The following is a 57671-nucleotide window of genomic DNA, read 5'->3' as shown; positions in this document are numbered from 1 at the left end:
GACAATCAGCCCCTCATGGTACTTTTCCAGTTCACTGCGGTCTGTACGCGGACGCATATAGTATCCCCTTGTCCAGGCATGCGATACAAGTTTTATCAGATTGTGATACCCCTTCTCATTCTTTGCCAGCACAATCAGGTGATAGCCACTCTGGTCCGGCTTCCCCTCCTTCTTATCCATGGTTCGGCGGGCCACATACATTTCACAGCCTACAATCGGCTTGAACAGCTTGCTTTCCGCTTCTGCCATCTTGGCACGACAATCGGCAATCTCCGCTTCCTTGTCTTCACACTCTATCTCACCGCTTTCAATACCGGCAATCCTTTTCTTGAGGTCCTTTATCTCCCCCTTTGGCCCGCTGTTCTTCTTGTTGACATAGTTGGTGAACTCCTTGATACCGAACATATTTCCATGGTCGGTCACGGCAATGCCTTTCATACCATCCTTCATGGCCTTGTCAACCAGCCTGCTGACACTTGCCTGACCATCCAGAAGAGAGTATTGGGTATGGACATGTAAATGAACAAAATCTTGCATATATATCCTTTCTATTGAGAGCCTAAAATTACAACCTCTATCACAGCTAACAAAAATATTTCCCAAAAAGTTATCAACATGCACATTTCTCTCTCCAAATCCTTGTTAGATTTTCAAAATAAGCCTATTTTTGCAGATAATTTCTATCTAAATTAGCAAATACGATATACATGGGTCGATTAAAAAGATTAAAAAAGATACGCATACACCGTGAAGGAACACATACATTGGCAGGCAGCCTGGTTCTGATTCTGGCTGTCAACACTGCCCTTTACTTCGGATTGGAATGCAAAGTTCCTTTTTACGTAGTAGCGGTCATCAGCCTCATAGTATATGGCATACTCGTGAACTTCTTCCGCTGCCCCATCCGTTTGTTCGGACAAGAAACGGAGAAAGTCGTGGTAGCTCCTGCCGACGGTAAAATCGTAGTGGTGGAAGAAGTGGAGGAAAACGAATACTTCCACGACCGCCGTATCATGGTATCTATATTCATGAGTCTGGTCAATGTACACGCCAACTGGTATCCGGTAGACGGCACGGTAAAGAAGGTATGGCACCAAAACGGAAAGTTCATGAAAGCGTGGCTGCCCAAAGCCAGCACCGACAACGAGCGTTCCACCGTAGTAATAGAAACTCCGGAAGGCGTGGAGATTATGGCACGACAGATAGCCGGAGCCATGGCGCGCCGCATCGTGACCTATGCCGAACCGGGCGAGGAATGCTATATTGACGAACATATGGGTTTCATCAAATTCGGCTCCCGCGTGGATGTCTTTCTACCGTTGGGCACCGAAGTATTCGTTAAACTAGGACAACTGACTACCGGCAATCAGACTGTGATAGCCAAACTTAAATAATAAAAGAACAACAATGGCAAACTGCATTACCCGCCATATTCCAAATACTCTGACCTGCCTGAACCTATTCTCCGGGTGTATTGCTTGTGTCATGGCATTCGAAGCCAGATATGAATGGGCACTCGCTTTCATTATCTTCAGTGCCGTATTCGATTTCTTCGATGGCATGATGGCACGTGCACTGGACGCACACTCCATTATCGGCAAGGATTTGGATTCTCTGGCAGATGATGTCAGTTTCGGAGTGGCCCCTTCCCTGATTGTATTTTCCTTGTTCAAGGAAATGGACTATTCGGGCGCAATGGAAAGCTTGGCCGGCGTTTTCCCCTATCTCGCATTTCTTTTGTCCGTATTCTCTGCACTGCGGCTTGCCAAGTTCAACAACGATACCCGCCAGACGAGCTCTTTCGTAGGACTTCCCGTCCCGGCAAACGCCTTGTTCTGGGCTTCATTGGTGACGGGCGCTCACGACTGGCTGGTGAGCAGCAATTTCCATCCGGTTTATCTGTTGCTGCTGGTCTGCCTTTTCTCATGGCTGCTTGTATCGGAGATTCCAATGTTCTCACTCAAATTCAAGAATCTGTCATGGAAAGACAATAAAACAAGCTTCATTTTCCTGCTTGTCTGCATTCCGTTCCTCATCTTCTTGGGAATCTGCAGCTTTTCTGCAATCATCGTCTGGTATATACTGCTTTCGCTTATTACAAGGAAAAGTAAATAAACAAATCTTTGGCACGGTTGTTGTATTGAAGTTCGCAGAAAACGAACACATAAAAAGACATTAGCCCATGTTTCATATTTTAGGATTTTTATTCATCATCATAATTGCCATTCTGCTCATTGGCCTCAGCATTATCGGTACTGTCATCCGGAACATATTCGGATTGGGCGGACGCCGTACTTCCTCCAACTCCGGTCCCTACCAAAAAGGAAATGGTAATTACCAGCCGGGAGGGTATTCCTACAATGATAATAGACAATCGTCTGAGGAGGCACAAACTGAAGAAGGTGAAATACGCCCCCGCCACAAGAAACTGTTCTCCAAAGACGAGGGAGAGTATGTGGATTTTGAAGAAATCAAAGAGTAGAGATTAGGGATAAAGGATTAGAGATTATTTGCGCTTGGCGGCAAAGAACTCTTTCATCAGGGCGGCACATTCATCTGCCAGAATTCCTTTTACTACTTGTGTTTTGGGATGCAATGCCTGCGAGGCATAGCGCTGATACCCTCTTTTCTCATCTTCAGCACCAAACACCAGACGTCCCATCTGCGCCCAGGCAATGGCACCAGCACACATCACGCAGGGTTCCACTGTGACATAGAGAGTACATTCATTCAGATATTTGCCGCCAAGAGTTGCAGCGGCAGCGGTAATGGCTTGCATCTCGGCATGGGCGGTGACATCCGTCAAAGTCTCCGTCAAATTATGGGCACGAGCTATGATACGGTCCTTGCACACCACAACTGCACCTACGGGAACTTCTCCCCGTTCACCGGCCTTATGGGCTTCCAAAAGCGCCTGCTTCATATAATAGCTATCGTCCAACGCCACCCCCTTTAATTTTTAATTTTCACCTCCTCATGTCGTGCTCACCGAACAAAGTAGGATAATCCTCTTCCATATTCTTATGGATAAACATGAGAATAGTCTCCCGCAGCCAACGCGACTTGTTCGTTATCTTGTATTTCTCCAGATAACGGTCCACAATCCGCTGCTCTTCCTCGCTCATCAGGCATACCATGCGCTGCTCGCGTTTCGGTTCTTCGGGCGTTGCTTTCGCACACGTTTTATCTCTCTTTCTCATATTTCCTGCAAAATTACTTTTACTTCTGTAAAAACAAAACGAACCTACGTAATTTTTATATCGGAAACACTTAAATAGCACTGAAATATTTTTTTGACCGGTAAACTTAAAGTATTTCTTAAAAACATTTTAATTTAGTAATTAAAAACGTATTTTTGGAGAGTTCTAAATTTAAAAGGTATGAAACATGTAAATTATCTTAGTTTCTTTCTACTCACATTGTTCAGTATAAGTTTTATCTCATGTAGTGACGATGACGATAATAAACTTAATACCGGCATAACCAATCAGAGTTGGACAGAGGGAAAATCCCTGGAGATCAGCCAGGATAATGAGTTGTCTGTAAGCTTCAATGCTGCAGCCAAATGGGTAGCTTCCGTCACCTCAGGAGCGGATTGGTGCAAACTGAATACGACCTCGGGTACAAAAGGACAAAGCACCTTGAAATTATCTGTAAGTACAAGTTCCACCACCGACCGGACAGCCAGAATTTCCATTAATATAGACGGCTATTCTCCTGCAAGTTTTGAAGTTACACAAAAGGGGACCAGTGTTCCCCAAACCACTGAAGATATGGAGATTAACGCAAAAGTTGATGAATATCTGAGGGAAATGTATCTCTGGAACGATGAATACAAAACGTTGAATCTTGACCATAACAAAGGCTATGAAGACTTCTTCTATGATGCATTGGGAAGTATGACTACCAATACATTGGATAAAAAAACATATGTCGGTAGCGACGGCAAGACATATTATAATCTTTTCTCTTATATCCAGCTATTGCCCAATATTAGTTCAACCCGTACCACCAAAATTGTAAACAAGGAACTGGCATATAGTTTCGGTATCACCGGTATAACCCCCATAAGCATTGGCACACAAGCAGAAAATACCATTTATTTCTGCCTCCAAGGTGTATATCCCGATTCACCGGCCTCCGAAGCTGGACTCAAACGAGGAGCAATGATAAGCCTGATAAATGGAAAGAAGATAAATAATAACAATATTAATAACTTCTATTACGACATATTGTCACCAGATGCAACTATCAACTATACTTTGACAGAAGATGTCGTAGAAGGAGGCACCATTACCGGGCAAAAGGAATACACCATAACTTCCAAAGCCACATACAACAACCCCGTCATCTTCAGTAATGTCAAGGAAGATATAGAAGGACATAGAATCGGTTACCTCGTTTATTCTGGGTTCGAGGCAGGCTTTGACCAAGAATTATTCAATGTTTTCAAAGATTTTAAAAACAAGAACGTCACAGATTTGATTCTGGACTTGCGGTACAATGGTGGTGGGCATACCATGTCGGCTAATCTGATAGCAACTTGTATTGCCGGTACTGCCTCTCAAGGTAAAGTATTCAGCAGTTTACGATACAATGATGAAAGAATGGCAAAACTCAATAACAAACGGGAAGATGAATTATTTGCATACTCCAGTTATCCCAACTTGGGTACTTCCTTATCAGCCGGAAGCCTCAACCTTCCCCGCGTCTACTGCCTTGTCGGAAATGGAACGGCCTCTGCCAGTGAACTCGTCATTAATTCCTTAGAAGGAATAGATTTGGACGTAATACTTATAGGTGAAAAGACCACTGGTAAGAACGTAGGTATGGAATATGAGGAGTACACTGTCCGGAATAACACATATCGTGTTGTTCCTATCACCTTCCAAAGCTATAACGCCAAAGGATTCGGGGAGTATGAAAAAGGATTTGAACCCGATATATTGATGGATGAAACCAATCCTTATAACGAACAAGGTGTATTCTATATTCATAAAGATTATGGAAACAATGAAGAACCTCTGTATGCCAAGGCCATTGAACTGATTACCGGTACAAATCCAGCCCCCCAAACGCGCAGTGCAGTGGTCAATACATTGGATGGTAAAACTTATAAGTTGCCCGCTATCTTCCGTCCTGGACACGACGGTATGCTGATGCCTGCCAGACACGCAGAATAATGAGTGCACACAATACTCTTGGAAAAGCCGGTGAAGACGCCGCTGCCAAATACTTGGAACAGAACGGTTACACCATACGTGACCGTAACTGGCGGAAGAATCACCTTGAGCTGGATATTGTAGCCGACAAAGATAAGGAACTGATTATTGTGGAAGTGAAAACCCGTAGCAATACGGATTACATTGAGCCGCAGGATGCCGTGAACTGGCAGAAAATACGACGTATTGTCGTAGCGGCCGATGCCTATATCAAGCACTTCTGCTTGGATGCACCCGTCCGCTTCGACATCATAACGGCTGTAGGCGAACCGGGTGCATTCAGGATAGAGCATCTCAAAGAAGCCTTCTATCCGCCGATGTTCTGAGAGTTGAAAATTGACAAGCAAGAGTTATTTCAATCGTAAATTGTAAACCGTAAAACCGTAAATACCATCATGGACATCGAAACCGCCCGCGAATATTGCCTCAGCAAAAAAGCCGTCACGGAATGCTTTCCGTTTGACGAATACTCGCTCGTGATGAAAGTCATGGATAAAATGTTTGCACTTATCGACCTGGAAAGCGCCAACAAGATTTGTCTGAAATGCGACCCCGAATATGCACTCGAACTGCGGGAGCACTATGTTGCCATCGAAGGTGCCTATCACTTCAACAAAAAGTACTGGAACCAGGTGTTCCTTGACGGTGACGTCGACGACAAACTGTTGAAGCAACTGATAGACCACTCCGTGGAAGAAGTATTGAAGAAGTTCACCAAAAAAATGCGTACCGAATATGAAGCCCTGCCCTGACACATTCCCGTTCCCGCTGGTGGCATTGGACGAGACGGCATCGACCAACCAATACCTCAGCCAGCTTTGCAACCAGTTGCAAGAATCCGTTGCCGAACTAACAACCGTGACTGCCGAGTTCCAAACTGCCGGTAAAGGCCAGCGCGGCAACACCTGGGAAGCTGAAGAAGGCAAGAACCTGCTTTTCAGCTTTGTACTCTACCCTTCTTTTCTGGAAGCCCGCCGGCAGTTCATCCTTTCACAAATCGTTTCCCTCGCCATTAAGGAAGAGCTGAGCAGATGGTCTGATGAAATCACCATCAAATGGCCGAACGACATTTATTGGAAAGACAAGAAAATCTGCGGCATACTGATAGAGAACGACCTTTCCGGACATCATATCAGGCGCAGCATTGCCGGAATCGGTATCAACATCAACCAGGAAGTCTTCAACAGTGATGCTCCCAACCCCGTCTCACTGAAACAAATCACCGGAAAGGAGCACGACCGTTATGAAATCCTTGCCCATATCCTAAGACGTGTACAAATCTACTACAACAGCCTCCAAATGGAGGACTTCGCCGTCTACTCCGACGAGATATCCACACGGTATGCCCGCTCCCTTTTCCGTCGCCGGGGATTGCACCCTTATGAAGATGCCAACGGCAAGTTCCTTGCCCGGTTGCTGCGTGTAGAGCAAGACGGACGGTTCGTGCTGGAGGATGAAGGAGGAAGTGAACGGGAATATCTGTTCAAGGAAGTGCAATACATTCTGTAAGAAATGCACAACCCGTGCCATCGCATTGGCAAAGTTGTGCCACCATACTGGCACAGCCTTGCCATCGTACTGGCACGACTGTGCCAATACGATGGCACAAACATAAGTCCATAGTAGTGTACTACTGCCCTACTTCAAACTTTACTTCAGTTCCTTTCAGAAGGGGGGAAGCAAACTTTACTTTAACCGGTCCCTCTCCTCCGGTAGTCTGTATATAGGCCAGCAAACGCCCGTGGTATACGCGGTGACGGTTATCGGTATAATCACTCATGTCACTGTTGTCAGAGCCTTCGAGCCCAAGCAGACGCGCCGCTCCTTCAACTGTACACGTAATTTCATTGTCGCCAAGTTTCACAACAGTACCTTCTTCGTCAACCACCTCTACGGTTATGTGCGCAGTGGCGCGGTCGCCGGACAAAATAGTGCGATCCGCCGTGGCACGGATGGCATAAGGACGTCCGGATGTCCGGATGGAATAGCTCGACAAGGCATTTCCTTCCTTATCGCAGCCCTCAGCACGAAGCTCACCAGCCCGGAAAGGAATATCCCAGTAGATGATGCCGGTCTTTTCATCATAAGGTTTCATCTCGCCTACCACTCTGCCGTTGAGCAGCAAACGCGCCTGCGGAGCATTGGTATAACACACCACACGTATGTTCTGCCCCTCGTCATAGTTCCAGATGTCCCATGCATCAAGCGAAAGGAATACATGCTCGGGATGCTTGGGATGGACATATACCGGATATGTTCCTGCATACGTGACCGGATTCTCGCACCACAACGAAGCCCGGAAATGTCCGCGTGGCTTGGGGAAACTTCCGAAATCGAGCAAACCCGTGTACAAACCGCGGGACGGCCATCTGCCCGATTCACCCAGATAATCCGTACCGGTCCAGATGAACTGCCCGAAGATGAAATCCTTGTCGCGGACGGCATACCAGGCATCAAGCCCCGAACCCGTCTCGCTTCCATAGATAATGCGGTCCGGATAAGTGGCATGGTCTTGGTCGTAGCGGTTTTCCGTATAGTTATACCCCACCACATCCACAGCATCGGGATACTCCGTCTCGTTCGACATCACGACACCCGCCAAAGCTCCGGTCACGGGACGGGAAGTGTCCACGGCACGTACACAGGCAGCCAGACGCTTTGCTATGGTTCCGATGCGCATGGCATCGGGAGCATCCGGCTTATAGCCCCCGAACATAGGCTGGTTGATTTTAGCTCCATCAAGAACGGGATGCGAATAAGGGTCGTTCGGATAATCCACTTCATTGCCGATACTCCACAAGAAAATACAGGTATGATTGCGGTCACGACGTACCATATCGGTTACGTCCCGTTCTATCCACTCCTCGAAGAAGTCGAAAGTACCGTCATAACTCGGAGTACCCACATTCCAGCCTTGTACCCATTTGCGTTTCGGAAACTCCCATTCGTCAGAGACTTCATCCATTACAAGAAATCCCAGGCGGTCACACAGTTCATAAAGAACGGGGGCTTGTGGGTTATGGCTCATGCGGATGGCATTTACGCCAATCCCTTTCAAGTTATTCAGACGGCGTTCCCATACCTCCGGCGGCACTACTGCACCCAGCACTCCTGCATCATGATGCAGGCATACACCTTTTACCTTCATCCAGTTGCCGTTGAGGGCAAAACCTTTGTTGGCATCAAATTCCAGCGTACGCAGTCCCACTTTGGTCTCACTGCCGTCAATGCGTTTGCCATTGGCAAGCAATTCGGTTTTCAATGTATACAGATACGGATTATCCAGATTCCAACGATGGGGTTTGGACACTTTCAAGTCAAGACTTTGCTTGGCAATGCCCTCTTTTCCATCGGCAACACGCACACGGCGTTGTGCCACCTTCTTTCCGGCAGTATCGTACAGTGAAGCCTTCAGTTCCAGTTTGTCGGAAGTTGCCTTGTGCTTCTCCACCTCTACATCGACCGCAACGACGGCTTGCTTGTCTGTCAGCGAAGCGGCATGCCAGCCCACACCCCATTGCGCAATATGTGTATCGGGAGCAGCCACCAGCCATACATCGCGATAGATGCCCGACCCCGTATACCAACGTGAATCGGCATAACGGCTATGGTCTACACGGACAGCCAGCACATTGTCGCCTTCCTTCAGGTAAGGGGTCATGTCGTAAAGAAACGATACATAGCCGTTGGGGCGCCTGCCAAGCAGATGCCCGTTCAGGTAAACCTCGCTCCGGTTATATACCCCTTCGAAATAGATATAATGACGTGTTGCGTTGTCTTCAACCCTGAAGTGTTTGCGATACCAGCCTATCCCACCCGGCAGGTACCCGGTGCAACTGGCCAGTGTGGGCGACAATTGCCCCTCTATGGACCAATCGTGTGGCAAAGAAAGCTTCCGCCATTCGCTGTCGTCATAGTCAGTCCGGACAATAGCCGAGTCGTCCGTCAGCCGGAACAGCCATCCGTCATTGAATTTTGCGGCATCGCCAAATGCCACCTGCGCCTTTATCGGAGCAACGACCAGCATTGCCAGCAAAAAGACAAGAGCAGTCCTGTTATTCTTAAAATACATTTTCATATAGATTTTCTTTGAAGTTAAACTAATTCCTTACTTCAGGCTATACACCACGGTTGTCACACTCTTGGCTTCCAGAATCACCTGCTTGCCTGCCGCCACCGTTCCTTCCACCAGATTCTTGCTACCGGTAGTTGTATAAGTAGCTATTGACTTCGCTTCATTGCTCCATCCCACATGCGTTTCACCTAAGCGAACCGCCTTATCAGACATGTTTGTATAGACGGCCACTACCTTATCCCCCTCGGGAGAAAGCCAGGCGGAACCGAAAAAAGTACGCGATTCGTTCAAGTCGAGGGTAATACGGCGGTATCCCGGACGGATAAAGCGGCTGTAATTGCCCAGTACCCAAAGAGTGGCAGTAGCCTGATAGCTTCCCTCCTGCTCTATATCACCATACTCGCCACCGGCAGGTACCAGCGAAATCAAGAGAAAACGGTTCTTATGCCCCCAACGGGAAACATCCATCGATGTCCAGTAACTCCAGGAAGACACCCCAGCCACAGTGAGGTCATTGTGGATGACCTTCGACATGTAGAAAGCGATATCCATCTCAGAAGCCTGCTCGTAGCCCACGAATTCGGAACTGCTGTAATTATCGCCCAGCATACTCCATTCACTCTGCCAAACATCCAGATTATACTGACCGGCAGCCTGGGCCACTTGCTTGCGCACGTTGCGCATACCGTCCCATGTGCCGTCAGTCCAATAGCTGTGTCCGCAAATGAGATTCTTCACGTGTGCCAAGTCACCCACGTAGGCGGAAGAGCCGGGTGTAAAGAAAGCTGAGAATACATTACTGCGGTTGGCATCGCCTTTCACTTTATACAGATACTCCCAATCACCGGATTCGCCCAAGAGAATGTCTGTGGAAAGCCCCCGGTCATCCAACGACATATCCAACTCGCGTGCCAGTGCAGCCACTTCGTCATTGGTCCAGCCACTGCCCTCCTGACCGCTGTCCCAGTTGTACTGCGGCTCGTTGACGGGCGAGATATGGCTTATGTGATAGCCTTCAGCGGTATAACGGGCCGCTACATCGGCCATATATCCTGCAAAGTCACCATAATGTTCCGGTTTCAGATTGGAAAGTCCCCCTCTGGCGGAAAATCCTTTTCCATTATAGGTGTACTGCACGGGAGGTGTATTGCTGAAAAGAACGAAATTGTTACATCCCAGCTCCTTGGCACGGTCCATGAAGTAACGTTGTCCCTCGCAACGGGTCCAGTCGTACGTCAAGTCATCGGTAAGATAGGATTCCGCACGACGGGATTTGTCCTCGATGCCGCAGGCTTCACCTTGCGCGGCACTGCCGCCACCAAGATTCACCCGCCATTGGGAAAGGCCGATTCCTTTCGGCTTGCCGCCCACAATCTCTGAAGAAAAAAGCAGTTCCGTAATCCCCGCACGATGCGAAGTCCATGACTTGCCCACAAAGGCAGGCGACCAACAGTCCGAAGCGCCAAAGCCGGCTATTGTCTGGAAAGTCTGTCCGGCATCGATGCTCACCAGTTTCTCTACGCTGTTTGTAATGTCCGGACCATCAGGAGTGTCGGGAGTATCCGGTGTAACGGGAGAATCATCGCTGCAAGCCATTGCGGTAAGCAGTGCCGGAAGAATAAAAATGTGTCTCAAATTCATGATATTATTTTGGATTAAAAAAACTGCCGCGGATAATCCATTGCAAACTATCCGCGACAGAATATAAAGACCTATTGAATAATCAGTTCCTGCAACAATCTGCTTTCATCAGAATGTGTTTAATTCCAACCCGGATTCTGGGTAATGGAACCGTTGGACATCGTGATTTCGTACAAAGGAATGGGGAACACCATGTCGCGGTTTTCATTGAAAGTGATGCCTTTGTCACTTGCTTCACCTTTATTTTCCCACTCAAGAGCGTCACGGGTAGCCTCTTCAGTGTTCCACTTCACAAAGGAACCGTTCGGTCCCAGGATATTGCTAATCATCTTTTTACCATTTGTATCAGTCCAGCGGCGGATATCATACAGACGGTTCTGCTCGAAAGCCAATTCCAAACGGCGCTCCAGGCGAATGGCACTTTGCAATGCCTTTCCACTTGCCGTAACGTCATCCAACTTGGCACGTCTGCGCACCTGATTGAGAGCATCACGGGCAGAAGCGTCATCACCCAGTTCATTGCAGGCCTCAGCATACATTAAAAGGACATCGGCATAACGCAGAATGCGGTGATTCAAAGGACTCTTGTCCGTGGCGTAAGCCGTCGCATCGCCTTGGGCACGGTATTTCATCGGCAGGAAATACTTGCGGATGATACGTGCCGACTTATGGTCAGCAGGATTGATAATATAGCAATTGGGGTCCCAACCATATTTATCAAGATATTCCTGATACTTATTCAACGCTTTGCTTGCGTCAATGAAATCTTCGAATTGGTCTTCGCCGGCAATTTCTGTACAGCCCGACTTGATTATTGTCCATTTCAAACGTTCCGTATCACCGGCCTCAATATAAGCTTGCTCCAAATTTGCCGTAGGCTGACACCAGCTCCAACCATCACCAGGACCATTACGGGCACCGGTTACCGTAGCAAGCGCCCCTCCTAAGCCCAAAGTGGGATGATATTCATACTGGATTTCCAGAAGGCTCTCCGCACTGTTGTCATAGTCGACATTCCATACCTGCCCGAAATCGGGAAGCAATTGGTATTCGCCTTCATCTATCACAGTCTTCAACACATCATGGGCAGCCTGCCATTTCTCCTGATAGAGGTACACTTTACCCAATAATCCTAAAGCGGCGCCACGGGTAGCATGCCCTACTTGCGCAGTACTGCGTTGCGGCAGTATTTCGGCAGCTGCCATCAGGTCATCCTCTATGAATTTGTACACGGCTTCTGCCGTAGCACGTTCTGTTCCCTCCACTTCTTCCGGCATTTGGAAACTGGTCATCAAGGGCACCCCGCCAAAATTTCTCACCAATTCGAAGTAATAGTAGCCACGCAGGAAACGGGCTTCTGCCACCAGACGGTCTCTGGTTTCTGTCTCTTGGGTTTCGAGAGCCGCAATGCGTTCTATGGCTATGTTACAACGTAAAATACCTTTGTAACGGTACTGCCAAAAATTGGAGATAGGGCCATTGCTGGCACCGTTTCCCTGATAATGCGCCAATGAGATATAATCACTCTGAGACTGAGAAGTATTCCCCATCCAGGCATCATCCCCACACATTTCGGAAAGTAACCACACGGTGTTGATTTGCCACCATCCTCCATACGTCATAGCCTGATAACAGCTCGTGACTGCGGATTCACACTCTTCTATGGACTTATAATAAGTGTCCACGTTCAATTGCCCGCGTACGTCTTCGGTCAAGAAGTCCTCGCAAGAGGTAAACACCAGCGAAGCAATCAGAACTACTATTGTAAATATTCGTTTCATGGATAATCAAGAATTAAAATTTGAAGTCAATGCCAAACAAGAATGTTCTCGGATTAGGATAAGCCACGTTGTCAATACCGGTATTGATGGCACTGCCAGAGCTGTCGGTAGTACCGTCAACCATCGGGCGTTCGGGGTCCATTCCCGAATAACCGGTAATGGTAAACGGATTCTGTGCAGAGAAGGAAAGACGCAAGTCAGCACCTCCAACCCATTTCTTAGGAAGCGTATAGCCTATCTGCAACAGCTTGCAACGCAAGTAGGAACCATCTTCCACATAGAAACTGGAAACACGGCTATAGTTCAGGTTCAAGTCATTGCTCGACAAATGGGGAATATCATTGCCGGTACCCTCGCCATGCCATGCTTTCTCCAGTGTACCTGCCCAGACATTCTGTCCACCTGAACCGGAGTACCTTCCTTTGGTAACATTGTAAATATCATTACCGAACGTACCATAGAAATTGGCTGCAAAATCAATGTTCTTATAACGCATACCAATATTCAGACCCATCATTAAATCAGGATAAGGATTGCCGATATAATCTTTGTCATTGGCATCGAGCACTCCGTTATGGTCCCGGTCCTTGAAGCGGATGTCTCCCGGTTTTGCATTGGGCTGAATCAGTGTTCCGTGTTCGTCAGTGTGCGCATACACCTCTTCCCAATTCTGGAACAAGCCATCGGCCACGTAACCGTAGAAACGGGAGATAAAACCACCATCTTCGTTACGGATAATCTGGTCGCTATTGAATCCACCGACATTGATAGGACCGTCGCCCGAGAACTTGATGGCCTTGTTGCGTACGGCAGAAAGGTTCAGACCAAGATCGTAAGAGAAATCCTTGCCGATTTCATCGCGCCAGGTAAGTCCCACTTCCCAACCGCGGGCCTGCATACTACCGATGTTCATCCAAATCTGGCTGTTCCAATTATCATATCCCAAAGAGAGGATATTCTGTTTCTGGTAGAGCATGTCAATGGACTTTTTCTGGAAATATTCGAATGTTACACCCAAACGTGAATCAAGGAATGACATATCCACACCTACGTTCCAATCTTCCACAGTCTCCCACTTCAACTGGTTGTTACCTACTGTAGATACGAAGTAACCATTTGCCAACGTATTGCCATAATAGTATTGGGTTTCGCTCAACAAAGTAAGGGTAGCATTATTGTTGATATTCTGATTACCTACACGGCCCCAGCCTCCACGAAGCTTCAGGTCACTGAAGATGTCCTGGTCCTGCATAAATGCCTCACTGATGACACGCCAGGAAGCGGAAACTGACGGGAAGAGGGCATACTTGCTGCCCTTCGGGAAACGGGAAGAACCGTCAGCACGAAGAGATGCCGAAATATAGTAACGGTTATCGTAATTGTACATGACACGACCCAGGAAAGAGACCAGCGTATTGTAAGTGGTTTCACCGTTGGCCTCATCCGTACCCTGCTGTCCGGCATTCACTTCCTGCATCTGGTCCAGATTATTGGGAACATTATCACGCCGTGCCTGAGTATTGTACCATGCAAAACGTTCGGCAGTAAAGCCAGCCATTACATTCAAGTTGTGCTTTTCAGCGAAAGTGTCCATGTAAGTGGCTGTATTCGTCCAGTTCCAGTCAAACCACTCCTGATTGCGGCGGGTGATTTCGTTCAAGTCTTGTTTCTCCAACGGATCCATATTGAACTTCGGAACGAATGAATCAGAACGGCGATAGTGTGCATTGGCACCGAACTGGGTGCGCAACGTCAGCTTTTCTATCGGGTTTACCTGCAGATAGGTATTCAGAATGGCACCCAACTCGCGAGAATGAGCATTGCTACGGGCAATTGAACCGGCGGGATTCCACTCCTGGTTGTTGTAAGAGCGTTGATAGTTGTTGTACTCATTATCCTCCCATTGGTCCTGCGGACGGAATACCGGAGTTGTCGGGTCCATAGCCATGGCTGCCGAGAACTGGTTTGGGGTATCATCCCATGATTCGACACGTGGAGCAATATCAACTCCCAATTTTACATACTTATTAAATGTATATTCAGTATTCAGACGGATATTTATCTTATCCCAATAACCTACATCAAACTGTGAGTTGTTACGATAATAGCCCACGCTAAAGTTATAAACAAACTGTTCTGAGCCACCGGCAACACTAAGTGAATGGTTCTGCACCAAAGCTGTTTTATTGACTACAGTATCCCACCAGTCTGTACCACCGGGATTGGTCGTAGCACCCGTATCGTTCCAGATAGAAGAAAGGCCATCATTCGTATAACGGGTATTGAACACTTCTTTATATTCAGCCGCACCGGCAATATTAGGTTTGGCCACGGTCTGGAAACCAACAGAAGAATTCCAATTGATGCGGGCTTTACCAGTCTTACCTTTCTTTGTAGTAATCAGGATGACACCGTTTGATGCACGTGTACCATAGATAGCGGCAGCCGAAGCATCTTTCAATACTTCCATGGAAGCAATATCGTTACTATTCAGAAAGTTGATATTGTCACCTACCGGCATACCATCCACTACATACAGCGGATTCGTACCGTTTACGGTAGTTACACCACGAATCAGCACCTTCGGAGTAGCTCCAGGGCCACCACCACTGGTGACTTGTACACCATTTACCTTACCCTGCAAAGCATCCATAGCATTACCGGTCACGGTTTCAGTGATTTCATCGCCTTTTACTGTAGCAATAGAACTGGTCAAATCGCTCTTTTTCACAGCACCATAACCGATAACCACCACTTCATCCAGTAATTCCGCAGCCTCCTTCAGTACCACGTTAATCGTAGTACGTCCACCTACAGCTATTTCCTGAGACTCAAAACCAATAGAAGAGAATACCAACACTGCATTCTTGTCTACATTGGGTAATGTATAATCACCGTCGATACCGGTAATTGTACCCGTACCGGTACCTTTCACTTGAACTGTAGTTCCAATCAACGGCTGCTGGTCGGTGGCCGAAGTCACCACACCCTTAACCGTTATCTGCTGCGCATAACCGCAAAGGCTTATCAGCGCAAGACATAATAATAGAATTTGCTTTTTCATATCTTAAATCTAATGTTACTTTTTAATTAGCAGGAACAATCTTGCCGCGACCCAAATGCGCGTCAAACTCAAAGCGGTAGTTGCCGGTCACCGTAACCGTAGGCTTCATCCAGTTGTCACCTACCATCGAGCCGTCTTCCCAACGCTGATTGGTGCCTTCCCAATTAGGATTCACATCCCCTTTCTTACTGAAGTAACCAAACTTCTCTACATTCTGAGAGTCGTCACACCGCCATTCCACATGATCCCACCATCCGTCGGGATGATAATTGGATATGATGAAGTTCATTTCTTCACCGGCTTCCAGCGTCCAAGTTCCATTTTCCGGATAATAGAAAAGATGAGGATTATTTTTATCCTGGGCAAACAACTGATTTCCCGCATCCTGAGGAGAACCTCCCCAACCGATATAGAAATCAATGAACGATTCCCCATTCTCCCAACGGTCAAAACAAGGCTTTCCATATTCATATTTCATCGGATTTGTAGCCTCTGTCACCGAGTACGTGCGCATACTATAAGTAGACTCTTTCACATTGATGTCTATTTCATAATAAACACCAGCCTCATCCAAGACAATAGGTTTAGCCGTTTCCGGGTCATCCGTCAGTTTTGTATTATCCTCCGGATCAAGGCCAAAACAGATAGGAGTAAAGTCTGTCTTTTGCGGTAAGAAGAAAATTTCCGTACCGGCAGCTTTATTATAATAACGTGCACGATATTGGTACTCGCCCGTATGGTTAATCACCATCGGTACACCGAAAATATCACTGTTCAATTCCTCTACGGTTGCCACATCGGCCAGATACATTTTGGGGAAGTCAGGCATTTCAGATACACTGATGGTACTATTGGTCACTGTCTGATTGCCTCTGGCATCCACAGCCGTCAAAGTCACATCGTAACTTTTCACCTCATTAGGCAGAATAATCTTCTCCGTAAAGCTCAAAGTAGATTGCCCGCCAGCCTCTATACGGCGGCTTTCAAAACCTTCTACCCCAGGAATCTCAATGAGTACATAATCCAGTATCCGGTCATCTTTCACCGTGAAATTCAGGTTGAACTTTGTTTCATCCTTTATCAGTACGGTAACCTCCTTACCAGGGGCAATTGTAAATGTAGGATTCTCAAAGTCCCCATCCATCGTTATCAACACATCCTGCGACACTTCACGCCCGCCCGCATCTGTTACGGTCACTTTCACGGTGAAGCGTTCACCGATTTCATCACGCTTGAGGTCATAAGAATAGCTCAACTCATACTCCGTTTGGGGAGCTCCATAGATTTCGACCAAATCAATGGTCTTGTTCAGATAAAGATCGGCACATTGCAAATTGACGGATACAATTCCATCCTGGTCAGCCAACGAACCTTCAATGGTAAAACGATGGCCGGCACCGGATTCAATATGATCCGTCACCAATGTCATTGTCGGAATCTGCCCGTCTACATCAGAGTATCCGTCATCGTCACTACATCCAGTAGTCCATAAAGCCAGCGATAATAACGCCCAGAAAGTGGCGTTAAAGAAATGCTTCTTCATAAATATTATTATTAAAGTTAAACAAAAAAGTACATTTTGTTCCGATTTATAATAATCGGCAATGCAAACATATGCCAATTTTCGATTCAACAGCTGTATAAATCTTGCAGAGAAGGCATATAAATCTGTCAATGCACGATTTGTGCACATCATCTAAAGATTTTATTTGTACTTTTGACTCATGCAATGAAAAACGACCCGTTATGAAGAAGATTCTACTTTCCATTTTCCTATGCCTGCCATTCCTGCTATCCGCGCAGCCATATACCATAAAACATCTGAGTATCCGTGAAGGGCTGTCCAACAACCATGTGGTAAGCATAGCCCAAGACAAACGGGGCTCTCTATGGTTTGCCACAGAAGAGGGTTTAAATAAATTCGACGGAATACGCTTCCTTACCTATTATAAAAAAGAAACAACCGGCAAGCAAAGCATCACCGGCAACGAACTGAACTGTCTGCTGGACGATCCCGTCGACTCCATCTTATGGATAGGAACCCAGCGTGCCGGAATCAATGCATACAATTATGCCAACGATTCATTCATCACTTACAGACACAACGAAAACAACCCTGAAAGCCTGGTTACGGACGACATTACCAAAATCATTGCCGCCTCCGACGGTAACCTATGGATTTGCACCTATTGGAAAGGCGTGGACTATTTTGACAAGCAAACCGGGCAATTCACCCATTACAATACCGAAACCGTACCGGGTTTTGCAAGCAACCATATCTGGTCTGCCATAGACGGTGGTAACGGACTACTCTATATCGGGCATGTGGACCGGGGATTCAGTATACTTTCCATAAAAGACAAGACAGTCAAGAACTTCACACACGAGCCGCAAAACCCCAACAGCCTGCCCGGCAACGAAGTGACATGTGTCTACAAAGACAAAAGCGGAAACATATGGATAGGAACCGATAGAGGAGTGGTACTGTTTAACCCGGAAGCGGAAAGTTTCATCCCCTTCGACGACAAAACCAACTGCATATCGCACCGTGTATATGATATACACCAACTGGATGACAACAGACTTTGGATAGCCATGGAATTCGGCGGCATTGCTGTAGTGGATTTGTCCCAACAGCTTTTCCGTTCGTCGGACCAGATTCATGCGCTTTCTATCCGGGAGGGAGACGATGAATACGGCTTGTCCAACTCCAGTATCCGTTGCCTGCTCCAAGATTCCTTCGGTAATGTATGGGCAGGTTCCTGGGGAGGCGGCATCAACTTCATAAAACGCGAGCCGTCACTCTTCAGCACTTATAAATATTCTCCTTTTCCATCCACCAACAACAGCCTGAACAGTAAAATAGCCTTCGGTGTCTGTATGGACAAAGCCGGTAACCTCTGGATAGGAACCGATGGAGGAGGAATCAACGTATTCAACAAGGGAAGACGAATAGCCATATACAATGCTGACAACAAGAAATTCAGAAGCAATACGGTGCAGGCAGCCTTGTGCGACTCAAAGGGAGGATTATGGTTCGGGCTTTTTTATGGAGGAATAGCCTACTACAATCCCAAGAGCCAAAGCTTCCGGCAGATTTTCTCCGAAGACAAGTCACGCACTGACGTACGTTCCTTTCATGAAGACAAGCAGGGAAACATTTGGGTCGGAACCAGCGAAGGCGTCTATCTTATAGATTGTGACAGCAAGACAATCAAGGCACACTACAATCTGGAGAACAATCTGGCCCGCTGTGTGCTGAAAGATTCCGAAGACCAAGTTTGGGTAGGATTCTTCGGAGGAGGCCTGGGCCTCTATGACCCTCAACTCCAAAGCATCCAGCTCTTCAACGTCCTAGCCAAATTCCCCTCCAATACCATCAATGCTCTCTACGAAGACAGCAGAAAGCGGTTATGGGTGGCCACGGGGGAAGGCTTGGTATGCTTCCCCTCCCTGACAGACAGAAACTACAAAGTATACCAGCGTGAAAGCGGACTGGCTAACACCCACATACAAGCCATCGGTGAGGACAAAGCAGGAAATATTTGGGTGAGCACCAACAAAGGTATCAGCTGTCTTGTGGACAGTAAAGACATTTTCTATAACTACGACTATCACGACAACCTACCCATGGGAAGCTTCAGCCGGGGCAGTGTAGCCTACGGACAAGACGGCAACTTTTACTTCGGCTCTATAAACGGTCTGTGCTATTTCAACCCGGAAGTTGTATTGCAGGAACGCAAATCACCACCCGCATTCATCACCAACATTGAAATTACCGACCCGCTGAACAAACCGGAAAACGGACAGAGCACCATTGCCTTAAACGGACAGAAGAACGTGCAACTGAAATATACACAGAATAGTTTCAGTATCCGGTTCAACATCCAGAACTATGCCCTGGTCAACCAAGTGGAATATGCCTATATGCTGAAAGGACTCGAGAACTCCTGGTATACGCTTACAGACCCCAATAATGTCACCTTCCGTAATCTTCCTCCCGGGAAATACCAGTTCCAAGTGAAAACGCGCATGCGCAACCAAGCATGGTCGGACGCAACCACCTCATTGAACATCCGCATCGCCCCACCCCTTTGGCTTACTTGGTGGGCAAAGTCATTCTATATCCTGCTGTCCCTTATCATCCTTTTCTCTATACTCTATGCCTACAAGAAAAGACTGGATGCTGAAGCACTGTACCAACTGGAGAAGCAGAGCCACGAACACGAGCAGGAACTGAACAACGAACGCCTGCGCTTCTACACCAACATCACCCATGAACTGCGCACCCCGCTTACGCTGATACTGGGTCCGCTGGAAGACATACAGAAAAGTGATACACTATCCACCAAAGACGCACAGAAGATATCCGTCATTCACCAAAGTGCCATCCGGCTACTGAACCTCATCAACCAGATATTGGAGTTCAGAAAGACCGAGACCCAGAACAAGAAACTCTGCGTGAGCCGGGACAACCTCGTACCCCTTATCCGCGAGATAGGCCTGAAGTACAAGGAACTGAACCGGAAGCCAGCCGTCGATATCCGGCTGGTGGTGGAGAAAGAGCATATGCCTATATACTTCGACAAGGAAATTATCCAGACCATCCTGGACAATCTGATATCCAATGCCCTAAAGTACACGGAAAAGGGTAGCATCAGCATCGGTATCCGGCAAGTGGAACGTGCCGAAGTGAACTATACGGAAATCCGGGTCAGCGACACGGGATACGGTATCAAGCCGGAGGCTCTGCCCCACATATTCGACCGTTATTACCAGGAAGGCGGCAAACACCAGGCTTCGGGTACCGGTATCGGACTGTCACTGGTGAAGAATCTCGTAGCCTTGCACGAAGGGGAAATCCGCGTAGAGAGTGCTCCCAATCAAGGTAGCACCTTCTACGTCAGCCTGCTTACCGACAACAGTTACCCGCAGGCACTGCATGCCGATTCGCAGGAAAAGGAAAGCAACGTCCAGCATATAGAAGAGGCACAAGTAAATCAAGTTTCATCCAGCGACAAACCCATATTGCTGGTAGTGGAAGACAATCCGGACATCTGCGACTATATAGCCGAATCCTTCTCCGACCACTTTGAAGTAAAGACTGCCGCCAACGGAAAGCTGGGCAAGGAAAGCGCCCTGAAAGAAATACCTGACATCATCGTCAGTGACATTATGATGCCGGTAATGGACGGAAACGAGATGTGCCGTGAGCTGAAAAAAGACGTGCGCACCAGCCACATACCCATTATACTGCTGACAGCCAAAGACTCGCTGCGCAACAAAGAGGAAGGCTACCAGGTAGGTGCCGACTCCTACCTCACCAAACCGTTCAGCGCCAGCCTGCTGCATAGCCGTATAGAAAACCTGCTCCAGTCGCGGCGCAACCTGGCAAACCATTTCAGCGCCAATGCCGCCATAAGCAATAAAGCGGCTGTCATTACAGAATCGCTCAACAAGCTGGACAACGAGTTTATCCACAAGATAAACCAGCTGATAGAGGAACGGCTTTCTTCAGACAAAATAGACATCAGCTATCTTTCGGATAAAATGTGCATGAGCAATTCCACCCTCTACCGCAAGATGAAAGCGCTTACCGGACTTTCCACCAACGAATATGTCCGCAAGATAAGGATGAAACACGCCGAGTTATACCTGCTGGAAGGCAAATACAACATTTCGGAAATAGCATTCAAGGTAGGTATAAACAATCTGTTCTACTTCCGGCAATGCTTCAAGGAAGAATTCGGCTGCATACCTTCGGAATATCTGAAGAGATTAAAAGAGACCGGAGAGAAATAAGAGACAAACAGCCCCTTCCTATTAGTCGGAATGCGGACAGCTATTTCAGCTCCAGCTCCATCTTCTTTATCTTTTCCAGCGTATTGCCTGCTTCCATGGAGGGGAATACCTGAAGCACGCGTTGCAGGTATGCCTTAGCCTTGCCGTAGCTATTGGTGAACACGTCTGACAATCCGTTGCGATAGCGTGCATACTGCATCCTTGTGGGGGAAGTTATCTTTTTATAGTCTTCTTCGAGCTTCTTCTTATCCTTCTCGGCTTGGAGATAATAATAATTCCCCAAGAAGATATTGGCTTGGAGATTGTCGGCATCCAGCATCAATACCTTTTCATAGGTTTTCAAGGCATCTTTCTCCTTTCCCCGCATCATCTCCATTTCGGCACAAGAGACAAGTGCAGGTACGTCTTCGGGATGACGCTGCAAGAACTCCTTATAGAAGAGGTAGGCTTTATCGTAATTCCGCATTTCCTTGTAGTGCACAGCCAGCACATCCGCAAGACGGGGAGCCACCTCACTGCTCTTGTCCACATTGGTCCAGTAGAACATTTCCGTCCTATCCTCACCGGCATTTGCCGCCTGGCGAAACAAACTCACCGCATAGTCATCTTTACCCTCGGAAAGTGCATCGGACACTTTCGAAAGCAACTCATCTGCCGACTGTCCCCAGACAGACAGCGGACACATCAAGAACAAGGAGAAAAGCAACGTTAAGGTTTTCATTTTTAGTGTATATATATAGTTTAACAGCCCAATCAGTCTCATAGAAATCTACCTACAAAACTACGCATTTTTACGGCAACCATCAATAGTTGAAAGTAGAAAAATAGTTAACTTTGCCGACCTTAATGAATTAAATAATATAAATGAAGCCCAGAGACAGACAAATACTGCAAATAGCCTTACCTTCCATCGTATCGAACATCACCGTGCCGCTGCTCGGCCTGATTGATGTAGCCATCGTCGGCCATCTGGGTTCGCCCGCCTACATAGGCGCCATTGCCGTGGGTGGCATGCTGTTCAATATCATCTACTGGATATTCGGCTTTCTGAGGATGGGTACCAGCGGAATGACCTCGCAAGCATTCGGTAAGCGGGATTTGCCGGAGGTGGTCCGCCTACTGTTGCGTTCCGTGGGCATAGGCCTGGCAGTCGCATTCTGTCTCATCCTGCTGCAAACGCCTATCAGGCAGGGAGCCTTCCTTCTCATCCATCCCACGGATGAAGTCAGAGAAATGGCAACGCTCTATTTCCATATCTGCATCTGGGGTGCACCTGCCATGCTGGGGCTATACGGACTGACGGGATGGTTCATCGGCATGCAGAATTCGCGTATCCCCATGTATATAGCCATCACACAGAATGTGGTCAATATCATTGCTAGCCTCGGACTGGTTTATCTATGTGGGATGAAAGTAGAAGGAGTAGCTTTGGGGACGTTGATTGCCCAATATGCCGGCTTCCTGATGGGCATTGCCCTTTGGATGCACAACTACGGCAGGCTGAAAAGATTGTGGGAAATTAAAAATTATAAATTAAAAATTAAAGGGGGAGAAGAGGCAGGTATCTGGGAGAAAGAGGCGATGTTCCGGTTTTTCCAAGTGAATAGGGATATTTTTCTGCGTACCCTTTGCCTGGTGGCAGTCACGTTGTTCTTCACTTCGGCGGGAGCTTCGCAGGGAGAGATTATTCTGGCGGTCAACACGCTGCTGATGCAGCTCTTCACCTTATTCTCGTATGTAATGGACGGCTTTGCCTACGCTGGCGAAGCCTTAAGCGGCAGATACATAGGCGCACGCAACCGGGAAGCCTTTACAGACACCGTCCGGCACCTCTTCGGATGGGGAGCGGTGATGGCGGTTCTCTTTACATTGGTTTATGCGCTGGGAGGCAATGCCTTCCTCGGACTATTGACGGATGACAAAGAAGTGATAGCTGTTGCCGACACCTATTTTTATTGGGCGCTTGCCGTGCCCGCCGTCGGGATAGCCGCCTTCATCTGGGACGGCATCTTCATCGGTGCCACCGCCACGCGAGGAATGCTCCTCTCCATGGCAGCGGCAGCTGTCAGCTTTTTTATCTTATATTATGGGCTGCATCCCGTCCTGGCAAACCATGCTCTATGGCTTGCCTTCCTCACTTACCTGCTGATGCGGGGAGTGGTGCAGACAGGCTTGAGCCGGGAAGTCATCCGACGGGCATTTCCCAGCAAGAAGGAACCTGCTTGGCGTTAGGGGTAGGCTATGAACAATTTCAAGGGAAAAAGCATTATCTTTGTATCGCTATGACTGATATAAAATATGGATTCCACCCTCCAGAACAAGGCGTCAGGTAGCCAGTATACGGTGCCAAACAAGTTTCAACTTTTGGCACCATCGGTTTCAATGCGAGAAACCGACGGTTTCAAGTAGTGAAACCAACGGTATCTCGGAATAAGACTGACGGTATTTGCATTTGGAACCAAGTCACTCATAGCAAGAGTAATGACTTATACAAAATTGTTATGGCAGAAAAGAATATAGTTCAAGAGACATTTCCCGTATTGGGAATGAGTTGCACCTCATGCTCCGCACGGGTAGAAAAGACGCTGAACCATCAGTCAGGTGTCAAGAAAGCGGTCGTAAACTACGCTTCGGCAACGGCAACCGTGGAATATGACCCTACGAGCTGTTCTTCCGAGGCTTTGCAGCAGGCTGTGCAGGCGGCCGGATATGACTTGTTGATAAACCAGGACGGCAACACGCTCGAAGAGGCGGAAGAGGCCCACAACAAGAAATTCAGCGTATTGAAATTCCGCACAACCTGGGCCATCATCTTGTCTATGCCCGTTGTCATCATAGGCATGTTCTTCATGGATATGCCCCATGCCAATCCCATCATGTGGGCGTTGTCCACTCCCGTCGTATTCTGGCTGGGGCGGGGATTCTTCACCAGCGCCTGGAAACAATTGCAGCATGGCAGCGCCAATATGGACACACTGGTAGCCATCAGTACGGGGACCGCCTATCTGTTCAGCCTGTTCAACATGCTATTTCCGGACTTCTGGCTATCCAGAGGCATCCATCCGCATGTATATTTTGAGGCGGCAAGTGTCATCATAGCCTTTATCCTGCTGGGCCGCCTGCTGGAAGAAAAAGCGAAAGGAAACACCTCAACCGCCATCAAGAAACTGATGGGGCTCCAACCCAAGACTGTGACCATCATTGTGAATGAAGGACACGCTGTCCCTCACTCTTCCTTTGAGCGCGTTATCCCTATCGAGCAGATTCGCCCCGGAGACATCGTCCTGGTGAAGCCCGGAGAACGGATTGCCGTGGATGGCATCGTGACGGAAGGTAGCTCCTACGTAGACGAAAGTATGCTGAGCGGCGAACCGGTAGCAGTATCCAAGCACAAAGACGCCAAGGTCTTTGCAGGTACCATCAACCAGAAGGGAAGTTTCCGCTTCCGGGCAGAGAAAATCGGCACGGATACACTGCTGGCGAAGATTATACACATGGTGCAGGACGCGCAAGGAAGCAAGGCACCGGTGCAGCAGCTGGTGGACAAGATAGCCGGGATATTCGTGCCTACCATTATAGGCATCGCAGTGCTTGCCTTCATCGCATGGATGCTACTGGACGGAACCGGCGGATTCACCCACGGATTGCTGGCATTTGTCACGGTGGTCATCATCGCCTGCCCGTGTGCACTGGGACTGGCTACTCCTACCGCCATCATGGTAGGCATCGGCAAGGGCGCCGAAAGGGGCATTCTGATAAAAGATGCCGAAAGCCTGGAGATTGCCAAGAAGATAGACACCGTGGTACTCGACAAGACCGGAACGGTGACTGAAGGAAAACCGGTAGTCAGCAAGCTGATATGGAATACGCAGGCAATGACGCCCGGTACTGGCGCCACTGCAGGCAATGCGCTGTCGGACATTTTCTATAGTCTGGAGAAGCTCTCGGAACATCCGTTGGCAGAAGCCGTGGTGAACCACCTCAAGGAGTCGGCCTCCATAGACATTCAAGACTTTGAAAGCATCACCGGAAAAGGCGTGAAAGGACGGGCACAAGGCCGGACCTACCTCGCCGGGAACCGGAAACTGCTGGAAGAAAACCATATCGCCATCCCCCCCTCCCTGCAGGAAGAGGCAACCCGACTGACATCGGAAGCACAGACCGTCATCTGGTTTGCCGATGAAGAAAACGTGCTGGCAATAGCCGGAATTACAGACCGGATAAAAGAAACTTCCATCCGCGCTGTCAGCGAGCTGCGCGCCGCCGGCATCGAAGTCCACATGCTGACCGGAGACAATGAGGCCACCGCCCGTGAGATTGCCCGCAAAGCAGGCATCGCCCACTACCAGGCCAGTGTATTGCCGCAGGACAAGGCTGCCTTCGTCAGCCGGTTGCAGGCAGAAGGCCGGAAGGTTGCCATGGTGGGCGACGGCATCAACGACAGCGCCGCCCTTGCCCAAGCCGACTTAAGCATCGCCATGGGTGGAGGCAGCGACATCGCCATGGATGTAGCCAAAATGACCATCATCTCTTCCGACCTGGCTAAGATACCGGAAGCTCTCTGTCTGTCGCGTCTCACCGTCCGGACCATCCGGCAGAATCTCTTCTGGGCATTTATATATAATATAATAGGTGTACCCATTGCGGCCGGAATACTCTATCCCATCAACGGCTTCCTGCTGAATCCGATGATAGCCGGTGCGGCCATGGCATTCAGCAGTGTCAGTGTGGTGAGCAACAGCCTGCTGCTGAAACGGAAAAGAATACATGAAGGAGAAGAAAACAAAGAAGTTGAACCGCCAACAGAAACAATCATGAAGAAAGAATTCAAAGTAGAAGGCATGATGTGCAACCATTGCCGCATGCATGTAGAGAAAGCATTGAACAGTATGGAAGGCATACACGCCACCGTAACCCTGAACCCTCCGGTAGCCACCGTAGAGTTTTCGGACGGTGAAAAGACGCTCGAAGAACTGCAGAAAGTAGTGACGAAAGAAGCCGGCGACTACACACTGAAGGCATAAGTGTAGAATTCATACGGTTTTCATACAGAAAAGAAGGAGGAAATCAAAGTAAATATCTACCTTTGCGCGCTAATTTACAGATAAAGATATGAACGCAAAAGCCAAAGGATATATTTTAGGTTCCATCGCCGCAGCCTCCTACGGCATGAATCCACTGTTTGCCCTCCCGTTGTACAAGGCCGGCATGGACCCGGACTCGGTACTTTTTTTCAGATACCTCTTCGCCATCCCGTTGCTGGGCATTATGATAAAGGCGAGAGGGCGGTCATTCAAGATACAGCGGAAAGAAACATTTCCGCTCATCATCATGGGATTGCTCGTGGCCCTCTCCTCACTGACGCTTTTCCTGAGCTATAACTACATGGCCGCCGGCATAGCGTCTACACTGCTGTTCGTCTATCCCATCATGGTGGCGCTTATTATGGCCATGGTTTTCAAAGAGAAGCTGGCACTGCAAACCATCGTCTGCATGCTGCTTGCACTGGGAGGTATCGGACTGCTCTACAAGAGCGAGGACGGCAGCACACTGAGCCTGATAGGGACACTGCTGGTTTTCGCGTCTTCCCTTTCCTATGCCATATACATCGTGGGCATCAACCAGACATCGTTGAAAAATGTGGCTACGCTTAAAGTCACCTTCTATGTCCTTCTCTTCGGCCTATCGCTTTTTGTGGCACGCCTGCTCTATTCCGGCGTACTGAACACACCGGACCAGTGGTATCTGTGGGCCAATCTGCTTGCACTGGCTGTCTTCCCCACCGCCATATCCTTCCTCTGCACTACCGGTGCCATCCAATATATCGGCTCCACCCCGACCGCCATTCTCGGCGCATTGGAGCCCGTGACAGCCATCTTCTTCGGAATAGCCGTCTTTGGAGAAAGCCTGACAGTCAGAGAAAGCTTCGGACTGGTGATGATTATCGTAGCCGTAACGTTCGTCATCGCAGGAGGCAATATTACAAGCCAACTGGTCCGTTTCAGGAAACTGTTCCCAAGACTCCCGATAAGAAGCAAGAAAAGAAACTAATCCTATAAAACCATCACCAACCATGAAGAAAAGTCTCTACCTGCTTTTACTGCTGTTGTTTCCTATCGGGCTGCAGGCTCAGTCCGAGGTTATAGTACTCCACCCGGATGAAGGCAAAGCCGAAGTGAACGAAGCCGAATACACCAGAATTTTCCTGGCAGGCACCATCGACATGGGCAAAAGCATAGACTGGCAAAAGGCAACCTGCGACTGGTTCCGCGCACGCCCCCAAGGTAAATACATCCTATACAATCCCCGAAGGGACAAGGGACTCAGCGGCGAAATGTCCGACTTTGAACATCAAGTGAACTGGGAACTGGAACATCTGGAAAAAGCCGACCTGATAATCATGAATATCCTGGCAAGCAGCAAGTCCCCCATCACCCTGCTGGAGATGGGACTGCACATGCGTTCGGGTAAACTGCACGTTATCTGTGAACCCGGTTTCTACCGCTACGACAATGTGCGGATTACTTGCAACCGCTATGGCGTTCCGTTATATCACAGCATGGACGAGTTCCTAAAGACTGTGCGTTAGGCAACTATCCTACCACATTCTGCTGCACTTTTCAGTTTAATTCTTTATCTTTGCTGCAAAGCAATGTAACAAAACTATATATTATGGCAACCTATAAAAGAATCTTATTGAAACTCAGCGGCGAGAGCCTGATGGGTGAAAAGCAATACGGCATCGACGAGAAACGCCTTGCCGAGTACGCAGCTCAAATCAAAGAAATCCACGAATTGGGAGTACAAATAGGCATCGTGATAGGCGGTGGAAACATTTTCCGCGGATTGAGCGGTGCCAACAAAGGGTTCGACCGTGTGAAAGGCGACCAGATGGGAATGCTGGCAACCGTCATCAACAGCCTTGCACTCAGTTCGGCTCTGGTAGCTGCCGGCGTGAAGGCCCGCGTGCTGACTGCCGTACGTATGGAACCCATCGGTGAATTCTACAATAAATGGCGTGCCATCGAATGTATGGAAGCAGGCGAAGTAGTCATCATGTCCGCCGGTACAGGCAATCCGTTCTTCACTACCGATACCGGTTCCAGTCTGCGCGGCATCGAGATTGAGGCGGATGTCATGCTGAAAGGTACCCGTGTGGACGGCATCTACACCGCCGACCCGGAGAAGGACCCGACAGCCACGAAGTTCCACGACATCACCTACGACGAAGTGCTGAAGCGCGGTTTAAAAGTGATGGACCTCACTGCCACCTGCATGTGCAAAGAGAATAACCTGCCCATCATCGTTTTTGACATGGACACAGTGGGTAATCTGAAAAAAGTGATGCAAGGAGAAGAAATCGGTACACTGGTGCACAATTGAATGGAAAATGGAGAATAAAAAATGAATGTTATTTAATTCTTAATTCTCAATTTTCAATTTAATAATTATATTTGCAAAGTTTCAAATCAAAGCTATTTCAAAACGAAAATAATATGAGAGACGTAAAAGACATCTTAGACGAAGCGCAAGAAAGTATGGACATGGCCATCATGTATCTGGACGAGGCACTGGCTCATATCCGCGCCGGAAAAGCCGATATCCGTTTGCTGGACGGTATCCGTGTGGATTCTTATGGAAGTATGGTTCCTATCAACAATGTGGCAGCCGTAACCACTCCGGACGCACGCAGCATTGCCATCAAGCCATGGGATAAGAGCATGTTCCGCGTCATTGAAAAGGCCATCATTGACTCCAGTCTCGGCATCATGCCCGAAAACAATGGTGAGATTATCCGTATCGGCATCCCGCCACTGACGGAAGAACGCCGTAAACAACTTGCCAAACAGTGTAAGGGAGAAGGAGAAACTGCCAAGGTAAGTGTACGTAATGCACGCCGTGATGCCATCGACGCCTTGAAGAAATCCGTAAAGGACGGACTGGCCGAAGACGCCCAGAAAGGCGGTGAAGAAAAGCTGCAGAAGATTCACGACAAGTTCATCAAGCAGATTGATGACATGCTGGCTGCAAAGGATAAAGAAATCATGACCGTTTAATTAAGTTGAAAACGGAAAATGGAAAGTTGAAAATAAACCGATATACCAAGTATAGAAGCCTTTCAACCTTCCATTTTCAACTTTCAACTTTCAACTTTCAATTATTTTGAGGGGACTCGTTATAAAAAACACCGGAAGTTGGTACTTGGTACGGACTGACGACGGAAGGGAGATTGAATGTAAAATCAAAGGGAACTTCCGGCTGAAAGGCATACGAAGCACTAATCCCGTGGCTGTAGGCGATTATGTGAACATCATACTGAACCAAGAAGGTACGGCCTTTATCAGCGAGATAGAGGACCGGAAGAATTACATCATCCGCCGCGCCTCCAACCTTTCCAAGCAATCGCACATTCTTGCTGCCAACCTCGACCAGTGCATGCTCATAGTGACGGTGAACTATCCCGAGACCTCCACTACCTTTATAGACCGTTTTCTCGCCTCTGCCGAGGCATACCGTGTTCCCGTCAAGATTATATTCAACAAAGTGGATGCCTACAATGAAGAGGAACTGCACTATCTGGACAGTCTCATCAACCTTTACACCACCATCGGCTATCCTTGTTTCAAGGTTTCTGCCAGAAAAGGGGAAGGCATCGACACTATCGAGAAAGAACTCAAAGGACGCATAACCCTCTTTTCCGGACATTCCGGAGTAGGGAAATCGACACTCATCAAGGCAATACTGCCCGATATAGAGATTAAAACCGGAGAGATATCCGCCTATCATAATAAAGGTATGCACACCACTACCTTCTCAGAAATGTTCCCGGTTCCGGGCAACGGATATATCATTGACACTCCGGGCATCAAAGGTTTCGGAACATTCGATATGGAAGAAGAAGAGATAGGCCACTACTTCCCGGAAATATTCAAGGTATCTGCCGACTGCCGTTACGGCAACTGTACCCACCGCCACGAACCCGGATGCGCTGTACGCGAGGCTGTCGAGAAGCACTATATCAGCGAATCCCGTTACGCTTCTTATCTGAACATGCTGGAGGACAAGGAGGAGGGAAAATACCGGGCTGCTTACTGATTTGTCATTTTATCACCTTTCCAATCCATATTCTTACACTTTTTAACTCTTTATCTTTTAAACTATTCTCTTTTCCCGTAGTCTAATCTAAGGCTGATTTTATTACTACTAATACTACAACATGAATAAGAGAGTTAAATGGGGCATCATTATCGTGATTGGTGCCGGACTGATTGGAGGAGGAATCTACTCCCAATTACCTAAAGAGAATGAAGAATTAGCCGCTGCAGACAAGGTGATGACCGGTCAACGTAGCGGTAAGAAAATTCTAAACGTAAACGCAAAAATAATCAAACCGCAACTGCTGAAGGATGAAATACAAATCAGCGGCAGCCTGCTGCCGGATGAGGAAGTGGACCTTTCTTTCGAGACATCTGGCAAAATCATAGAGATAAATTTTGAAGAAGGCAGCTTCGTCAAGAAAGGACAATTACTTGCCAAAGTTAATGACCGGCCGCTGCAAGCACAATTGCAACGCCTCGTCTCCCAATTAAAGTTGGCAGAAGACCGCGTGTTTCGCCAGAACGCCCTGCTGGAAAGGGATGCGGTCAGTAAAGAAGCCTACGAACAAGTAAAGACCGAGCTGGCCACCCTGAATGCCGACATTGACCTGATAGAATCGAACATCGCACAAACTGAGCTGCGTGCTCCTTTCGACGGTGTCATCGGTCTGCGCCAAGTCAGTGTGGGTACTTACGCTTCCCCTACAACCATTGTAGCCAAACTCACCAAGATTTCGCCGTTGAAGGTGGAATTTGCCGTACCCGAGCGGTATGCCAATGACGTAAAGACCGGCGCCGGACTGGACTTCACTCTCGAAGGAAAGCTAAATACCTTCCACGCCACGGTTTATGCACGCGAATCAAAGATAGACCCTACTACCCATACCCTGACAATCCGTGCACTTTATCCCAATGCCAACGGAGCTGTGCTTCCGGGCCGCTATGCCAGCATCAAGCTGAACAAGGATGAAATTCAGGACGCCCTTGCCGTACCGTCCGAAGCCATTGTGCCGGAAATGGGAAAAGACAAGATATTCCTCTATAAGTCGGGAAAAGCCCAGCCGGTAGAGATTACTACGGGAATCCGTACGGAAGCGGAAGTACAAGTATTGCAAGGCTTGCAGGCAGGAGATACCATCATCACCTCGGGAACCCTGCAACTCCGTACCGGACTACCGGTAACACTGGACAATATCAATTGACAACTGTCAATTATCAACCGTTAATTATCAATTGTAAAGAATGAATATATCCGAATTAAGTATACGGCGACCGGTACTCTCGACAGTACTTACCCTGATAATCCTGCTGTTTGGCTTCATCGGCTACAATTATCTGGGTGTACGCGAGTACCCGTCTGTAGACAATCCCATCATATCAGTATCCTGCTCCTATCCGGGTGCCAACGCCGATGTCATCGAGAACCAGATAACGGAGCCTCTGGAGCAGAACATCAACGGTATTCCCGGCATACGCTCCCTCTCCAGTGTCAGCCAGCAAGGCTCATCACGCATTACAGTAGAGTTTGAGCTTTCCGTTGACCTGGAAACCGCCGCCAACGACGTACGTGATAAAGTGTCGCGTGCACAGCGCTATCTGCCTCGTGACTGTGACCCGCCTACCGTATCAAAAGCCGATGCGGACGCCACCCCTATCCTAATGGTTGCCCTCCAAAGCGACAAACGTTCCCTACTGGAGCTCAGTGAAATAGCCGACCTGACTGTCAAGGAGCAGCTTCAGACTATTTCAGATGTAAGTAGTGTAAGCATCTGGGGAGAAAAGCGCTATTCCATGCGGCTTTGGCTGGACCCCATCAAGATGTCCGGCTATGGAATCACTCCTCTGGATGTAAAGAATGCGGTGGACAACGAAAACGTAGAGCTCCCTTCCGGAAGTATCGAAGGAAACACTACCGAGCTCACCATCCGTACGTTGGGTCTGATGCATACAGCCGAAGAGTTCAACAATCTTATCCTGAAGGAAGACGGTAACCGTATTGTCCGCTTCAGCGACATTGGACGTGCCGAACTGGGACCAGCCGACATCAAAAGTTATATGAAGATGAACGGTGTGCCCATGGTAGGTGTCGTAGTAATTCCGCAGCCGGGTGCCAACCACATTGAAATAGCCAACGCCGTATATGACCGCATGGAGAAGATGAAGAAAGACCTTCCCGAAGATGTTCATTACAACTACGGTTTTGACAATACCAAGTTTATCCGCGCTTCTATCGACGAGGTGAAGCAGACGGTGTATGAGGCCTTTGTACTGGTTATCATCATCATTTTCCTCTTCTTGCGCGATTGGCGTGTGACGCTTGTGCCATGTATTGTAATCCCCGTTTCGCTGATTGGAGCTTTCTTCGTCATGTATCTGGCCGGTTTCTCCATCAATGTGCTCTCCATGCTTGCCGTGGTGCTTGCCGTGGGCTTGGTGGTGGACGACGCCATCGTGATGACGGAGAACATTTATGTCCGCATCGAGAAAGGGATGCCACCGAAAGAAGCCGGCATAGAAGGAGCCAAGGAGATTTTCTTTGCCGTCATCTCCACTACCATTACGCTGGTGGCGGTATTCTTCCCTATTGTATTCATGGACGGTACGACAGGACGACTGTTCCGCGAATTCAGTATCGTGGTCTCCGGTTCGGTGATTATCTCCTCCTTCGCCGCATTGACTTTTACGCCGATGCTTGCCACCAAACTTTTAATCAAAAGGGAACAGCAGAGCTGGTTCTATCGCAAGACCGAACCTTTCTTCGAAGGGATGAACCGGGTATACAGCCAGTCACTGGCCGCCTTCCTGAAACGGCGCTGGATTGCCCTGCCCTTCACCATCGTCACCATCCTGCTTATCGGAGTCCTTTGGAATACTATCCCGGCTGAAATGGCGCCATTGGAGGACCGTTCGCAAATCAGTATCAATACAATGGGTGCCGAAGGAGTGACTTACGAATATATCCGCGACTATACCGAAGACATCAATCATCTGGTGGACTCCATTATCCCGGATGCAGAAGCGGTAACAGCGCGTGTATCCAGTGGTAGCGGTAACGTACGTATCACACTGAAAGACATGAAAGACCGTGACTATACCCAGATGGAGGTTGCCGAAAAGTTGTCGAAGGCAGTGCAGAAAAAGACCATGGCACGCTCTTTCGTACAGCAGTCCTCCTCATTCGGAGGACGGCGCGGCGGTATGCCCGTGCAGTATGTATTGCAGGCAACTAATATCGAGAAATTGCAGGAGGTGCTCCCCAAGTTCATGACGAAGGTCTACGAAAATCCGGTATTCCAGATGGCAGACGTAAACCTGAAGTTCAGCAAGCCTGAAGCGCGCATCAACATCAACCGTGACAAGGCGAGTATCATGGGCGTAAGCACCAAGAACATTGCCCAAACTCTGCAATACGGCTTGAGCGGACAGCGTATGGGCTACTTCTACATGAACGGAAAGCAATACGAGATATTGGGCGAAATCAACCGCCAGCAACGCAACAAGCCCGCCGACCTGAAAGGTATCTATATCCGAAGCGACAACGGGAACATGGTGCAGCTGGACAACCTGATAGAGCTGACCGGCGGTATCGCCCCTCCGAAACTGTACCGTTACAACCGTTTCGTGTCCGCCACCATCTCCGCGGGGCTTGCCGACGGGAAGACCATCGGGCAAGGACTGGACGAAATGGACAAGATTGCCAAGGAGACACTGGACGAGACCTTCCGTACCGCACTGACCGGAGACTCCAAGGAGTATCGCGAAAGCTCCTCCAGTCTGCTGTTCGCCTTCATCCTTGCCATCGTGCTGATTTACCTGATTCTGGCCGCCCAGTTCGAGAGCTTCAAAGACCCGCTGATTATCATGCTGACGGTGCCTCTCGCCATTGCCGGCGCGCTGGTATTCATGTATTTCGGAGACATCACGATGAATATATTCAGCCAGATTGGCATCATCATGCTGATTGGTCTGGTAGCAAAGAACGGTATTCTGATTGTGGAATTTGCCAATCAGAAGCAGGAAGCGGGTGAAGACAAGATGCGAGCCATCAAGGACGCCTCCCTGCAACGTCTGCGCCCCATCCTGATGACGAGTGCCTCCACCATCCTGGGATTGATACCGCTTGCCTACGCCACCGGCGAAGGCTGCAACCAGCGCATCGCCATGGGTACTGCCGTCGTAGGCGGCATGCTCATCTCCACACTGCTGACGATGTACATCGTGCCTGCCATATATAGTTATGTATCAACGAACCGAAGTAAACTGAAGACCGAATGAAACGCATTGTTTTAATTTTCATAGCCACTGCCTGCACAGCGCTGGGCCTTTATGCACAGCCTGCGCCTACCTACACCTTGAAGTCCTGCCTGGAGCAGGGATTGCTGAACAACTACTCCCTGCGCATTGTCCGCAATGAAGAGCAGGTCAGCAAGAACAACGCCACATTGGGCAATGCGGGCTACCTGCCCACACTGGACCTCTCCGCCGGCTACAAGGGAACCATAGACAATACCGAGACCAAAGCCCGAGCCACCGGAGAGACAACCAAGGACAACGGAGTGTTTGACCAAACTCTCGATGTAGGCATCAACCTGAACTGGACCATCTTCGACGGTTTCAACATTACCGCCAACTACCAACGGCTCAAGGAGCTGGAACGCCAAGGCGAGACCAATACGCGCATCGCCATCGAGGACCTGATAGCCAACATAGCCGCCGAATACTATAACTATGTGCAGCAAAAAATCCGCTTGAAGAACTTCCGTTATGCCGTATCGCTATCCAAAGAGCGCCTGCGCATTGTGGAAGAGCGTTACCACATCGGTAACTTCTCGCGCCTGGACTACCAGCAGGCCAAAGTGGACTTCAATGCCGACAGTGCCCAATACATGAAACAGCAGGAACTGCTGCACACCTCACGTATCCAGCTGAACGAACTCATGGCAAACAAAGATGTAGACCAGCCGTTTATCATACAAGACAGCCTCATCAACGTGACCGCCTCCCTGAACTTCGAGGAGCTGTGGAACGCCACCCTCACCATCAACGCCTCACTGCTACGTGCCGAACAGAACAATACCCTGGCCCGTCTGGACTACAAGAAAGTCTGCTCGCGCGACTACCCATACGTGAAGATGAACGGCGGATACGGCTACACCCTCAACAAGTATGACATCTCTGCCAACAGCCGCCGCAGCAACCTCGGTCTGAACTTCGGCGTCACGGTCGGCTTCAATCTGTTCGACGGCAACCGGCGCCGCGAACGCAAGAATGCCCGCATTGCCGTACAGAACGCTCGCCTGGAACGGGAGCAACTGGAGCAGGCCCTGCGCGCCGACCTCAGCAACCTATGGCAGGCCTACCAAAACAACCTGCAAATGCTGAACCTGGAACGCCAGAACCTTGTGGCTGCCAAGGAGAACCACGAGATTGCCATGGAACGATATATGCTGGGCAACCTCTCGGGAATCGAGATGCGCGAAGCCCAAAAGAGTCTGCTGGATGCAGAAGAACGTATTCTCTCCGCGGAATATGATACCAAATTATGTGAAATCTCCCTACTGCAAATCAGTGGAAAAGTAGCGCGCTATATGGAATAAGCAATATAATCCGTACCTTTACGCCCGATTTATCAGAATTAAAGCACAATGGGATTATTCATCAGAAAGCCATTCGAGGCACTGCAAGCGGAGGCGAATGCCTCCGGAAAGAAAACATTGAAACGTGTACTTGGTCCGTGGAGCCTTGTTGCCCTGGGCGTGGGAGTCATCATCGGAGCGGGTCTATTCTCCATCACCGGAACGGTGGCGGCAGGCTATACGGGACCGGCCATCACACTGTCCTTTGCCATTGCCGCACTGGGATGCTGCTTCGCCGGACTATGTTATGCGGAATTTGCATCCATGATACCCGTAGCCGGCAGCGCATACACCTACTCGTATGCCACGATGGGCGAACTCATCGCCTGGATTATCGGGTGGGACCTGGTATTGGAATACACCGTAGCCGCAACCACGGTAAGCATCAGTTGGAGCCGCTATCTGGTCGTCTTTCTCGAGGGACTGGACATACATCTACCGCAAGTCCTCACCGCCTGTCCCTGGGATGGTGGAGTCGTAAATATCCCCGCCTTCCTTATCGTCGTGCTGATGAGCCTCTTCCTGATACGGGGTACGGAAGGCAGCTCCATCTTCAACGGCTTCATTGTATTCCTGAAGGTTTCCGTCATACTGATTTTTGTCATACTCGGCTGGAAATACATCAATACCGACAACTATACACCTTACATCCCTGCCAATACGGGCGTGCTGGGCGAATATGGCTTCTCCGGCATCCTGCGAGGGGCGGCCATCGTATTCTTCGCCTTCCTCGGGTTCGACGCTGTGAGCACAGCCGCCCAAGAGACGAAGAACCCGAAGCGGAACATGCCTATCGGCATTCTGGTCTCCTTGCTGGTATGCACCGTGCTCTATATGGTTTTTGCCCACGTCATGACGGGAGTGGCACACTACACCGCCTTCAGCGGACAGCAAGGCATTGCTCCCGTTGCCATAGCCATAGAGCACATGGGGCAGGCTGATGCTGCAGGTATCATCCAGCCGGACTATCCCTGGCTGAACCGTGCCATCGTGCTGTCCATTCTGTTCGGATATTGCTCCGTCATCATGGTGACGCTGCTGGGACAGAGCCGCGTATTCCTGAGCATGAGCCACGACGGGCTGCTGCCTCCTTTCTTCTCGCATATCAACGAAAAGTTCCGTACTCCGGCACGCAGCAACCTGCTCTTCATGGTACTTGTGGGCCTGCTGGCAGCTTTTGTACCCGCACGGCTGGCCGGGGAGATGACAAGCATCGGCACGCTGATGGCCTTCACGCTGGTCTGTGCCGCTGTACTGGTAGTACGCAGAACCATGCCTGACGTGCCCCGTTCCTTTAAAACCCCACTTGTTCCACTTATCCCCATACTGGGTATTCTTACTTGCCTTTGCATGATGTTGTTCCTTCCTGCCGATACATGGATACGCCTGGTGCTGTGGATGCTCATCGGTCTGGACATCTACGTGGGCTACGGCATGAAGCACAGTAAGCTGGAGCATGGAGGCGACACCCGCCACGGGCAGGTGACCTTGAACATGATTGGACTTATCCTTGCCGTTCTTTGTGTCATCACCGGACTGTGGCACCAACAGACTGTGGGATGGGGAGAAAGCAAAGTGCTGCTGATTATCTCGTTTGTTTTCGCATTCACGCACTGCGCTTACTATATGTGGAGAATCTGGAGGAGATAATAAGCCCTAAATCTCCTCCTTTAAAGATAAACAATCTTTCATCCAAACTACCCCAGCACCCACTTGGTCCGCTTCCCGAAACAACGGTATGCCATTGCCACCAGAAACCAGGAAGTACAGAAAGCGACGACTGCGGCACAAGGTATCTGAAGATAGATAGGAACATGGATAGCACGCATCAGGACTACGCTCGGTCCGGTAAAGAAATAGTGTATCATATAGACTCCAAAACCACAGAGCGTCAAGTTTGCCAATGCTTTCTTGATGCGCTCCGAACGGAAATTGGCCCGCTTGCAAAGCATAAACACGGGGATGGTCATCATTACTACATTCAGCGAACAGTAGGTGAAGAAGAGTTCGAGCATCTCATCCGTAAAATCCGGCAAGGAGGTCATACGACGGAAACCAAGGAATGTTACGGCATAGCCAATGGCAAACATGGGAATGCCGATGCCACAGAGTTGCCGGCCCGTCCAGTTATGGTTCCTCAGATAATGGCCCAACAATAGGTAGCCGTTAAAACCGGCAAAGTAATACAGCATACCGAACGAGTTCCACGAGCAAGTCCCCCAAAGGTACGGAGCGGCAAACTCGGTATAATAAGGCAGCAGCAGTGTCACTCCCCATGCTGCAAGAAACCATAGTTTGGCACGTTCCGAGGCCTTCTCCACCCATGCCGAGAATATCGGAAGATAGAGATAAAGCCCTATCAGCAGATAGATATACCACATGTGTACATCCAATAGAGAGAAATTAAAAGGCATTTCTGCAATATATCCCAGGCTCACTGCCAGAGACTGGCGCATCACTTCCTCACCCGAATAAGGGAAGAAATCCAGAATCACTTTCGGCTCCACTCCCAGCAGTCCCGTTATCCAGGGGAACAGATTGTAAATCACAGACCAGATGAGGAAAGGAAAGAATACGCGGGGGATACGTTTCTTGTAGAATGCCGAGGCGTCACCCCGTACCGGCAACAGCAATGCACCGGTAATCATTACAAAAAGCGGTACGCAAGGACGGAGCGCCGCACCGTAGACAGCTCCCCAGAACTTGATGTCAACAATGTCGGGCGATGTGCCCGGATAGAAGTTAAAAGGGTCTGTGCAATGGCAGCAAACTACTGTAAACATTGCAACAAGGCGTACCACATCCAGCCATACGATGTGTTGTGCCGGAGTTTGTCGTGTAAGAGTTGGTTCCATGTTTTATTAAATTGGTTGTTTGGAGGGCTAAAGATAAAGAAGTTAACCGAGAAATGAAAAGGAGAATGTAACAAAAATACGACAACAAACGAGTTTCAGTTTTATTCTCCTATAGAGAACAATCTGTTTTATCAAGGCAGAACAGAGTGTTCCAATAGGGAAGAACACTTTGTTCCAACATGAAAGAACAGTTTGTTTCAATAGGAAGAAACAATTTGTTTCAACATAAAGGAACAGTTTGTTTTGCTTGATGAAACAGAGTGTTCTATGTCGCGAAACACTTTGTTTTCCTCTACAAAACAAAAAAGCCGTAACAAGATTTTCTCCGTTACGGCTTTCCTTATATTATGCCTTTCTAAAAGGCTTCTGTTTTACTTGCTGCAATTCCAGGGCTTCAGTTGCTTGAAGAAGTCGTTGCCCTTATCGTCCACCAAGATGAATGCAGGGAAGTTCTCCACCTCAATCTTCCAGATAGCTTCCATACCGAGTTCGGGATATTCCACGCACTCAATACTCTTGATGTTGTTCTGTGCCAAGATAGCGGCAGGACCACCGATAGAGCCCAAGTAGAAACCGCCATACTTTTGGCAGGCATCTGTCACTTGCTGGCTGCGGTTACCTTTGGCAAGCATAATCATGCTGCCGCCGTGGCTTTGGAAGAGGTCTACATACGGGTCCATACGTCCGGCAGTAGTCGGGCCCATGGAGCCGCAAGCCATGCCTTGAGGAGTCTTGGCAGGACCGGCGTAGTAGATGGGATGGTCTTTGATGTACTGCGGCAGGTCTTCGCCACGGTCCAGACGTTCTTTCAGCTTGGCGTGTGCGATGTCACGGCCTACGATAATGGTTCCATTCAGAGACAAACGGGTGGAAACCGGATACTTGGTCAGTTCCTTCAGAATATCGGCCATCGGCTGGTTCAAGTCAATCTTCACCACGTCGCCTTCACCGGCCTTACGGAGTTCTTCGGGAATCAGTTCACCCGGATTGCTGTCGAGCTTTTCAATCCAGATACCTTCTTTATTGATTTTACACTTGATGTTACGGTCGGCAGAGCAGGAAACACCCAGACCCACGGGGCAGGACGCACCGTGACGCGGCAGGCGGATGATGCGGATGTCGTGAGCCAGATACTTGCCGCCGAACTGGGCACCGAGGCCAATCTTATGAGCTTCTTCCAGTACCAGCTTCTCCAGTTCCACATCGCGGAAAGCGCGGCCGAATTCATTGCCGGTAGTGGGTAGGTTATCGTAGAAGTGAGTGGAAGCCAGTTTCACAGTCAGCAAGTTCTTTTCGGCAGAAGTACCGCCAATAACGAATGCGATGTGATAGGGAGGACAAGCTGCCGTACCCAAAGTCTTGATTTTTGAGATAAGGAAGGGAACCAATGTTTCGGGGTTGAGGATAGCCTTTGTCTCCTGGTAGAGATAAGTCTTGTTGGCAGAGCCACCACCCTTGGTTACGCAGAGGAACTCGTACTCCATACCTTCCGTAGCTTCAATGTCAATCTGTGCGGGGAGGTTGCACTTCGTATTCACCTCATCGTACATGGTGAGGGGAGCGTTCTGAGAATAACGCAGATTCTCTTCGGTATAAGTCTTGTAAACACCCAGTGAGAGAGCTTCTTCGTCACAGTAGCCGGTCCATACCTGCTGTCCCTTCTCACCATGGATGATTGCCGTACCCGTATCCTGGCAGAAAGGAAGTACCCCCTTGGATGCTACCTCGGCATTGCGCAGGAAGGTGAGTGCCACGTATTTATCGTTGTCGCTTGCCTCGGGGTCACTCAGAATCTTAGCAACCTGCTCGTTGTGCGAACGACGCAACATGAACGATACATCACGGAAAGCCGCATTGGCCATTGCCGTCAAACCTTCTTTTTCAATCTTCAAGATAGGTTTTCCTTCAAACTCGCTTACTGACACGTAATCTTTCGTAAGCAGATAATACTCAGTAGTATCTTTTCCCTTCTCGAACATGGGTTGATACTTGAACGGAGGTGTTGTTGCCATAATTACTCGTATATTTAATGTTTAAAAGTGATTCGGGTAGCAAAGACAGCACAAAACCGCCTTTACCGAGCAAAGATAAAAACTATTATTGAAATAATTCTTTAATTAGAGTAAAAACGCAACAAATCATAATTAATTTTCTGACACCCGCTGCATCCGCCCTATCAGTTCATCGCCCAGCGCCGTCTTCACCTCAATGTGTTTCAGCACAGCCATTACAAACGGATTGCTTTCAAAGTCGCCGCGTACCTGCTCAAAATCGAGTTCCTTTTCCAAGCGTGAGCCGTCAGCTCCAAAGCCCGTCATGGAAGCCAGTGAAAATTCTTTCTTAGCATCCTCATACACCATGCGGTCGAGGCCAACTACTGCTTCTTTCCATTTTTCGACAATATGTATGACGTCTTCTGCCGTCATACCTTCCGGCTTGATACCATAGAACTCTTCCAACTTCTCATACGCCCAGGTCCATTCGTAGGTATAGTAGTTGCTGTGCATCTTCTCAAACTCGGTATTGATAGACTTCAAGCGATTGACTTTGCCGGACTCAATACCGTCTATCAGCGCATCTATCTCACTCTTTGGGGCTATCAATCCGGAAATATCCACCCATTCGCCGCTGCCAATGGCAGTATCGGGCTTCAAACGGGCACGTATTTCTTCATTGCTCCGGAAGTCAATGCCTTCCAAGCGCTTGATGACAGAGTTTCCGAGAAACTTATGAATGGCTATTTCATAGAAGCGGATACCTTTCACCAAAGCCGAGTTACGTATCTTCGCGCTATGGAAAGAATAGATATCCGAAAGCTCGCCACTGGCATGACGCAGATTCTGCAACGTTTCCCGTCCCTTGAACATTTTCTGCACCGTGTAGGGGCTGAGAAGATTATAGTTGATGTAATCCAGTTTGTTCGGGTCGGTACGCCCGTCACGTTTCGGCCACTTCTGGGCATCACGGATGGTACCCACACTACGCAGGTTGACACCGGGTACAAGGTAGGTGGTATTATTCTGCTCTATCAAGTAAGAGAACGGCAGGTTCGAAGTATCAGAATGGTTGACATGGCGCCCCATTACCAAGGAAAACGCTCCCACCCTTGCAGGCCACAAGATGTACGAATCGGAAGTCGTCTTGGCACCACGCTCCAAAGTGCCTTGATGGATAGGCCCTAACTTATACATATGGTTGCTCTGATTGGACCCCGAACCGGCATTCATAAAGGAAAACATACCGGCAATCAGCAACGTGGATTTATGGTGTGTCACCGTATAAGGTCCGGCAAAAATAGCGCACGCCTCCCCGTTCTCTCCCTGGCAGTTGCTGAAAAACAAAGAATCCGAGGCAGAGTAGTTGTGTCCCAACTTGCATGCCTGCCCCACGAAGCAGCGGCTCAGCATAGCTCCGTCATCTACATGAGACCCGGTAGAGATGATGAAATCATCACAAATCACCCCATGCCCGATGTGTACCGGCGCCACCTCGTTGCTGTTGATGCTTCCGTTATACAGACGGCATGTACCACAGATGCGGCAATAATCACCGATGCGCACATTCTTTATGGAACCGGTGTTCAATATCATTACATGGTTCCCGATGCTTCCTACAGCAGAAGCATGTTTGTTGGAATAAAAATCCGTGATTTCCTTCATCCGTGCAATCAGCTCCGGGCGATGGCGGTAAAGCGCCAGAATATAGGCTTGGTGTGCGGAGAGTTTATCATTAATCAGCACCTCACGGCCTCCCGTCTCATTCAGGACAGACACTTCTACCCCGTTACCGAACTTCGACACACCGTCTACCAGAATAATATCCACATTCTCAATGAAGGTGTCATGCCCTATTTCATAATTGGCAATGTAGTTCTGGATATTCTCAATGCAACAGTTATCTCCCACCGTTACATTATGCAGCGTCACATGCCGCAAACCGGAATGCTTCCTGATTCCTCCCGGCAACATAAATTCTGAATGGAACACTCCCAAACACACCTCACCCGAAAAACGGGTATGATGCACAAATTCCGTTGAGAACTCTTCTGCAACGGTTACTTTCCCCCAATCATCAGCCAGACATGACTGGCTCTTCAACCGGAGAATTTCATCTTCGGTCAGTCTTCTGTAATTCATCCTTATAACGAGTTATGAGTTATGAGTTATAAGTTATTGCCTTTGCCGGCACTACCGATTCAAACCGCTGCCAGCAAATAACTCATAACTTATCACTCATAACTAAAATTAAACTTCTTCTTCGTAGGTCTGATAAAGAAAGTCATTATAGGGGTACTTCTGCACGTGCAATTCCTTCACACGCTGATAAACCACACTCTTCAGTTCCTCCATATTGATTTTTTCGCGGGCAGAAATAAAGAGGCAGTTATCCTCCATCTTAGCCATCCACGTCTTCATCAGTTCTTCGAGTGTCAAGTTTTCCTTGGTTCTGGGGGTAAGGTCGTCAGCCGCTTTCTCTATATAAGTATAAGCGTCTATCTTATTGAATACAAGAATCATGGGCTTACCGGCAGCACCGATATCTGCCAACGTCTTGTTCACAACTTCTATCTGTTCTTCGAAATCCGGATGAGAGATGTCTACGATATGCAACAGCAAGTCCGCCTCGCGTACCTCATCCAAAGTAGACTTGAAGGAGTCTACCAAATCCGTCGGCAATTTACGGATAAAGCCCACTGTATCAGAAAGCAGGAACGGCAGGTTTTCGATAATCACCTTGCGCACCGTAGTATCCAACGTGGCAAACAGCTTATTCTCTGCAAAGACTTCACTTTTCGAAAGCAAAGTCATCAATGTGGATTTTCCTACATTGGTATATCCCACCAATGCCACACGAATCAAGCGTCCGCGGTTCTTCCGCTGGGTAGACTTCTGCTTGTCAATCTCAGCCAAGCGCTCCTTCAACAATGACATACGGTTCAAGATGATACGGCGGTCCATTTCCAGCTGCGTTTCACCCGGGCCGCGAAGTCCCACGGAACCTTTACCTCCACCGGCACCGGAGCCACCACCCTGGCGTTCCAAGTGGGTCCACAAACGTTGCAGACGGGGGAGCATGTACTTATACTGCGCCAGCTCCACCTGCGTTTTTGCATTGGCAGTCTGGGCACGCATGGCAAAGATATCGAGAATCAGGGACGTACGGTCCAGTATCTTGATTTTGAGTTCAGCTTCTATATTGCGTATCTGCTTGGCGGAGAGTTCATCATCAAAAATCACCATGCCGATTTCGCGTTCGGCTTCTTCTTCATTCCGGATATACTCTTTAATTTCTTCCAGCTTGCCCTTGCCGACATAAGTCACGGAATGCGCTGCATCCAGCTTTTGGGTAAACCGCTTCACTACTTCCGCCCCGGCTGTCTCAGCCAAGAATGCCAGCTCGTCCAGGTATTCGTTCGTCTTTCGCTCATCCTGCGTTTTAGTGATGAGACCTACCAATACCGCTGTTTCTGCCTGCACTTCGGAAATTACAAATTCTTTCATAGTTTCTATACCTTATTATATATATGTATTGTTGGTTCGGGCAGCAAATATAAATAATTTTGGCGGAAGCGCCTTAAAAAGCGGAATAAAATAAAAACAGACACAATAGAAAAATGGCATGTAAAATGAAGTCGAACTTCATCTTACATGCCATTTCAAATTACATATTATCTAATTGCCAGGATAATCAAAACCCTTCCGGCATCTCCAGCGTTTCCGTGAATCCCTGATACAGTACTCCCCATTTACCACCGTCAAGCCCTACTAAGCCCTGCATCGGGAAAGACAACACGTTTCCTTTACGCTCCATACCTGCTGCTGCAAAGTATAGCATACCATAATCCGTCTTGTCATAACCAGTAGGTTGAGGATCCCAACCTATCAGTTCTTGATTGTCATCGCTTAGCGTAAACATGATGGGATATCCTTTCGTAATGCAATCTTCCAGCTTATAGATATTAGCCTCTTTAGCCTTCAGTACAGGTTGATCCCAACCCTCGCCAAATAATTGAGATGCATAGTAGCCTGTACCTATATTGAGCCAAGTATAGTCACGCTTTATATTGACCGTCACCTTGGGTGAGCCATAAACATAGGAATCTTCCTCAGGAATGGCAATAGTATAAGATGCAGTAGTACCCACAGCTATGTCAAACGCAATCTTTACTTCTTTGAGTGCTTCACCGGCAGCAAAATCAACCGTTGTCGGCACTGTTACGTTCTCTGCATCTGTAGTCAAGTGGATAGATGCAGCCGCATCTGTTTTCTGACGGCCGATTTTGACCACAAAAAACTGTTCATCATTCGGATAATAAGTCAAATCAGTGTTATCAGCATAAATATAAGCTTGTACACCCTCGGTAGGAACCGGAGAAGGCTCCCACTCCACACCGTCTGAACAAGCCGTCATAGCCAAACCGCATACGGCCAAGCCCAAAAACAATTTATTGAATATCTTATTCATATACAAATTCTATTAAAAGTTAGTTCATTGGTTAATTGTTACCCGGTGCAAACTCCCCTATCGGAGTAGGACGTTTAGCAATAGCACCGGACGGGTCCGGATTGTTCATTCCCTGAAGGGCGGTATTTGAATCGACTTCGGTCTTAGGAATCATCAATGTCCAATTGGGCTTCACACCTTTACAGTTTATCTTGAAGATATCTTCTATAAAGTTGGTACCCTCATAATTCTGAATGACATCCGGTTTCAGACGTTTAGCCGTAGGGAATGCGATTCCCTCACCCCAGAACTCGATACGCATCTGCTTCAACACCTCAAGTTGGAAATTACGCAAATCACCCGTACTGAAATTGTAATTGCTCTGGCGGTACTGCTTCATAAAGTTATTCAACAACTGTACGCCTGCTGCCACATTCTGGCTGGCACCTACTGCTTCAGCCTCTATGAGATACATCTCTTCCACACGCATCACGGGAATATCTGCAGCCGCACCCACAGAATAAGTGTTATAGTCACCACCCACGGGGCGGAACTTCAATGACATATAATCCGGTTGTTCATCCAGCCATGCATTGCCTCTCACTGACTGGTAAGCGTAAGTACTTCTGTCCGGGTCAAGGTAAGAATATTTGCGGAAATCGGTAGCAGGAATCGCGTCATAAAGTGAACGTGCCATCTGGAGCTTAGACAAAGAAGCATATCCCCAATCCGCTTCATTGGAAATGTGACCAATGAAATTAGCAAGATTACCCATATTGGAAGCCGTGGGGTGAAGGTACCACATCCATGCAGAAGTAGCCGTATTGAAACCGGTAGTGGGATTATGCCACTGTGATTCGCTCATAGGTGTTGCTCCCGACTTATCAATAGCCTTGCGGGCATACTCGGCTGCTTTAGCAAACTGACCATCCCACATATATACCTTGGCCTTCAGACCATATACGACCGCCAAGTCAGGGAAGTTCTTACTGACAGGTGTATAAGACTCCAGACCGATCTCTGCCTTGTCAAGGTCGGCAAGAATAAAATTCACCAATTCTTCGTGCGTTGCACGCGGATTGCTCTTCGCAATGTCGTTAGTTGTCGCCTCAGTCACAATGGGCACCGTCAGCCCCAGTACCTTGCTACAATCGGTATAGATATTTTCTACCGGTTCGAAAAGTACCATCAGCGTATAATAGTCCAATGCACGGAAAGCATGGGCTATACTTCCAAGTCCACGCATTTCATCGGTAATTGTGGGATCAGTCACATCAACGGCCGCAATCACGTCATTGGCCGATTTAACGAACTTATATAGGGTGAAGTAAGGCAAATATGAATAATAGCCGGTGTCGTTCATACCATTATTGGCATTGAAGCGCCACCACCAGTCATACCCGTAATCTGTAGCCACAACATCACCCAGCAGTTCTGTCTGGGCCAACATCAATGAGGGATAAGCAAGGTCGGTCTCATGGGTTTGCTTACCGTACACCAGATAACCCTGTACCATTTGCGATGGCAAGCCATTAAGCGAAGCCTCAATTGCTGTAGCCGATGCACCAATCTGATCGGAGGTCGCTGTAGAATCTTCGGGGAAAACCTCTTCTATACAGCCGGTCAATACCGTGGCCGATACGACCATAGCCGAAAATAGTTTGAATATATTCTTCTTCATAATCATTGTAATCTATATATTAGGTTTAGAACTCAAATGACACACCACCGGAGATGGTACGCATCGGTGAATAGAAAGTAGCATTGGTTGTCTCGTCGTATGACTGACGTGGGTCGAACCCTTTACGTTTAGACCAATAGAAAACATTTTCTGCCGACATATACACGCGCAATGAGTTGATGGCCAACTTTCTTGTCCACTTGGAAGGTAACGTGTAGCCCACATTAATATTCTGGATATTCAAGAAGCTCGCATTTGTCAAGAAGCGCGTAGACATTGCCCCTGAATATTGGTCGTTCATCTGGAAACGAGGGATATTAGTATTTGTGTTCTCAGGAGTCCATGAGTTCAGCAAATCCTTATGGTAGTTGTAACCAGCCGTACCATAAGGTGACGACATAAAGTAAGCATACGTACCATCATATTGCTTACCACCAATCTGGTAAGTGAAGTTTATGCCGAAGTCCACGCCATATACTTTCAGTTTGGTACCGAAACCACCATACACCTTAGGTATTGAGCTTTCCTCTGTGATGTAATAGTCAGCCTGAGCATGATTCGTAGTCGTTTCACGTCCGGTGATATTGCCGGCCTCGTCCTTGACATTCTTATAGAACAAAGACTCACCCTTTTCATTCACTCCGGCATACTCCTTCAAGCGCCATGTAAACATAGACAAATCCTCACCAATGAAGAAGCTTCCGTTAGAATAGCCCTTATATCCTTTTCCATCAGCTGTATACTCAGTAGTAATCAACTTATCAGGATCAAGCATCGTAATACGGTTCTTCAAGGTTGAAATGTTCACATTCACATCCCACGTAAAGTTACGTGTATCGAAGATATTCACATTGAAGTCCATTTCCACACCACTATTGACCATGTTACCAACGTTGTCCATATAGGAAGCATAACCCAATGATGGAGCCACGGTAAATGAGAACAACATATCCGAAGTCTTACGTCTGTAGTACTCAATGCTACCGGTTACACGGTTCCACAACTGGAACTCTGCACCGATATTGAAGTTAGTGTTGGTTTCCCAAGTGATGTCTTTAGTGCCCTTAGATTTAAATGAAGTACCAAGGCTGTTGTTAGAGTTGATAATGTTAAATCTATCCGTATAGAGGAAGTCACCGATATTGTCATTACCTTGTGAACCAATAGAAGCCTTCAGCTTCAGTTCCTGCACCCATGAAGCATCAAACCAGCTTTCTTTGTTGATAAGCCACGCACCGCCTACCGACCAGAATGTACCCCAGCGATGGTCCGGATGGAAACGGCTGGAAGCATCACGACGCAAAGAAGCCGAGCCGAAGATGCGTTCGTCATAATTGTATTGCAAACGGCCGAAGAAACCTTCATTGTTACGACGCTCTTTATAGGAAGAAGCACCTTGTCCGTCGATAATGGCACCGTCCAATTCCTTATTGCCTTGAGAGAACATCTGCGACTTGCTGGCCCCAAGTTCATAGTAGCGATAATCATAATATTCGTGACCTAAAAGAATATCGAAGTTATTGTCGCCAAACGAACGGGCATAAGAAACAAGTTGTTGCAGGTTGTAATCGTAAGTACGTGTATGATACTTACTCACTGTACCGCCAGTGGAGTCGAACTGCCCGTAGTAAGGATTGTAAACGTAACTATGACGTGTCTCATCCAAGTTGAAAGCACCATTGAATGTCACCTTTAGGCCTTCTATAGGAGTTATATCTACAAAGGCGTTGCCGTTAATGGCATTTCCTTCAGAGTTTCTGGTATTTAGTTTATTGTCTAGAATAGGGTTGGCATCAGCAATGAAAGGACGCTGCATACCTGCATTGATACCACTACCGTAGTCCATCATTCCAATACCATTATTATCCACCATGATGCTGCCGTCAGCATTGCGCACGTAGGCGGGATAGATGGGAGCCATTTGGGTAACAAACGCCCATATATTACCGGTAGACGAACTGGTACCATTGTTACTCAACGAGTTAGAATCAAAACGTGCATATCCCATATTACCACCAATCTTCAACCACTTCTTTGCCTGATAGTCGGCTTTCAAACGGCCTGTCAAACGTTTCAGGTCAGAGCCTTCAGTGATACCCTCATTTCCAAGATAACCTAAAGAAACATAGAAAGAGGACTTTTCATTGGCTGCGCTCACCGAGAAGTTGTATTCCTGACGCAGACCGGTACGCATTCCCACATCTTCCCAATCATCCGGAGTCAGCAGATAGTCACGTCCTTTATAATTCACAACTCTACCCAATGTGGCGTTGGGATTAAGTTTACCGTTCTGACCGATGAGGAATTGCCCATCGGGAACTGTATATACATTGTATCCCAATCCACCGTTGGAGCCAAACAGATTCTTGTTTGCCTCAAGCCATGCAGCTTGGTCATTCATTCCCGTTGACTTATAATAATTGTTCATGGCACGATAATGCATCTCGTAGTACATGCCAGGATTGTCAATCACTTCATATTTCTGCAACGCTCGAGTGTTAGCACCCCACTTAGCATCAAAAGTCACCTTAGCCTCTCCCGACATATTGGCCCTTTTGGTAGTGATGATAATTACACCATTAGCACCACGAGCACCGTAAAGAGCATTGGAAGCCGCATCCTTCAATACTGTCATTGACTCAACGTCGTTAGGATTGATATTATTAATATCACCGCTATAAGGAGCGCCGTCCACAATAATCAGAGGGTCATTCTTTGCATTGATTGAGCTAAAACCACGAATCTTGATGGATGACTTTGAACCCGGAGCACCGTCATTGGAAGTCAGTGTCACACCCGGCACAGCACCTGCCAAGGCATCAGTAACATTCGTCACTTGCGACTGCTCCAGCTTTTCGGTACCAACCACCTTAGCCGAACCCGTAAATGCAGACTTCTTTGCTGTACCGAAAGCAACCACCATTACCTCATCAAGCATCTCAGTATCAGACTTCATCACCACTTTTAAGCTGGGTTTTATTGCCACTTCTTGGGTCTGCATACCAATATAAGAAATCACCAGAGTTTTCGCGGAACTACAATAAGTGTATATTGCTAAAAAACAATTGTTTACGTTTGCTATAAAACGGAGTTTATTCTATTGTATATTATCTATAAAGGTATATGGCAAAGGGAGGTAAGTGGCTCGAAGTACCCATTTCATACCGTTTTGAATAATTAAAAGCTGATAATGAGCGCGTTATTGTAACATTTCATTCTACTCTTTTAATTGGTGATGTACTAATTAACCCAATAAATGTTTTTTATTCAAGAATAACGATAGATTATATAGAGGAATTTATCTTGAAAGATAAATTTTATCCATGAAAGTTCCAAAATATTTTTTTGTTGAGAAATATTTGCTTTACATATGTTATTTATAATTGATGAATATATAATATATACGGTAAGATTCAATTATAATTGAAATATTTTATATCTTTGTATATAAACTAAATCATGTTTGAATATGAAAAATTATATCTCCCGTCCTTTATACATAAAGAGAATTGAACCGTTTATTGATAAAAATATAATAAAAGTAATAACCGGCCAACGTAGGATAGGTAAAAGCTACATTCTTTTACAGATATCAGATATCATAAAGAAAAACATACCGGAAGCCAACATTATTTTTGTAGATAAAGAGCAACTTTCCTTCACGGAAATTAGGAACTACATGGATCTTTATCAGTATGTTTTAAAGAAGGTTATTGGGCATAATCATAACTATCTCTTTGTAGATGAAATCCAAGAGATTGAAGAATTCCAATTGTGTCTGCGGAGTTTATTGAATGAAAATAAATGCGATATCTATTGCACCGGAAGTAATGCTAAAATGCTATCCAGTGAACTTGCTACTCAATTGGCAGGAAGATACATAGAATTTCCCATTCATTCACTTAGCTATGGGGAATTCTTAACTTTCAATCAATGCCAAGACTCCACCGAAAGTCTAAAACTCTATCTTACATTCGGAGGTATGCCCTACATTCATAATCTAACAATGGACAAGAATATCATATTCGAGTATTTGAGAAACGTTTATTCTACTATCCTACTAAAAGATGTGGTCGCACGTGAATCAATCCGAAATGTTTCTTTTTTGGAAAATCTCGTAGCTTATCTGATAGATAATACCGGTTCTCTTTTTTCTGCCCAGAATATTAGTAAATATTTAAAGTCGCAACACGTCAACATTCCTACGCAGACAATTCTGAACTATCTAAAGGCACTGTGCAATAGTTTCTTTATTTACAAAATTCAACGAGCAGAAATCCAAGGAATGAAAATCTTTGAGATTGGTGAGAAATATTATTTTGAAGATTTGGGATTACACAATTCCATACAGCATTTCGATTTTCGAAAAGACATCAACAAGTTAATGGAAAATATAGTATGCATTGATTTGTTAAGATATGGATATGAAGTATATGTCGGAAAGAGTGGAAATAAGGAAATTGATTTCATTGCTTCCAAAGACGACCATAAAGTCTATATCCAAGTAGCGTATATGCTTCCCGATGATGCCACTGTTCAGCGAGAATTCGGCAATCTTTTGGAAATAGCAGACAATTACCCCAAATATGTAGTTACAATGGATGAAATGCAGAGTGGGGGAAATTATAAAGGAATCAAACAGATTTCACTGCGAAACTTTCTGTTAGCGGAAGATAAGGAAAAATTATAAATCAACGATTCAATCTTTATGAACCGGTATTTAAAGTAAAAAGCCGATTCCTTGTGTGAACCGGCTTTTTTTAATGTGCATTTTTTTATTTTTAGGTTACTCTGTCTCCAAAGAATTAAGATATGCCTCTGCACTTAAGTACAGATAAGATGGATTAGAGCAGGGATATTTACCACCCTCCTGATAACCAGCCATACTTACGTACAACGAATTAGCCGGGAAGGTAATGCTACCGGCCTTTTCATTATAAACGCCCAAAGGATAAGAGGCTATATTGGTAGACAAGTTACCATAGACAGAGCCACCGCTAAACATGCCATACCCCCAGTCCATGCCATATTGAACCGGTTTCAAGGAAGCGCCCGACTTAGTTACATCAATAATGAAAACATATTCACCGGGAACAACGTCACCCTCCTCATTAAAAGGATAACCATTGAAACCTCCAACCTCATCTTGTGCAGTAGCTACTTTAGCAAACGGGCTGTCAAAGCGGAAACGTGTACTGGTAGCGGTCGTGGTCTTTTCAATTTCCACCGCCAAAGGAAGAGACGAATCTACACCGAAGAAATTAGAAACTGTACCATCCAAATAATACCCGGTACCAATAGACTCCCATTTCAGAATAGCGAAATTCACAGAAATCTCATGGTAACCGGAAGAGTAATTGCTAACATCATCTCCACTCAAAGCCAACTGCAAATTATAAGTAATACCCTCTGCAGCCGATGGTACTTCAACAGTCAGTTTTGCAGTTTTTTCTCCAGCCGCAAATGATACCGTAGAAGGACATACAAACACATTTTCTTCATTATTAACTACAGTAACGTCAACAGTGCCTGCAGCATCTGTCAATGCACGTGTAAGTGTCACCTCAAAAGAGGTGATTCCTGGCTCTACTTCCACTGTTTGGGTGTAATTGCCCACAAAGCAGATACCTTGGTTACCGTCTTCCAGTTCTCCCAAAGTATAACTTTCTGCATCAGGATCACAAGATGTAGCTATCAGCGCGATGACAAATAGATTAAGTATCTTATTTATATATTTCATATTCCGTATTTTTAATAGTTAATTTATTCTTTATTCCACATCAGGTATTGGTGCCGGTGCTGAAACCAACGGATTGTTCTCCAACAACGGATTATATTGTACTTCTTTATTAGGAATACTGTAAATCTGAATCGGATCACCTGCTGCAATATTAAATACGGCAGTAGTCGGGAAACCACATCCCAAACGGTTAACGCCTTTATTCAGACGCATGATATCGAAATATGCCATACCTTCTCCCCAGAATTCAAGACGACGTTGTTGCCAAACAGCTTCTTGCGCCGCCTCCGGTGTAGTAGCGGCACACTTATAAGAGGGATCACGATACGTGGTGACAAAAGAGTTAAGAGTAGATACACCACCACTAACGTTACCACTCATAGCCTGTGCCTCTGCCTTGATAAGATACATCTCCTCAACACGCATCAGTATTACATCCGTAGCATTGTTGTCAGTTCCCCATTGATCATTCAGTACTCCATACTTCACTTGTGTATAAGCGGGTGCCTTTTTACCGGTAATGTATGTCTGGGCAGCAGCCGGCAAATTAGCAGATATGCCTTCACTATTCAAGAACCAGCCTTTGCGGACATCACTTGCTGGTATCTGGTCGTACAGTTTAGGACTGATTCTACGCCATGCGCCTACTGAAGCATAACCATAATTCAAAGACCCCATATGTGAAGGGAAATTACAGATACCGGTTGTACTCACACGGTCTTGCTCTGTAATCAGAATACCCCACATCCATGAGTTATCTTCAATATTGATAAATGAAGGTTTACTTACATCCGAACGTGAATACGGAGTAGAAGCCGTGTTGGCAAGTGCAGATTCCGCATCCTTCAGAGCTTCAGCATAGTTATGCATTGCCAAATAAACACGTGCACGAATACCGTATGCGACATCAAGACTGACATAACGCTTGTCAGCACGTTCTTTTGTAGTAGCTGTCAGCAACTCAATAGCCTTATTTAAGTCTGTCAAGATAAAATCATAAGTTTCTTGTACAGTAGAACGGGTACACCCATTGGCAGCGACTTCTGCTGCGTTCTGCTCTGTAATCAAAGGCAGGCCCATAGCACTCTCATGCCCCTTGTAGTTGAATTGATACAACTGTACCAATGTAAAATAGTCAAAAGCACGGATTGCCAGTGCTTGTGCCAAATAGTACTGCAATGTCGGATCCTCTGTTGCATTATCTACGGTACCGATTACATTGTTGGCCGTGTAAATCTGATTATACAGTGTTCCCCAGAATTCAATGGTAGCTGTGCTTGTATTCAAACAGTCACTGTAATTGGCTGAATTGGAATACCAGTTATAGCCCGTGATATCCGAAATCATGTCCGTACCTCTTGACTCTGTAGCCAGCATGATAGTAGGAAAACCTATATCACTATGTACATTGTCGTCTTCTGTGTAGATTTTGGCATATTGGGTGAAATTCGCAGCCACAGCTGCTACACTTGCTTCCAGCCTGGAAGGATCGGATTCAACAACTTCCTCCTTTTGGTCGGATGTAATGGTCGAGCTCAGCGGTTCCGTATCCAGATCTGTACATCCGGTTACCATCAAACCAAGCATAACATACGGGGTTATTTTATATAATTTCTTCATATTCTTTCTATTTTTATTATTGAACTATTATCAGAATGTTACTTTCAAACCACCAGAAATAGTACGTATAGGCGTATATCTATCCGTGGAAGCTGTAGTGTAGCTCATACGTGGGTCAAGACCTCTACGAGCAGAAAAAAGAGCCACATTGTCAGCCGCACCGTAAATACGCAAACTTCCGATACCCAGACTTCTCAACCATCTCTTAGGTAAAGTATAACCCAGGGTGATGTTATTGATAGAGAAATAATCAGAACTTGTCAACCAACGGTCTGATGAAGAATTGGTATACTTGTCAATGGCATCTACACGCGGAATATTGGTATTTTTATTCTCCGGTGTCCATGCGTTCAAGATGTCCTTGTGCCAGTTATATCCCATATAATGAGAATCACCGCCATGCATGAAAGCTTGATAGCCACTATCATAAATGGTACCACCCAGCTGATAAGCACACTGGATAGAGAAATCAAAACCACGGAACTCCAATGTAGTGCCGACACCACCATAGATAGTGGGCAGCAGGTCACCGGAAGCTTGTCTGTTGGAATTGTAGGCAGCAGACCAGTCCCACGTCTTGTATTCTACACCATCCTCACCCTTTGCCCAATACTGTGCTTCACCACTATCAGGGTCTACTCCAGCATATTTTGTCAGATACATCTGATATAGAGATTCACCTTCACGATAAATGTAAGAACCACTAATCATCTCTCCCTTCAAATCCGGATGCAATTCAAGTATCTTGTTTTTCATCAATGTTCCATTCCAATTAATCACCCACTTCAAATTATTGTTTTCAATTGGAGTATAGTTCAATTCAATCTCAACACCGGAATTGCGCACCGAACCGAGATTCATAGGGAATTGGGTATAACCGTTGGACATTGCCACCGGTTTGTAATACAACATGTCCTTAGTCTGTCTGTTGAAGTATTCAATTGTACCGTCAATACGTCCTCCCAAAAGGGCGAAGTCCACGCCCACATTGAATGAATTGGATGTTTCCCATGTGATGTCTTTATTTCCCTTATAGTAAAGCACGCCATCAGAGAAAACGCCGTCGGACCCACTTACCGTAAACTGATCCTGATACGGATAGTAGTTTGTATATCCCTTATAATAGAGGTTGTCATTACCCTGCTGACCGAAAGAAGCCTTTAGCTTCAGCATATTAATCCAATCATATTGGCTGATAAAGTTTTCTTTCGCCATATCCCATGCTGCACTCACACTCCAGAAGTTACCCCAACGGTTATCCGGATGGAAACGGGAGGAAGCATCGCGACGATAAGAAACACTACCATAATACTTCTCATTGAAATCATAGCTGGCACGTGTAATGATACCGATTGTGGCATATTCATTGTAACTACCAGAACCATTCTTACGGTCGATAATATTGGAAGCTGTCCAGTTATTATCACTATACATGTTATATCCTAAAATATAGTGGCTCTCTGTATTGAAGTCCATGCTTTCATAACCTGCCAAAATATCTAAGTTATGGTTACCGAATGACTTTTTGTAATTCAACAAATATTGTTGGTCAAGCGAATAAACGCGTGAGGAATACTGCATAACAGAACCACCATAAGAAGCCGACTGACCATAATATTTGTTACCCACACTATGTTGGCGTGTATTGTCAATATGCAAACCCAATGAAGCAGTCAAAGACAAACCATCGATAATATCAACCTTAGCATACCACTTTCCATTCAAAATATCCATCAAATATTTCTCTGTATCATAAAGGAAACCACTCATAGGATTAGACATACTCATGAAGTTACGAGTAAAATTTGTACTTTCACCATCACCATAATCATATACATGATAACCGGTATTGGTATTATATTTAAAACTACCGTCTGCATTACGTACATACATCGGATAAATTGGTGCAATAAAGTTACCAACAAAGAACGCATTACCGGAAGAAGTAGCGGCGTCGGTATCCTGATCGCCCGGTGAACGGCTTGTTACATTTGAATAGCTAAGATTAACTCCGAGCTTCAACCACTTTTTAGCCTGATAATCCACGTTCATACGAGTGGAGATACGTTCGAAACCTGAATTTTCAATAATACCTTCATCATTCAAATAACTGGCAGACAGATAGTAGCTTAATTTGTCCGAACCACCAGAAACACTAAGATTATACTCTTGACGCAAATTACTTTGGAACATCTCATCAGACCAGTTGTCCGGTGTATAATAATAGTCACCGTCACTATATCCCAGAGCTGCATAAGGGTTCAACTTGCCGTTCCGACCAATAAGATATTGTCCATCAGGTATGGTATAAACTTGGTAGCCCAGCTTTGGGAACAAGTCTGTATTGGCCAATTGATAAGCCCGTTCTGCTGTATATCCGCTATTATATAAGTATCCGTTATACAAAGCAGAATATGCAGTCTCCATATAGGTATTTGCATTCTGCAATACATCATAGTTTTTCACTAAGCGGGAGTTGACTCCCCAACGGGCGTCTAAAGAAATCTGCGTATCACCGCTCTTACCTTTCTTTGTAGTAACCAAAATAACACCGTTTGCACCACGTGCACCATACAAGGCAGCAGCTGCAGCATCTTTCAATACGGTCATTGATTCAATATCTTGTGAATTGACAGCGGAGATATCTCCTTCATAAGGAATACCATCCACTACATACAGAGGATTGTTGCTGGCATACATAGAACCGATACCGCGAATACGAACTGTCGCACTCGTACCCGGCTGGCCGTTTGTACTTTGTGTCTGTACACCAGATACAGTACCGGAAAGTGCATTCGATAAGTTGGAGACCTGACGTTTCTCCAATGTCTCAGACTTGATCACAGAGGCTGAACCAGTAAAAGCGGACTTCTTTGCTGTACCGTAAGCTACTACCATTACCTCATCAAGCATCTCAGAATCGGAACGCATGAATACTTTTATATTCGGCTTAATATCAACCTCTTGAGTCTGCATACCAATGTACGAAATCACCAGAGTTTTCGCGGAACT

At 47.1% G+C, this 57671-nt stretch carries 38 protein-coding genes and 1 pseudogene (1 of these 39 running past the window's edge); 20 read left to right on the top strand and 19 right to left on the bottom strand.

Translation table 11 applies throughout. The features are described from left to right. Positions 1-537, bottom strand: partial view of a DNA polymerase III subunit alpha gene (gene dnaE, locus DW800_RS11140; RefSeq protein ID WP_009037192.1) — the 5' end (the start) only. The gene continues 3261 nt to the left of window position 1, outside the view; only the first 537 of its 3798 coding nucleotides appear in the window; its start codon is at positions 535-537; its stop codon lies beyond the left edge, outside the window. Between the two features lie 170 nt (positions 538-707). On the opposite strand from dnaE, the gene DW800_RS11135 reads away from it, so the two are divergent. From DW800_RS11135 to DW800_RS11125, 3 genes are all read left to right on the top strand, one after another. Beyond that, the gene (locus tag DW800_RS11135; protein ID WP_005835112.1) at positions 708-1394 is read left to right on the top strand and encodes a phosphatidylserine decarboxylase family protein; all 687 of its coding nucleotides are present in this window, start codon (positions 708-710) and stop codon (positions 1392-1394) included. A 13-nt stretch (positions 1395-1407) separates the two neighbouring features. Continuing rightward, positions 1408-2115, top strand: a complete 708-nt coding sequence (gene pssA / locus DW800_RS11130) for a CDP-diacylglycerol--serine O-phosphatidyltransferase (protein ID WP_005835110.1) — start codon at positions 1408-1410, stop codon at positions 2113-2115. 67 nt (positions 2116-2182) lie between these two features. Further along, positions 2183-2482, top strand: a complete 300-nt coding sequence (locus DW800_RS11125) for a DUF4834 family protein (RefSeq protein WP_005824202.1) — start codon at positions 2183-2185, stop codon at positions 2480-2482. A gap of 24 nt (positions 2483-2506) precedes the next feature. Here the strand turns inward: DW800_RS11125 and DW800_RS11120 are convergent, their stop codons facing one another. Both DW800_RS11120 and DW800_RS11115 read right to left on the bottom strand, forming a co-directional pair. Then, positions 2507-2941, bottom strand: a complete 435-nt coding sequence (locus tag DW800_RS11120) for a nucleoside deaminase (protein WP_009037193.1) — start codon at positions 2939-2941, stop codon at positions 2507-2509. Between the two features lie 25 nt (positions 2942-2966). Next, positions 2967-3200 (bottom strand): hypothetical protein, encoded by a 234-nt coding sequence (locus DW800_RS11115; protein WP_005824205.1) that lies wholly within the window; start codon positions 3198-3200, stop codon positions 2967-2969. 180 nt (positions 3201-3380) lie between these two features. Between DW800_RS11115 and DW800_RS11110 the strand changes: the two genes are divergently transcribed. The 4 genes from DW800_RS11110 (at position 3381) to DW800_RS11095 (ending at position 6731) form a co-directional block, all read left to right on the top strand. Continuing rightward, a complete protein-coding gene (locus DW800_RS11110) occupies positions 3381-5183 on the top strand; it encodes a S41 family peptidase (RefSeq protein WP_008665734.1) in 1803 nt (600 codons plus the stop codon). Continuing rightward, positions 5183-5548 (top strand): YraN family protein, encoded by a 366-nt coding sequence (locus tag DW800_RS11105; protein ID WP_119958068.1) that lies wholly within the window; start codon positions 5183-5185, stop codon positions 5546-5548. The genes DW800_RS11110 and DW800_RS11105 overlap by 1 nt, the downstream gene beginning before the upstream one ends. 69 nt (positions 5549-5617) lie before the next feature. Next, positions 5618-5974, top strand: a complete 357-nt coding sequence (locus tag DW800_RS11100; RefSeq protein WP_035450221.1) for an MmcQ/YjbR family DNA-binding protein — start codon at positions 5618-5620, stop codon at positions 5972-5974. Beyond that, a complete protein-coding gene (locus DW800_RS11095; protein ID WP_005835105.1) occupies positions 5958-6731 on the top strand; it encodes a biotin--[acetyl-CoA-carboxylase] ligase in 774 nt (257 codons plus the stop codon). The genes DW800_RS11100 and DW800_RS11095 overlap by 17 nt, the downstream gene beginning before the upstream one ends. A gap of 121 nt (positions 6732-6852) precedes the next feature. Here DW800_RS11095 and DW800_RS11090 read toward each other — a convergent pair whose 3' ends face one another. The 5 genes from DW800_RS11090 to DW800_RS11070 all read right to left on the bottom strand — a co-directional run bounded on the left by DW800_RS11090 (position 6853) and on the right by DW800_RS11070 (position 17326). Next, the gene (locus DW800_RS11090) at positions 6853-9294 is read right to left on the bottom strand and encodes a sugar-binding domain-containing protein (protein ID WP_035450313.1); all 2442 of its coding nucleotides are present in this window, start codon (positions 9292-9294) and stop codon (positions 6853-6855) included. Positions 9295-9330: 36 nt separating this feature from the next. Continuing rightward, positions 9331-10938, bottom strand: coding sequence for a glycoside hydrolase (locus tag DW800_RS11085; protein ID WP_119958067.1), 1608 nt, complete (start codon positions 10936-10938; stop codon positions 9331-9333). 119 nt (positions 10939-11057) lie between these two features. Next, on the bottom strand, positions 11058-12719 hold the full coding sequence (locus tag DW800_RS11080; protein ID WP_119958066.1) for a RagB/SusD family nutrient uptake outer membrane protein: 1662 nt from the start codon (positions 12717-12719) through the stop codon (positions 11058-11060). Positions 12720-12732: 13 nt separating this feature from the next. After that, on the bottom strand, positions 12733-15783 hold the full coding sequence (locus DW800_RS11075; RefSeq protein ID WP_119958065.1) for a SusC/RagA family TonB-linked outer membrane protein: 3051 nt from the start codon (positions 15781-15783) through the stop codon (positions 12733-12735). A gap of 22 nt (positions 15784-15805) precedes the next feature. Further along, positions 15806-17326: a hypothetical protein gene (locus tag DW800_RS11070; RefSeq protein WP_008665740.1), complete on the bottom strand. Its 1521-nt coding sequence runs from the start codon at positions 17324-17326 to the stop codon at positions 15806-15808. Positions 17327-17529: 203 nt separating this feature from the next. On the opposite strand from DW800_RS11070, the gene DW800_RS11065 reads away from it, so the two are divergent. After that, positions 17530-21585 carry a hybrid sensor histidine kinase/response regulator transcription factor gene (locus tag DW800_RS11065; protein WP_119958064.1) on the top strand — a complete coding sequence of 1352 codons (4056 nt, stop codon included), beginning with the start codon at positions 17530-17532 and terminating at the stop codon, positions 21583-21585. 40 nt (positions 21586-21625) lie between these two features. Here the strand turns inward: DW800_RS11065 and DW800_RS11060 are convergent, their stop codons facing one another. Beyond that, the gene (locus tag DW800_RS11060; RefSeq protein WP_034523335.1) at positions 21626-22306 is read right to left on the bottom strand and encodes a tetratricopeptide repeat protein; all 681 of its coding nucleotides are present in this window, start codon (positions 22304-22306) and stop codon (positions 21626-21628) included. Positions 22307-22449: 143 nt separating this feature from the next. Here DW800_RS11060 and DW800_RS11055 point away from each other — a divergent pair, with 143 nt between their 5' ends. The 11 genes from DW800_RS11055 to DW800_RS11005 all read left to right on the top strand — a co-directional run bounded on the left by DW800_RS11055 (position 22450) and on the right by DW800_RS11005 (position 37969). Next, complete coding sequence (locus tag DW800_RS11055) at positions 22450-23817, top strand: MATE family efflux transporter (RefSeq protein ID WP_117866706.1); 1368 nt, start codon at positions 22450-22452, stop codon at positions 23815-23817. Positions 23818-24086: 269 nt separating this feature from the next. After that, complete coding sequence (locus DW800_RS11050) at positions 24087-26609, top strand: heavy metal translocating P-type ATPase (RefSeq protein WP_119958063.1); 2523 nt, start codon at positions 24087-24089, stop codon at positions 26607-26609. Between the two features lie 88 nt (positions 26610-26697). Further along, positions 26698-27636, top strand: a complete 939-nt coding sequence (locus DW800_RS11045) for a DMT family transporter (protein WP_005824237.1) — start codon at positions 26698-26700, stop codon at positions 27634-27636. Positions 27637-27658: 22 nt separating this feature from the next. Continuing rightward, positions 27659-28174 carry a nucleoside 2-deoxyribosyltransferase domain-containing protein gene (locus DW800_RS11040; protein WP_005824239.1) on the top strand — a complete coding sequence of 172 codons (516 nt, stop codon included), beginning with the start codon at positions 27659-27661 and terminating at the stop codon, positions 28172-28174. An 83-nt stretch (positions 28175-28257) separates the two neighbouring features. Then, the gene (gene pyrH / locus DW800_RS11035; protein WP_005835090.1) at positions 28258-28968 is read left to right on the top strand and encodes a UMP kinase; all 711 of its coding nucleotides are present in this window, start codon (positions 28258-28260) and stop codon (positions 28966-28968) included. Positions 28969-29081: 113 nt separating this feature from the next. Further along, the gene (gene frr, locus DW800_RS11030) at positions 29082-29642 is read left to right on the top strand and encodes a ribosome recycling factor (RefSeq protein ID WP_005824243.1); all 561 of its coding nucleotides are present in this window, start codon (positions 29082-29084) and stop codon (positions 29640-29642) included. Between the two features lie 106 nt (positions 29643-29748). After that, positions 29749-30681, top strand: a complete 933-nt coding sequence (rsgA, locus tag DW800_RS11025; RefSeq protein ID WP_119958062.1) for a ribosome small subunit-dependent GTPase A — start codon at positions 29749-29751, stop codon at positions 30679-30681. A gap of 121 nt (positions 30682-30802) precedes the next feature. Beyond that, positions 30803-31885 (top strand): efflux RND transporter periplasmic adaptor subunit, encoded by a 1083-nt coding sequence (locus DW800_RS11020; RefSeq protein WP_005824248.1) that lies wholly within the window; start codon positions 30803-30805, stop codon positions 31883-31885. A 40-nt stretch (positions 31886-31925) separates the two neighbouring features. Beyond that, positions 31926-34958 carry an efflux RND transporter permease subunit gene (locus DW800_RS11015; RefSeq protein WP_119958061.1) on the top strand — a complete coding sequence of 1011 codons (3033 nt, stop codon included), beginning with the start codon at positions 31926-31928 and terminating at the stop codon, positions 34956-34958. Further along, positions 34955-36280, top strand: a complete 1326-nt coding sequence (locus DW800_RS11010) for a TolC family protein (protein WP_119958060.1) — start codon at positions 34955-34957, stop codon at positions 36278-36280. Before DW800_RS11015 ends, DW800_RS11010 begins: the two co-directional genes overlap by 4 nt. A 48-nt stretch (positions 36281-36328) precedes the next feature. Beyond that, positions 36329-37969 carry an amino acid permease gene (locus tag DW800_RS11005; protein WP_044467866.1) on the top strand — a complete coding sequence of 547 codons (1641 nt, stop codon included), beginning with the start codon at positions 36329-36331 and terminating at the stop codon, positions 37967-37969. 47 nt (positions 37970-38016) lie between these two features. Here DW800_RS11005 and DW800_RS11000 read toward each other — a convergent pair whose 3' ends face one another. The 7 genes and pseudogenes from DW800_RS11000 to DW800_RS10965 all read right to left on the bottom strand — a co-directional run. Continuing rightward, positions 38017-39174 (bottom strand): acyltransferase, encoded by a 1158-nt coding sequence (locus DW800_RS11000; protein WP_009037205.1) that lies wholly within the window; start codon positions 39172-39174, stop codon positions 38017-38019. A gap of 371 nt (positions 39175-39545) precedes the next feature. After that, the gene (locus DW800_RS10990) at positions 39546-41186 is read right to left on the bottom strand and encodes a fumarate hydratase (RefSeq protein WP_005824254.1); all 1641 of its coding nucleotides are present in this window, start codon (positions 41184-41186) and stop codon (positions 39546-39548) included. Positions 41187-41318: 132 nt separating this feature from the next. Next, positions 41319-43310 (bottom strand): DUF4954 family protein, encoded by a 1992-nt coding sequence (locus tag DW800_RS10985; RefSeq protein WP_057282129.1) that lies wholly within the window; start codon positions 43308-43310, stop codon positions 41319-41321. A 108-nt stretch (positions 43311-43418) separates the two neighbouring features. Next, the gene (hflX, locus tag DW800_RS10980) at positions 43419-44675 is read right to left on the bottom strand and encodes a GTPase HflX (protein ID WP_009037207.1); all 1257 of its coding nucleotides are present in this window, start codon (positions 44673-44675) and stop codon (positions 43419-43421) included. A 187-nt stretch (positions 44676-44862) separates the two neighbouring features. After that, positions 44863-45639: a hypothetical protein gene (locus DW800_RS10975; RefSeq protein WP_119958059.1), complete on the bottom strand. Its 777-nt coding sequence runs from the start codon at positions 45637-45639 to the stop codon at positions 44863-44865. A 31-nt stretch (positions 45640-45670) separates the two neighbouring features. Continuing rightward, positions 45671-47299, bottom strand: coding sequence for a RagB/SusD family nutrient uptake outer membrane protein (locus DW800_RS10970; protein WP_227224418.1), 1629 nt, complete (start codon positions 47297-47299; stop codon positions 45671-45673). Between the two features lie 25 nt (positions 47300-47324). After that, positions 47325-50336, bottom strand: a pseudogene (locus DW800_RS10965) (SusC/RagA family TonB-linked outer membrane protein); the annotation flags it as partial. A gap of 432 nt (positions 50337-50768) precedes the next feature. Here DW800_RS10965 and DW800_RS10960 point away from each other — a divergent pair. Beyond that, positions 50769-51989: an ATP-binding protein gene (locus DW800_RS10960; protein ID WP_117877829.1), complete on the top strand. Its 1221-nt coding sequence runs from the start codon at positions 50769-50771 to the stop codon at positions 51987-51989. A gap of 96 nt (positions 51990-52085) precedes the next feature. Here the strand turns inward: DW800_RS10960 and DW800_RS10955 are convergent, their stop codons facing one another. Genes DW800_RS10955 through DW800_RS10945 form a run of 3 tightly spaced genes read right to left on the bottom strand, consistent with a single transcriptional unit; the run spans position 52086 to position 57656 of the window. Next, positions 52086-53039, bottom strand: coding sequence for a hypothetical protein (locus DW800_RS10955; RefSeq protein ID WP_117877827.1), 954 nt, complete (start codon positions 53037-53039; stop codon positions 52086-52088). Positions 53040-53069: 30 nt separating this feature from the next. Further along, the gene (locus DW800_RS10950; RefSeq protein ID WP_117877825.1) at positions 53070-54659 is read right to left on the bottom strand and encodes a RagB/SusD family nutrient uptake outer membrane protein; all 1590 of its coding nucleotides are present in this window, start codon (positions 54657-54659) and stop codon (positions 53070-53072) included. Positions 54660-54689: 30 nt separating this feature from the next. Further along, positions 54690-57656: a SusC/RagA family TonB-linked outer membrane protein gene (locus DW800_RS10945; RefSeq protein ID WP_119958058.1), complete on the bottom strand. Its 2967-nt coding sequence runs from the start codon at positions 57654-57656 to the stop codon at positions 54690-54692. Positions 57657-57671 lie beyond the last annotated feature (15 nt).

It is taken from the genome of Bacteroides sp. AM32-11AC, from assembly GCF_003603515.1.
In the GTDB taxonomy this organism is placed as follows: Bacteria; Bacteroidota; Bacteroidia; order Bacteroidales; family Bacteroidaceae; genus Bacteroides; species Bacteroides uniformis.
Note: the sequence above shows the minus strand (reverse complement) of the source record. Positions and strands in the feature narration are given on the sequence as shown.

Coding starts and splice junctions, on each gene's coding strand:
- DW800_RS11135 (WP_005835112.1), top strand. CDS start 708: ATGGGTCGATTAAAAAGATTAAAAAAGATACGCATACACCGTGAAGGA.
- pssA (WP_005835110.1), top strand. CDS start 1,408: ATGGCAAACTGCATTACCCGCCATATTCCAAATACTCTGACCTGCCTG.
- DW800_RS11125 (WP_005824202.1), top strand. CDS start 2,183: ATGTTTCATATTTTAGGATTTTTATTCATCATCATAATTGCCATTCTG.
- DW800_RS11115 (WP_005824205.1), bottom strand. CDS start 3,200: ATGAGAAAGAGAGATAAAACGTGTGCGAAAGCAACGCCCGAAGAACCG.
- DW800_RS11110 (WP_008665734.1), top strand. CDS start 3,381: ATGAAACATGTAAATTATCTTAGTTTCTTTCTACTCACATTGTTCAGT.
- DW800_RS11105 (WP_119958068.1), top strand. CDS start 5,183: ATGAGTGCACACAATACTCTTGGAAAAGCCGGTGAAGACGCCGCTGCC.
- DW800_RS11100 (WP_035450221.1), top strand. CDS start 5,618: ATGGACATCGAAACCGCCCGCGAATATTGCCTCAGCAAAAAAGCCGTC.
- DW800_RS11095 (WP_005835105.1), top strand. CDS start 5,958: ATGAAGCCCTGCCCTGACACATTCCCGTTCCCGCTGGTGGCATTGGAC.
- DW800_RS11090 (WP_035450313.1), bottom strand. CDS start 9,294: ATGTATTTTAAGAATAACAGGACTGCTCTTGTCTTTTTGCTGGCAATG.
- DW800_RS11085 (WP_119958067.1), bottom strand. CDS start 10,938: ATGAATTTGAGACACATTTTTATTCTTCCGGCACTGCTTACCGCAATG.
- DW800_RS11080 (WP_119958066.1), bottom strand. CDS start 12,719: ATGAAACGAATATTTACAATAGTAGTTCTGATTGCTTCGCTGGTGTTT.
- DW800_RS11075 (WP_119958065.1), bottom strand. CDS start 15,783: ATGAAAAAGCAAATTCTATTATTATGTCTTGCGCTGATAAGCCTTTGC.
- DW800_RS11070 (WP_008665740.1), bottom strand. CDS start 17,326: ATGAAGAAGCATTTCTTTAACGCCACTTTCTGGGCGTTATTATCGCTG.
- DW800_RS11065 (WP_119958064.1), top strand. CDS start 17,530: ATGAAGAAGATTCTACTTTCCATTTTCCTATGCCTGCCATTCCTGCTA.
- DW800_RS11060 (WP_034523335.1), bottom strand. CDS start 22,306: ATGAAAACCTTAACGTTGCTTTTCTCCTTGTTCTTGATGTGTCCGCTG.
- DW800_RS11055 (WP_117866706.1), top strand. CDS start 22,450: ATGAAGCCCAGAGACAGACAAATACTGCAAATAGCCTTACCTTCCATC.
- DW800_RS11050 (WP_119958063.1), top strand. CDS start 24,087: ATGGCAGAAAAGAATATAGTTCAAGAGACATTTCCCGTATTGGGAATG.
- DW800_RS11045 (WP_005824237.1), top strand. CDS start 26,698: ATGAACGCAAAAGCCAAAGGATATATTTTAGGTTCCATCGCCGCAGCC.
- DW800_RS11040 (WP_005824239.1), top strand. CDS start 27,659: ATGAAGAAAAGTCTCTACCTGCTTTTACTGCTGTTGTTTCCTATCGGG.
- pyrH (WP_005835090.1), top strand. CDS start 28,258: ATGGCAACCTATAAAAGAATCTTATTGAAACTCAGCGGCGAGAGCCTG.
- frr (WP_005824243.1), top strand. CDS start 29,082: ATGAGAGACGTAAAAGACATCTTAGACGAAGCGCAAGAAAGTATGGAC.
- DW800_RS11020 (WP_005824248.1), top strand. CDS start 30,803: ATGAATAAGAGAGTTAAATGGGGCATCATTATCGTGATTGGTGCCGGA.
- DW800_RS11015 (WP_119958061.1), top strand. CDS start 31,926: ATGAATATATCCGAATTAAGTATACGGCGACCGGTACTCTCGACAGTA.
- DW800_RS11010 (WP_119958060.1), top strand. CDS start 34,955: ATGAAACGCATTGTTTTAATTTTCATAGCCACTGCCTGCACAGCGCTG.
- DW800_RS11005 (WP_044467866.1), top strand. CDS start 36,329: ATGGGATTATTCATCAGAAAGCCATTCGAGGCACTGCAAGCGGAGGCG.
- DW800_RS11000 (WP_009037205.1), bottom strand. CDS start 39,174: ATGGAACCAACTCTTACACGACAAACTCCGGCACAACACATCGTATGG.
- DW800_RS10990 (WP_005824254.1), bottom strand. CDS start 41,186: ATGGCAACAACACCTCCGTTCAAGTATCAACCCATGTTCGAGAAGGGA.
- DW800_RS10985 (WP_057282129.1), bottom strand. CDS start 43,310: ATGAATTACAGAAGACTGACCGAAGATGAAATTCTCCGGTTGAAGAGC.
- hflX (WP_009037207.1), bottom strand. CDS start 44,675: ATGAAAGAATTTGTAATTTCCGAAGTGCAGGCAGAAACAGCGGTATTG.
- DW800_RS10975 (WP_119958059.1), bottom strand. CDS start 45,639: ATGAATAAGATATTCAATAAATTGTTTTTGGGCTTGGCCGTATGCGGT.
- DW800_RS10970 (WP_227224418.1), bottom strand. CDS start 47,299: ATGAAGAAGAATATATTCAAACTATTTTCGGCTATGGTCGTATCGGCC.
- DW800_RS10960 (WP_117877829.1), top strand. CDS start 50,769: ATGAAAAATTATATCTCCCGTCCTTTATACATAAAGAGAATTGAACCG.
- DW800_RS10955 (WP_117877827.1), bottom strand. CDS start 53,039: ATGAAATATATAAATAAGATACTTAATCTATTTGTCATCGCGCTGATA.
- DW800_RS10950 (WP_117877825.1), bottom strand. CDS start 54,659: ATGAAGAAATTATATAAAATAACCCCGTATGTTATGCTTGGTTTGATG.